Annotated in this window: 52 protein-coding genes (2 of these 52 running past the window's edge); 30 read left to right on the forward strand and 22 right to left on the reverse strand. The window is 62.9% G+C overall.

Going from position 1 to position 57,199, the window contains the following annotated elements; genetic code table 11:
* A protein-coding gene (locus BRO63_RS17815) for a membrane dipeptidase (protein WP_088141054.1) crosses the window boundary here: on the reverse strand, positions 1-389 show its start. It extends 619 nt beyond the left edge of the window; 389 of the gene's 1,008 nt are visible here — the first part of the coding sequence; its start codon is at positions 387-389; its stop codon lies beyond the left edge, outside the window.
* Between the two features lie 98 nt (positions 390-487).
* Here BRO63_RS17815 and BRO63_RS17820 point away from each other — a divergent pair, with 98 nt between their 5' ends.
* The 3 genes from BRO63_RS17820 (at position 488) to BRO63_RS17830 (ending at position 2,109) form a co-directional block, all read left to right on the forward strand.
* Complete coding sequence (locus BRO63_RS17820) at positions 488-1,369, forward strand: LysR family transcriptional regulator (RefSeq protein WP_088141055.1); 882 nt, start codon at positions 488-490, stop codon at positions 1,367-1,369.
* Between the two features lie 16 nt (positions 1,370-1,385).
* Positions 1,386-1,595, forward strand: coding sequence for a DUF7661 family protein (locus tag BRO63_RS17825; RefSeq protein WP_088141056.1), 210 nt, complete (start codon positions 1,386-1,388; stop codon positions 1,593-1,595).
* A 283-nt stretch (positions 1,596-1,878) separates the two neighbouring features.
* Positions 1,879-2,109, forward strand: a complete 231-nt coding sequence (locus BRO63_RS17830) for a hypothetical protein (protein WP_088141057.1) — start codon at positions 1,879-1,881, stop codon at positions 2,107-2,109.
* 94 nt (positions 2,110-2,203) lie between these two features.
* On the opposite strand, the gene BRO63_RS17835 is transcribed toward BRO63_RS17830, so the two are convergent.
* Positions 2,204-3,673: a hypothetical protein gene (locus BRO63_RS17835; protein WP_088141058.1), complete on the reverse strand. Its 1,470-nt coding sequence runs from the start codon at positions 3,671-3,673 to the stop codon at positions 2,204-2,206.
* A gap of 296 nt (positions 3,674-3,969) precedes the next feature.
* On the opposite strand from BRO63_RS17835, the gene BRO63_RS17840 reads away from it, so the two are divergent.
* From BRO63_RS17840 to BRO63_RS17880, 9 genes are all read left to right on the forward strand, one after another.
* Positions 3,970-4,947 carry a LysR family transcriptional regulator gene (locus BRO63_RS17840; RefSeq protein WP_088141059.1) on the forward strand — a complete coding sequence of 326 codons (978 nt, stop codon included), beginning with the start codon at positions 3,970-3,972 and terminating at the stop codon, positions 4,945-4,947.
* Complete coding sequence (locus BRO63_RS17845; protein ID WP_088141060.1) at positions 4,944-6,407, forward strand: flavin-containing monooxygenase; 1,464 nt, start codon at positions 4,944-4,946, stop codon at positions 6,405-6,407. Before BRO63_RS17840 ends, BRO63_RS17845 begins: the two co-directional genes overlap by 4 nt.
* Complete coding sequence (locus BRO63_RS17850) at positions 6,404-7,378, forward strand: ABC transporter permease (RefSeq protein ID WP_088141061.1); 975 nt, start codon at positions 6,404-6,406, stop codon at positions 7,376-7,378. Before BRO63_RS17845 ends, BRO63_RS17850 begins: the two co-directional genes overlap by 4 nt.
* Positions 7,375-8,289 carry an ABC transporter permease gene (locus BRO63_RS17855; RefSeq protein ID WP_088141062.1) on the forward strand — a complete coding sequence of 305 codons (915 nt, stop codon included), beginning with the start codon at positions 7,375-7,377 and terminating at the stop codon, positions 8,287-8,289. Before BRO63_RS17850 ends, BRO63_RS17855 begins: the two co-directional genes overlap by 4 nt.
* Complete coding sequence (locus BRO63_RS17860) at positions 8,286-9,293, forward strand: ABC transporter ATP-binding protein (RefSeq protein WP_088141063.1); 1,008 nt, start codon at positions 8,286-8,288, stop codon at positions 9,291-9,293. Before BRO63_RS17855 ends, BRO63_RS17860 begins: the two co-directional genes overlap by 4 nt.
* Positions 9,290-10,303: an ABC transporter ATP-binding protein gene (locus BRO63_RS17865; RefSeq protein ID WP_054456312.1), complete on the forward strand. Its 1,014-nt coding sequence runs from the start codon at positions 9,290-9,292 to the stop codon at positions 10,301-10,303. The genes BRO63_RS17860 and BRO63_RS17865 overlap by 4 nt, the downstream gene beginning before the upstream one ends.
* A gap of 65 nt (positions 10,304-10,368) precedes the next feature.
* Entirely contained in the window at positions 10,369-11,940 is a 1,572-nt protein-coding gene (locus BRO63_RS17870; RefSeq protein ID WP_054456311.1) for an ABC transporter substrate-binding protein, read from the forward strand.
* Between the two features lie 3 nt (positions 11,941-11,943).
* Complete coding sequence (locus BRO63_RS17875; protein WP_088141064.1) at positions 11,944-13,239, forward strand: acyl-CoA thioesterase/bile acid-CoA:amino acid N-acyltransferase family protein; 1,296 nt, start codon at positions 11,944-11,946, stop codon at positions 13,237-13,239.
* Between the two features lie 18 nt (positions 13,240-13,257).
* Positions 13,258-14,427, forward strand: coding sequence for a CMD domain protein (locus tag BRO63_RS17880; RefSeq protein ID WP_088141065.1), 1,170 nt, complete (start codon positions 13,258-13,260; stop codon positions 14,425-14,427).
* Positions 14,428-14,514: 87 nt separating this feature from the next.
* Here the strand turns inward: BRO63_RS17880 and BRO63_RS17885 are convergent, their stop codons facing one another.
* The gene (locus BRO63_RS17885) at positions 14,515-15,144 is read right to left on the reverse strand and encodes a LysE family translocator (protein WP_088141066.1); all 630 of its coding nucleotides are present in this window, start codon (positions 15,142-15,144) and stop codon (positions 14,515-14,517) included.
* A 34-nt stretch (positions 15,145-15,178) separates the two neighbouring features.
* A complete protein-coding gene (locus BRO63_RS17890; protein WP_088141067.1) occupies positions 15,179-15,583 on the reverse strand; it encodes a VOC family protein in 405 nt (134 codons plus the stop codon).
* A gap of 230 nt (positions 15,584-15,813) precedes the next feature.
* Here BRO63_RS17890 and BRO63_RS17895 point away from each other — a divergent pair, with 230 nt between their 5' ends.
* The 7 genes from BRO63_RS17895 (at position 15,814) to BRO63_RS17930 (ending at position 24,359) form a co-directional block, all read left to right on the forward strand.
* Entirely contained in the window at positions 15,814-16,674 is an 861-nt protein-coding gene (locus tag BRO63_RS17895) for a class I SAM-dependent methyltransferase (protein ID WP_088141068.1), read from the forward strand.
* A gap of 106 nt (positions 16,675-16,780) precedes the next feature.
* Positions 16,781-17,356: a hypothetical protein gene (locus tag BRO63_RS17900; protein WP_088141069.1), complete on the forward strand. Its 576-nt coding sequence runs from the start codon at positions 16,781-16,783 to the stop codon at positions 17,354-17,356.
* A 914-nt stretch (positions 17,357-18,270) separates the two neighbouring features.
* Positions 18,271-18,570, forward strand: coding sequence for a hypothetical protein (locus BRO63_RS17910; protein WP_088141070.1), 300 nt, complete (start codon positions 18,271-18,273; stop codon positions 18,568-18,570).
* A 581-nt stretch (positions 18,571-19,151) separates the two neighbouring features.
* A complete protein-coding gene (locus BRO63_RS17915) occupies positions 19,152-20,129 on the forward strand; it encodes an ABC-three component system protein (protein ID WP_256943342.1) in 978 nt (325 codons plus the stop codon).
* Positions 20,117-20,614 (forward strand): ABC-three component system middle component 2, encoded by a 498-nt coding sequence (locus BRO63_RS17920; protein WP_218824103.1) that lies wholly within the window; start codon positions 20,117-20,119, stop codon positions 20,612-20,614. The genes BRO63_RS17915 and BRO63_RS17920 overlap by 13 nt, the downstream gene beginning before the upstream one ends.
* 134 nt (positions 20,615-20,748) lie before the next feature.
* Positions 20,749-22,485, forward strand: coding sequence for a hypothetical protein (locus BRO63_RS17925; protein WP_179215138.1), 1,737 nt, complete (start codon positions 20,749-20,751; stop codon positions 22,483-22,485).
* Between the two features lie 380 nt (positions 22,486-22,865).
* Positions 22,866-24,359 (forward strand): hypothetical protein, encoded by a 1,494-nt coding sequence (locus BRO63_RS17930; RefSeq protein WP_088141073.1) that lies wholly within the window; start codon positions 22,866-22,868, stop codon positions 24,357-24,359.
* Between the two features lie 72 nt (positions 24,360-24,431).
* On the opposite strand, the gene BRO63_RS17935 is transcribed toward BRO63_RS17930, so the two are convergent.
* The 5 genes from BRO63_RS17935 to BRO63_RS17950 form a co-directional block, all read right to left on the reverse strand.
* Entirely contained in the window at positions 24,432-25,058 is a 627-nt protein-coding gene (locus BRO63_RS17935; RefSeq protein ID WP_088141074.1) for a tyrosine-type recombinase/integrase, read from the reverse strand.
* Positions 25,059-25,192: 134 nt separating this feature from the next.
* Positions 25,193-27,619: an AAA family ATPase gene (locus tag BRO63_RS17940; RefSeq protein ID WP_088141075.1), complete on the reverse strand. Its 2,427-nt coding sequence runs from the start codon at positions 27,617-27,619 to the stop codon at positions 25,193-25,195.
* Between the two features lie 167 nt (positions 27,620-27,786).
* Positions 27,787-28,263: a hypothetical protein gene (locus BRO63_RS17945; RefSeq protein WP_143219484.1), complete on the reverse strand. Its 477-nt coding sequence runs from the start codon at positions 28,261-28,263 to the stop codon at positions 27,787-27,789.
* Between the two features lie 212 nt (positions 28,264-28,475).
* Positions 28,476-29,588 carry a hypothetical protein gene (locus tag BRO63_RS33990; protein ID WP_143219485.1) on the reverse strand — a complete coding sequence of 371 codons (1,113 nt, stop codon included), beginning with the start codon at positions 29,586-29,588 and terminating at the stop codon, positions 28,476-28,478.
* Between the two features lie 233 nt (positions 29,589-29,821).
* On the reverse strand, positions 29,822-30,907 hold the full coding sequence (locus BRO63_RS17950; protein WP_088141077.1) for a type I restriction endonuclease: 1,086 nt from the start codon (positions 30,905-30,907) through the stop codon (positions 29,822-29,824).
* A gap of 387 nt (positions 30,908-31,294) precedes the next feature.
* Here BRO63_RS17950 and BRO63_RS17955 point away from each other — a divergent pair, with 387 nt between their 5' ends.
* Positions 31,295-31,624 carry a YciI family protein gene (locus tag BRO63_RS17955; RefSeq protein ID WP_088141078.1) on the forward strand — a complete coding sequence of 110 codons (330 nt, stop codon included), beginning with the start codon at positions 31,295-31,297 and terminating at the stop codon, positions 31,622-31,624.
* Between the two features lie 77 nt (positions 31,625-31,701).
* Here BRO63_RS17955 and BRO63_RS17960 read toward each other — a convergent pair whose 3' ends face one another.
* From BRO63_RS17960 to BRO63_RS17970, 3 genes are all read right to left on the reverse strand, one after another.
* The gene (locus BRO63_RS17960) at positions 31,702-32,502 is read right to left on the reverse strand and encodes a hypothetical protein (protein WP_088141079.1); all 801 of its coding nucleotides are present in this window, start codon (positions 32,500-32,502) and stop codon (positions 31,702-31,704) included.
* Positions 32,503-32,599: 97 nt separating this feature from the next.
* On the reverse strand, positions 32,600-33,580 hold the full coding sequence (locus tag BRO63_RS17965) for a Bug family tripartite tricarboxylate transporter substrate binding protein (RefSeq protein WP_088141080.1): 981 nt from the start codon (positions 33,578-33,580) through the stop codon (positions 32,600-32,602).
* Positions 33,581-33,693: 113 nt separating this feature from the next.
* A complete protein-coding gene (locus BRO63_RS17970; protein WP_059373274.1) occupies positions 33,694-34,620 on the reverse strand; it encodes a LysR family transcriptional regulator in 927 nt (308 codons plus the stop codon).
* A gap of 92 nt (positions 34,621-34,712) precedes the next feature.
* On the opposite strand from BRO63_RS17970, the gene BRO63_RS17975 reads away from it, so the two are divergent.
* Positions 34,713-36,980 carry a DUF3604 domain-containing protein gene (locus tag BRO63_RS17975; protein ID WP_088141081.1) on the forward strand — a complete coding sequence of 756 codons (2,268 nt, stop codon included), beginning with the start codon at positions 34,713-34,715 and terminating at the stop codon, positions 36,978-36,980.
* A gap of 12 nt (positions 36,981-36,992) precedes the next feature.
* Here the strand turns inward: BRO63_RS17975 and BRO63_RS33995 are convergent, their stop codons facing one another.
* Positions 36,993-37,139: a hypothetical protein gene (locus tag BRO63_RS33995; protein ID WP_179215139.1), complete on the reverse strand. Its 147-nt coding sequence runs from the start codon at positions 37,137-37,139 to the stop codon at positions 36,993-36,995.
* Positions 37,140-37,308: 169 nt separating this feature from the next.
* Complete coding sequence (locus BRO63_RS17985; protein WP_088141083.1) at positions 37,309-38,238, reverse strand: LysR family transcriptional regulator; 930 nt, start codon at positions 38,236-38,238, stop codon at positions 37,309-37,311.
* Between the two features lie 98 nt (positions 38,239-38,336).
* Here BRO63_RS17985 and BRO63_RS17990 point away from each other — a divergent pair, with 98 nt between their 5' ends.
* Positions 38,337-39,626, forward strand: a complete 1,290-nt coding sequence (locus tag BRO63_RS17990; RefSeq protein ID WP_088141084.1) for an MFS transporter — start codon at positions 38,337-38,339, stop codon at positions 39,624-39,626.
* Positions 39,627-39,817: 191 nt separating this feature from the next.
* Here the strand turns inward: BRO63_RS17990 and BRO63_RS17995 are convergent, their stop codons facing one another.
* Positions 39,818-40,789, reverse strand: coding sequence for a LysR family transcriptional regulator (locus tag BRO63_RS17995; protein ID WP_088141085.1), 972 nt, complete (start codon positions 40,787-40,789; stop codon positions 39,818-39,820).
* Between the two features lie 286 nt (positions 40,790-41,075).
* On the opposite strand from BRO63_RS17995, the gene BRO63_RS18000 reads away from it, so the two are divergent.
* Genes BRO63_RS18000 through BRO63_RS18015 form a run of 4 tightly spaced genes read left to right on the forward strand, consistent with a single transcriptional unit; the run spans position 41,076 to position 45,847 of the window.
* A complete protein-coding gene (locus BRO63_RS18000; protein WP_088141086.1) occupies positions 41,076-42,404 on the forward strand; it encodes an MFS transporter in 1,329 nt (442 codons plus the stop codon).
* Positions 42,401-43,180, forward strand: a complete 780-nt coding sequence (locus BRO63_RS18005) for an SDR family NAD(P)-dependent oxidoreductase (RefSeq protein ID WP_088141087.1) — start codon at positions 42,401-42,403, stop codon at positions 43,178-43,180. The genes BRO63_RS18000 and BRO63_RS18005 overlap by 4 nt, the downstream gene beginning before the upstream one ends.
* Before the next feature lie 34 nt (positions 43,181-43,214).
* Positions 43,215-44,957, forward strand: coding sequence for a dihydroxy-acid dehydratase (ilvD, locus tag BRO63_RS18010; RefSeq protein WP_088141088.1), 1,743 nt, complete (start codon positions 43,215-43,217; stop codon positions 44,955-44,957).
* Positions 44,954-45,847: an NAD(P)-dependent oxidoreductase gene (locus tag BRO63_RS18015; protein WP_088141089.1), complete on the forward strand. Its 894-nt coding sequence runs from the start codon at positions 44,954-44,956 to the stop codon at positions 45,845-45,847. Before ilvD ends, BRO63_RS18015 begins: the two co-directional genes overlap by 4 nt.
* A gap of 41 nt (positions 45,848-45,888) precedes the next feature.
* Here BRO63_RS18015 and BRO63_RS18020 read toward each other — a convergent pair whose 3' ends face one another.
* Entirely contained in the window at positions 45,889-46,506 is a 618-nt protein-coding gene (locus BRO63_RS18020) for a cysteine hydrolase family protein (protein ID WP_088141090.1), read from the reverse strand.
* Between the two features lie 151 nt (positions 46,507-46,657).
* Here BRO63_RS18020 and BRO63_RS18025 point away from each other — a divergent pair, with 151 nt between their 5' ends.
* Positions 46,658-47,608 carry a GlxA family transcriptional regulator gene (locus tag BRO63_RS18025; RefSeq protein WP_088141091.1) on the forward strand — a complete coding sequence of 317 codons (951 nt, stop codon included), beginning with the start codon at positions 46,658-46,660 and terminating at the stop codon, positions 47,606-47,608.
* 87 nt (positions 47,609-47,695) lie between these two features.
* Here BRO63_RS18025 and BRO63_RS18030 read toward each other — a convergent pair whose 3' ends face one another.
* Genes BRO63_RS18030 through BRO63_RS18050 form a run of 5 tightly spaced genes read right to left on the reverse strand, consistent with a single transcriptional unit; the run spans position 47,696 to position 53,794 of the window.
* Entirely contained in the window at positions 47,696-48,679 is a 984-nt protein-coding gene (locus tag BRO63_RS18030) for an NAD(P)H-quinone oxidoreductase (protein ID WP_256943343.1), read from the reverse strand.
* Entirely contained in the window at positions 48,672-49,841 is a 1,170-nt protein-coding gene (locus tag BRO63_RS18035; RefSeq protein WP_088141092.1) for an acyl-CoA dehydrogenase family protein, read from the reverse strand. The genes BRO63_RS18030 and BRO63_RS18035 overlap by 8 nt, the downstream gene beginning before the upstream one ends.
* The gene (locus BRO63_RS18040; protein WP_088141093.1) at positions 49,838-50,821 is read right to left on the reverse strand and encodes a tripartite tricarboxylate transporter substrate binding protein; all 984 of its coding nucleotides are present in this window, start codon (positions 50,819-50,821) and stop codon (positions 49,838-49,840) included. Before BRO63_RS18040 ends, BRO63_RS18035 begins: the two co-directional genes overlap by 4 nt.
* 41 nt (positions 50,822-50,862) lie before the next feature.
* The gene (locus tag BRO63_RS18045) at positions 50,863-52,986 is read right to left on the reverse strand and encodes an acetate--CoA ligase family protein (RefSeq protein ID WP_256943344.1); all 2,124 of its coding nucleotides are present in this window, start codon (positions 52,984-52,986) and stop codon (positions 50,863-50,865) included.
* The gene (locus BRO63_RS18050) at positions 52,979-53,794 is read right to left on the reverse strand and encodes an enoyl-CoA hydratase (protein ID WP_088141094.1); all 816 of its coding nucleotides are present in this window, start codon (positions 53,792-53,794) and stop codon (positions 52,979-52,981) included. Before BRO63_RS18050 ends, BRO63_RS18045 begins: the two co-directional genes overlap by 8 nt.
* Before the next feature lie 89 nt (positions 53,795-53,883).
* On the opposite strand from BRO63_RS18050, the gene BRO63_RS18055 reads away from it, so the two are divergent.
* From BRO63_RS18055 to BRO63_RS18065, 3 genes are all read left to right on the forward strand, one after another.
* Entirely contained in the window at positions 53,884-54,663 is a 780-nt protein-coding gene (locus BRO63_RS18055) for an IclR family transcriptional regulator (protein WP_088141095.1), read from the forward strand.
* 123 nt (positions 54,664-54,786) lie between these two features.
* Positions 54,787-55,530, forward strand: coding sequence for an SDR family NAD(P)-dependent oxidoreductase (locus BRO63_RS18060; protein WP_088141096.1), 744 nt, complete (start codon positions 54,787-54,789; stop codon positions 55,528-55,530).
* A complete protein-coding gene (locus tag BRO63_RS18065) occupies positions 55,524-56,324 on the forward strand; it encodes an enoyl-CoA hydratase/isomerase family protein (protein ID WP_088141097.1) in 801 nt (266 codons plus the stop codon). The genes BRO63_RS18060 and BRO63_RS18065 overlap by 7 nt, the downstream gene beginning before the upstream one ends.
* A gap of 23 nt (positions 56,325-56,347) precedes the next feature.
* Here BRO63_RS18065 and BRO63_RS18070 read toward each other — a convergent pair whose 3' ends face one another.
* On the reverse strand, positions 56,348-57,199 hold the 3' portion of the coding sequence (locus BRO63_RS18070) for an acyl-CoA dehydrogenase family protein (RefSeq protein WP_088141098.1). The gene runs 321 nt beyond the window's last position; 852 of the gene's 1,173 nt are visible here — the last part of the coding sequence; its start codon lies off the right edge, out of view; its stop codon occupies positions 56,348-56,350.

The raw sequence follows: 57,199 nt of genomic DNA on the forward strand, positions 1-57,199 counted from the left end.
TCGACCGCTTCATAACAGCCCGCAGCCAGCAAGGACTGGTTGTTATAGGTCAGCTGCATGAAGCGCACGCCCAGCGTGTGCACCACCTCGACCAGGCCGATGTCGTCTTCGATGGGTGACGGGTTCTGCAGCCCGAAAATGATCGCGGTGCGGTCGGCCTCGCGGGCGCGCCTGACGTCGTCGCCACTGCGCGCCTGCACGATCAGGTCGGGATAGCGCTCGAACCACCGGTTCCAGCGTTCGATGTTGTGGATCATCTCGCGCAGGTTCTCGTGATAAGCGATGGTGACGTGGACCGCGTCCACGCCGCCTTCACGCAGCTGGCGGAATATCTTCTCGGACCAGTTGCTGTATTGCAGTCCGTCGACGCGTAAGGCGCTTGCGCTCATTGCTTGCTTCCTTGAATGGCAGTGAGCGGTACTGTAGATTTCCGGCCAGAATTCAGTCAAACTAAAATAACTTCGTTCCATTTAATATTTTCTTAAATATGAAACTCGAGCATCTGCGCATGTTCATGGCCGTGGTCGATGCTGGCGAACTGGCGCAGGCCGGTGACCGCGTCGGCCGTACGCCGGCGGCGCTTTCCATGACCTTGAAGCAGCTGGAGTCGGAGCTGGGCGGCCCCTTGTTCGAAGGCGAACGCAAGATCCGCTTGTCTCCCCTGGGCCTTTATGTCCGCGCGCAGGCGCAGCGGGCCATTGCGGAATTCGACTCGGCCGTGGCCCACATGGTCCGCTATGCCAGCGGCGCGCTGGGAACGGCCAAGGTGGCCGCCGTGCCCTCGGCGGCCATCCGGCTGTTGCCCCAGGTCATCGGCTTGATGCGCAGGCAGTATCCGCAGGTACGGGTCGACCTGCGCGACATAGACTCGGCCGCGGTGGGCAAGGCGGTGGCCGATGGCGAGGTCGATTTCGGCATAGCCACGCTGCCGGCGCCCCTGCCCGGCATCGTGACCGAACCCCTGTTCGAAGACCGTTTCGTGCTGGTGTGTCCGGCCGGGCACCGCCTGACGAAGCTGCGGCGCGAGGCGCGCTGGCGCGATATCGACGCCGCGGAGTTCATTGCAAACGGCTTGTGCGCCCGGTTTGACTCCCCGGAAGTGGCCGCGTTGGTGGAAGCCTCGCTGCTGACGGTGCGCAATACCACATCCTTGCTGACCTTTGTCGAACAAGGCTTCGGCGTCACCATCCTGCCGGCGCTGGCGGTCACGGCTAGCGCAAAATTGGCGATCGTACCCCTGGCCGACCAAAGCGCCGTCCGCAGCCTGGAAGTACTGACCCGCGGCGGCGAGACGCTCAGCCCGGCCGCTCAAGCGCTATTGGGACTCACGCGCAGCATGGCTGCCGAGCTGGCACTGGCCTGGTCATGATTTTTTCGGGACATCGATGAAATTCGACATCTACGGCAGGTTTCAGCTCGACATCCAGCGCGAGGGCGCGGCGTGGACGGCGTACCGTTCGGACGCCGGCAAACGCGTACGTGCTGCGGACATTGCCATTCCTGCCGATGTGCCCGCAGACGGGCTGGCCGAATATCTGGATGACATCTATCACGAGTTGTCCGGTCCGGGCGACCGGATTGAGCGTATCGGCTAGGGCAGCCGGACTACTCCTCTTCACCGTAGCCGAAAGGCCAACGGCGCTTGTTCGGCTCGGGCGCGGGTTGCTGACTGTGCATGACGGGCTCCTGAGGTTCGATGGACGAATACTACCGGCATCCGCCAAATCGAACTGCAAAGGTTCGCAAAGATCGCGGCAATCATGCCGCAAGAGCCCCATCCGTGTTTCTAACACAAGGTAGACGCAGCCCGCATCGGGGCTAGAACGTATGCCATTTCCTGGACCGGCGCGTAGGATTGAAGCCGTACGGGAGAGCGCCATGCCAGATTCCAGCTGGATTTGCGGCAGCGAGCCGCCGAATCGCCAGGGATTCTTCGAGACGGAATTCAATACTGGCCAGACCGAAGTCACGATGTACTCCGTATTGGGCTGGATGCCGCCAGCGCATCGCGGATACGTGGTCAGGTGGCGCTCGCTGGAACCGGCGGTGGAACAGGCAGAGATCGAACGTTATCTGTATTACCGGCGCGAGGGGCGCGGGCATTCTTGAAGTAGTGGAGAATTGCCATGGTCCCCATGAAGAAAGAACGCCCACCGCGTCCGCATGCGGACGCAACCCGCCGTGGCGGGTCCCGTCTTGAAGCCTAACGGCTCAGCACAAACAACGCCGGAAGAGCCGTGTATTCGACACGAATCGAGTCGCCTGGAGACAGCTCATACATGCCATTCGTGGCGGGTAAAGGTAGCGCCGCCCCGTTACGCACGATAGCGACCCCGGTAATGATCCCGGGAACAATTGCCACGCTCTGGTCATTGCCAGCCGTATTCGTGTAGGTAAAGGGCGAAGCTCCTACCGTCAATTGCCGCAGAGTCGGTGGCGCGTTGTGCTGAAGCCCAGTCCCCACGTTGGTCAAGTCGCGGAATCGCGTTTTCGTGCCTGCGTCGGCGGGAAACGCGCTTCCTCCTGTTCTGTTGTACTTGAAACCAGACAGAAGCGTCCGGCTCGCCGGCGCCAACACCTCTATCGTTTGATGCAGGCCAGCAACCACTTGATTGTCGCTACCCGCCGCAATCGATATCTTTTTCAGCGTATCGCAACTGATGAACTCGTTGTTGGAACCCTCGCAGAGGATGTCGTGGTTCCCGTTCTCTTCGAAATCAATGGAAAAGAACTTGTTCTGGATGGCATTGAGCGTCAGTTGGGCGCCAATGTTTGGGCAGGCTTCCATGGTTCCGCCGATAAAGGTGTTTCCCATGGCTCCGTCGAGCAGCACGCCGATGGGGGCTCCCTCCAGAACAGGATTCAGGAATGTGCAGTAGCTCGTCTGGCCCCCTGGCTCATGTTGCGTTATGTATAGGCAATGGGTGGGAGGGTTGTACCAGCCGCCGTCGTTGCCTGACGCCCGGAGCTTGAACAGGGTGCAGACGCAGCCTGAGATATAGATTGCCGAATATCCGTTGCCGGCGCCGCGGGAGACGATTTGAATTTCAGAGACGTGGACCGACTTGATCAAGACGCCAATAGCGCTGTTTGCATTTGGGAAAACACGGAAATCCCCCTCAATCGACATTCCACGAACCCCGCCCGCAATGTAGGAACCATCGCAAAGGAACGACGTGTCCGTGCCGGTGTTGATCAGCCAGACCTCTCCCTCGGCAATCATGCGCAGGCCCAGAATCGCCCAGTTGGGACCCTGCGAGTAAACATACCTACCCGCGGGCCAGGTCACTTGCACCACGTTTCCGGATGCGGTTTTGGCTGCTACCCAGGCTCGCAGCTTGGTCAATGCTGCTGCATTGTCACGCGCGCCATCGCCGATCACGCCAAAGTCGCATACGCTGATCGAGATGTTGGGCACCAACTTCCAGCGGTCGCCGTTATTGCCCACAATCACCGTACCGCCGTTATCCGCGCTGGCCGTGTCTGTCTGGTCGTACTGGTAGAACGATTCCGGCTTGTCACGGCGCGAATAGTATCCAACGGCGACGACATACGGATTCACAGAACCAAGCTGCTCACGCAGTTCCGCAACGGTCTGGACCACCAGGCCCGCGCCAGCGGCCAGGGCCAATCCCTGATCGGAATTCGTATTGCCGGGGGTAAGACTGTTCATTAGTGCACCTCTCCACGCTACGTTGTTGATGGAACTCCCTTGGAGTCATGCGAATTTAGACCGCATAGACTGCTGCACGCCTGCCACTGCCGAGCCTGAGCCCCGGCCGGCCTCCTTCCCTGCCCCGCCCTCCAGCCGCCGACGCCGAGATCTTCCGGTCGCAAGCCCTTGAAATAACTAGCAGTTATGAAATTCCCTGAGGAAAACCCCATCAGGGAATTTACTTATGCTCTTTAATTATTTGCAAAGCGCATACTTGCCGGGCAAGAATTCGTCCTTGGCATAGATCAATACAGATGGAACTTCGTCAACTCGAGGCCTTCGCGGCCGTCATGTCCACGGGCAGCGTCACTGCTGCCGGCCGGCTGTTGGGACGCTCCCAGCCGGCGATCAGCCGGTTGTTGCAGGAACTGGAAGCCGAAATCGGCTATCCCTTGTTTGCGCGCAGCGGCCCACGCGTGACGCCCACCGAGCAGGGCTTCCTGCTGTATGACGATGTCGAGCGCGCGCTGGCGGGCATGCAGCAGATCCGCAGCCGCGCCGATGAAATCGCCCGCGGCCAGGCCCAGCCGCTGCTGATGGCCGCCACCTCCGCCCTGGCGGCGGGCCTGGTGCCCGACGCGCTCAAGCGCATCGAAGACCGCATCGGCGCCGCGCGCATCCAGCTGCGTAGCGCCTCGCCCGAACGCGTGGTGCACGCCGTGCTGTCGGGCGCCGCGCAACTGGGCGCGACCAGCCTGCCGCTGGAGCATCGCGGCCTGACGGTGCATTGGATCGGGCAAGCGCCCTGTGTGGTCGCGTTGCCGGAAAACGATCCGCTGGCCGAGCAGGCGGTGGTGCCGGTGGCCGCGCTGGCCGGACGCCGCATGATCACGATGGCCAATCCCTACCGCCTGCGCCGCCGCCTCGACGCCGCGCTGGCGCAGAACGCCCAGGCGCTGGGCACCATGGAAACCAATTCGTCCGTCAACGCCCTGGCCGCCGTGCGCGCCGGACTGGGCGTGTCGGTGCTGGAACCGATCACCGCCTACGGCGCCCCCATGCCGGGCGTGGCGATCCGTCCCATCGACCTGGACATTCCCTTTTTCTTCGGGGTCATCACCCCGCAGTCGCAAACGCTGACGCCGGCCTGCCAGGCCATGGCGGACGCGCTCGCCCAAGCCGCCGCGGCCCTGCTGCCCGGCTTCGCCCTGCACGACGCCGCCGAGCATTCGGCCCTGCTGCAGTCGATCTATGGCGACGACGCCCCTCTTACGGAATCCCCTGCTATATGAATCAGCCTGTCGCCACCCCGCCGCAAGGCCTAGCCGCGCTGGAAGCGCGCCTGCGGCAAGACCTGTCCTGGCTGGAAATCCCCGCCAAGAACTGGGTCACGCCGCGCCTCGTCGACGGCCAGCCGGTGCTGGACGTGGCCGTCATCGGCGGCGGCATGGCCGGCCTGGCCGCGGCCGCCTCGCTCAAGCACCTGGGCATCAACGCCCCGATCTTCGACCAGGCGCCCGAGGGCTACGAAGGCCCCTGGGCCACCACCGCCCGCATGGAAACCCTGCGTTCGCCCAAGCAGTTGACCGGCCCCGCGCTGGGCCTGCCGGCGCTGACCTTCCGCGCCTGGTTCGAGGCGCAGTTCGGTGCTGACGCCTGGGAAGCGCTGGACAAGATTCCGCGCCTGCAATGGATGGACTACCTGCGCTGGTACCGCCGCGCGCTGGACCTGGACCTGAGGAACGAGCACCGCATCCTGGCCGTGCTGCCGCGCGCCGACCAGCTGGTGCAGCTGGACATCGAATCCCCCGCCGGACGCAGCACCGTGCTGGCGCGCCGCGTGGTGCTGGCCACCGGCCGCGACGGCCTGGGCGGCGCCTATGTGCCTGATTTTGCGCAGAAGCTGCCGCGCGACCGCTGGGCGCATTCGTCCGACGTGATGGACTACGGTACGCTTGCCGGCAAGCGCGTGGGCGTGGTGGGCGCGGGCGCGTCGGCCATGGACAGCGCGGGCACCGCGCTGGAAGCCGGCGCCGCCAGCGTCGACCTGCTGATCCGCCGCAACGACATTCCGCGCATCAACAAGGGCAAGGGCGCGGGCAACCCCGGCCTGACCCACGGCCACCTGACCCTGCCCGACGAATGGAAGTGGAAGATCCGCCACTACATCAACGCCGCCCAGGTGCCGCCGCCGCGCGGCAGCACGCTGCGCGTCTCGCGCCACCCCAACGCCCGCTTCAACCTGGGCGCGGGCGTGCAGGACCTGGCGCTGGTCGACGACGAGATCCACGTCACCACGCCCAAGGGCGTGTTCGTGCTGGACTTCCTGATCTTCTCTACGGGTTTCCGCATCGACTGGACCGTGCGTCCGGAGTTCGCCGCGCTGGCGCCGCACGTGCGCGCCTGGGGCGACCGCTACGTGCCGCCGGCCGGCGAAGAAGACCAGGAGCTGCACGACTCGCCCGACCTGGGCGCCGTGTTCGAATTGCAGGAAAAGACCCCGGGCGCCTGTCCCGGGCTGGACCGCGTGCATTGCTTCTCCTACCCCGCCGCGTTGACGCAGGGCACGATCTCGGGCGACATCCCTGCCATCAGCGAAGGCGCCAAACGCCTGGCGCAAGGCATCGCCGGCCTGTTCTACCGCGAGGACGTGGAGACGCACTACGCCAATATGGAAGCGTTCTCCGAGCCCGAGGTGTTCGGCGACGAATGGACGCCGGCCCCGGCCCCGCAAGCGGAGACCGCGCAATGACGGGCTGGTTGCTGCGCCGCATCGCGCAAGCCGCGGTGGTGGTCTTCCTGATGACGCTGATCGTCTTCGTGGGCCTGCACGCCATCGGCAATCCGGTGGACATCCTGATCGGCCAGGACGTGGACCAGGTGGACCGCGCCCGCATCATCGCCGAGCTGGGCTTCGACAAACCTCTGTGGGAACAGTACCTGGGGTTCCTGAACGGCGCCCTGCACGGCAATCTGGGCAACAGCTTCGTCTACAACATCCCCGCCATCGAGCTGGTCATCCAGCGCCTGCCGGCGACTTTCGAACTGGCCATCGCCGCGATGATGCTGGCCGTGGTGGTGGGCCTGCCGCTGGGCCTGTACGCCGGCCTGTATCCCGATAGCCGTTTCGCCAAGATGATCATGGCGGGCAGCATCGTCGGCTTCTCGCTGCCGACGTTCTGGATCGCGCTGATGCTGATCATGACCTTCAGCGTGTCGCTGGGCTGGCTGCCGGCCAGCGGCCGCGGCGAAACCGTGGAGTTCCTGGGCTTCCAATGGTCCTGGCTGACGGCCGACGGCTGGCGCCACCTGATCCTGCCGGCGTTCAACCTGTCGCTGTTCAAGATATCCCTGGTGATCCGCCTGACCCGCGCCGGCGTGCGCGACGTGCTGCCGCTGGACTTCGTGAAGTTCGCGCGCGCCAAGGGCCTGTCGCCCATGCGCGTGGTCTGTGTGCACGTGCTGCGCAACACCATGATCCCGCTGGTGACGGTGCTGGGCCTGGAGCTGGGCTCCACCATCGCCTTCGCCGTGGTCACGGAAAGCATCTTCGCCTGGCCCGGTGCCGGCAAGCTGATCCTGGACAGCCTGAACGCGCTGGACCGCCCCGTCATCGTGGCCTACCTGATCGTGGTGGTGTGCCTGTTCGTGACCCTGAACCTGATCGTGGACATTCTTTATAAAGTGCTGGACCCGCGGGTGCGGCTGGAGGCCTCGGCATGAGCGCCGTATCGACAAACCCCACTCCCGCGCTGCGCCGCGAATCGCCGTGGCGGCGCAACCTGGCCGAGTTCATGTCGTCGAAGACGGCGGTGCTGGGCCTGACCGTCGCCACGTTGCTGATCCTGGCCGCCATCCTGGCGCCCTGGATCGCGCCGCAGAATCCCTATGACCTGCTGCAGATCGACGTGCTGGACGCGCGCCTGCCGCCGGGCAGCATGAACGGCCTGGACACCTTCCACTACTGGCTGGGCACCGACGGCCAGGGCCGCGACCTGCTGTCCGGCATCCTGTACGGCCTGCGCATCAGCCTGATGGTGGGCGTGGGCTCGGCCGTCATCGCCGGCATCATCGGCACGCTGCTGGGCCTCTTGGCCGCCTACGCCGGCGGCAAGACCGACGCGATCATCATGCGTTTGGTCGACCTGATCCTGTCCTTCCCGTCCATCCTGGTGGCCATGATGATCCTGGCCTACCTGGGCAAGGGCGTGGGCAACGTGGTGCTGACGCTGGTGATCCTGGAGTGGGCCTACTACGCCCGCACCGCGCGCGGCCAGGCCCTGGTCGAGCGCCGCCGCGAATACGTGGAAGCCGCCCGCTGCCTGGACATCCCCAACTGGCGCATCATGTTGAAGCACATCCTGCCCAACTGCCTGCCGCCGCTGATCGTCATCGGCACTTTGCAGATCGCGCGCGCCATCACGCTGGAAGCCACCTTGAGCTTCCTGGGCCTGGGCGTGCCCGTAACCGAACCGTCACTGGGGCTGCTGATCTCCAACGGCTTCCAGACCATGCTGTCCGGCGAATACTGGATCAGCTTCTATCCCGGCATCGCGCTCTTGGTCACCATCGTGGCCATCAACCTGGTGGGCGACCGCCTGCGCGACGTGCTGAACCCGAGGACCCACAAATGAGCGCCGACCGCGACAACGCCGGCGCGCCGACGCTGGAGGTGCGCAACCTGCGCACCCACTTCCATACCCGCGCGGGCGTGCTGCCCGCCGTGGACGACGTTTCCTTCACGCTGGAACGCGGCAAGATCCTGGGCCTGGTCGGCGAGTCCGGCTCGGGCAAGTCCGTCACGGGCTTCTCCATCATGGGCCTGGTCGACGCCCCGGGCCGCATCGTCGGCGGCGAAGTCCTGTTCCAGGGCCGCGACCTGACCAAGCTGGCGCCGCGCGAGCTGCGCAAGCTGCAGGGCAACCGCATCGCCATGATCTTCCAGGATCCGATGATGACGCTGAACCCCGTGCTGCGGGTGGACGCGCAAATGATCGAGACCGTGCGCGCCCACAACAAGATGAGCGCGGCCCAGGCTCGCGCCCTGTCGCGCGACACCCTGGGCATGATGGGCATTCCCAGCCCCGAGGAACGGCTGCTGGCCTACCCGCATCAGCTGTCCGGCGGCATGCGCCAGCGCGTGGCCATCGCGATTGCCATGCTGCACCGGCCCGACCTGATCATCGCCGACGAACCCACCACCGCGCTGGACGTCACCATCCAGGCGCAGATCCTGTCCGAAGTGCAGAAGCTCGCACAGCAGCACGGCACCAGCCTGATCTGGATCACCCACGACCTGTCGGTGGTGGCCGGCCTGGCCGACGACGTGGCGGTGATGTACGCCGGCCGCATCGTCGAACACGGCACCGTCGACGACGTGCTGGACCGTCCGCAGCATCCCTACACCGTGGGCCTGATCGACAGCCTGCCCAGCAACAACCGGCGCGGCCAGCGCCTGCGCCAGATTCCCGGCATGACGCCCAACCTGCTCAACCTGCCCGCGGGCTGTGCCTTCGCGGCGCGCTGCTCGCGCGCCACCGCCGCCTGCGGCCAGCAGCCCGGCATCACCCAGGCCCTGCCCGAACACAAAGTGCGCTGCTTCCACCCCACGATCCAGACCAGCGAGGTAATGGCATGAGCGCGACCGCCCCTACCCCGCTGATTGATCTCAGCCAAGTCAGCAAGCGTTTCGGCGAACGCCCCACCGGCCCCGCGACGCGCGCCATGCAGCGCCTGGGCCTGTCCAAGCCGCCCGCCGTGACCCGCGCCGTCGACAACGTCGACCTGATCGTCAACCCCGGCGAAGTGGTCGGCCTGGTCGGCGAATCCGGCTGCGGCAAGTCCACGCTGGGCCGCATCGCAGCCGGCCTGCTCACGCCCTCCGGCGGCGAGATCCGCATCAATGGCGTGCGCCCGGCCGACATGAACTCGGCCCAGGCCCATGCCGCGCGCCTGCAAGTGCAGATGATCTTCCAGGACCCCTACGCCAGCCTCAACCCGCGCTTGCGCGTGGACGAGATCGTGGGCGAAGCGGCCCGCATCCACGGCCTGGTCGGCAACGGCGACTTCGACGACTACGTCAGCGCCCAGCTGGAACGCGCCGGCCTGGACCCGGCCCTGCGCCAGCGCTATCCGCACCAGTTCAGCGGCGGCCAGCGCCAGCGCATCGGCATCGCCCGCGCCCTGGCCGTGCAGCCCACCATGCTGGTGTGCGACGAGGCCGTGGCCGCGCTGGACGTGTCGATCCAGGCGCAGATCCTGAACCTTTTCATGGACCTGCGAGAAGACCTGGGATTGACCTATCTCTTCATCAGCCATGACCTGGGCGTGGTCGAGCACCTGTCCGACCGCGTCGTCATCATGTACCTGGGCCGCGTGGTGGAAACGGCCACGGTGGAAGAAGTCTTCCGCCACCCCAACCACCCGTACACGCAAGCCCTGCTGGCCGAGATTCCCAGCCTGAAGTCGCGCCACAAGACCTTTACCGCGATCAAGGGCGAGATCCCCAGCCCGCTGAATCCGCCCGGCGGCTGCCATTTCCATCCGCGCTGCCCGCATGCGATGCCGCGCTGCAAGACCGAGGTTCCCACCTTGAAGGGAATCGCCATCAACCACCTGAGCGCCTGTCACCTGAACGACATGGCGTGACCACGGCCGCCGCGCCGCGGCTCCCGAATTAACCGCCAGTTCCCCCTATACCAAGGACCCCGAACATGAAACGCCTGATTCTCACTACCCTGACCGCCGCCATCCTCGGCGCTTCCGCCGCAGCAAGCGCCGACGACCTGTCCATCGGCTTCGCCGACCCGCTGTCGTCCCTGGACCCGCAACTGAACAACCACGCCGGCGACCGCTCGGTGGCCCTGCACTTCTGGGACCTGCTGATCGAGAACAAGTGGAACAAGCTGCAGCCCGGCCTGGCCGTCAGCTGGAAGCCGCTGGACGACAAGACCTGGGAATTCAAGCTGCGCGAAGGCGTCAAGTGGCAGGACGGCACGCCCTTCACCGCCGACGACCTGATCTACTCCTACACCCGCGCGCGCGCCGTGCCCGGCAGCGTGGCCACCTATGCCGGCTACCTGCGCACCATCGACACGATGACCGCCAAGGATCCGCTGACGCTCATCGTCAAGACCAAGGCCCCCAACCCCGACCTGCCACTGAACCTGGCCTCGGTGCACGTGGTCAGCAAGCACGTCGGTGAAAAGTCCACCACCGAAGACTACAACTCGGGCAAGGCCATGGTCGGCACCGGCCCCTACAAGTTCGTGTCGTACACCCCCGGCGACCGCGTCATCATGGAACGCAACGACGGCTACTGGGGCGACAAGCAGATCTGGGACAAGGTCAACTACCGCTACATCAACAACGCCGCCGCCCGCACCGCCGCGCTCCTGGCCGGCGACGTGGACGTGATCGACAAGGTCTCGGTGTCCGACCTGGCCAAGCTGCAAAAGGCCGCCAACGTCTCGGTCTACCCCTACGACGGCCTGCGCGTCATGCTGCTGCAGCCCAGCTTCAACCCCGCGCCCAACCAGTACATCACCGACAACAACGGCAAGCCGCTGGACAAGAACCCGCTGCTGGACGTGCGCGTGCGCCAGGCCCTGAACCTGGCCATCAACCGCAAGGCCATCGCCGACCGCATCCTGCAAGGCGCCGCCACCGAAGCCAACCAGTGGATGCCCAAGGGCACCATCGGCTACAACCCCGACGTCAAGGACATCCCCAACGACGTCGCCCAAGCCAAGAAGCTGCTGGCCGAAGCCGGCTACCCGGACGGCTTCAAGCTGACCATGCACGTGCCCAACGACCGCTACCCGCAAGGCCCGGAAACCGCCCAGGCCGTGGCGCAGTTCTGGACCCGCGCCGGCGTCAAGACCCAGGTGGAAGTCGTGCCATGGGCCGTGTACTCGGGCCGCGCCAACAAGAACGAATTCGCGGTCAGCATGCTGGCCTGGGGCAACGGCACCGGCGAAGGCAGCTACGCGCTGGTCAACATCCTGGCCACCGCCGACGCCAAGAAGGGCCTGGGCGCGTCCAACTGGGGCCGCTACAGCAACCCCAAGGTCGACGCCGCGCTGGAACAATCCACCTCGGAATTCGACGTGGCCAAGCGTGAAGCCATCCTGCGCGACTCCGTCAAGATCGTGTACGACGACGTCGGCATCATCCCGCTGTTCCACTACAAGAACATCTGGGCCACCAAGAAGGGCCTGAAGGTCACCCCCATGACCAGCGACCGCACGGCCGCCATGATGGTGACGAAAGAATCGGGCAAGTAAGCCATGACGCCCACCCTAACCATCACCCCGGCCGTCGACCTGATTGACGTGCCGCGCCAGATCCGGGTCGAACACGTCGCGCCCGGCCAGACGGTGGAGATCACCGCCCTGACCCGCCGCAACGGCGTGCTCTGGCAAAGCCAGGCCGCCTTCGTGGCGGGCGCGGACGGCACGGTGGACCTGGGCCGCGATGCCCCAGTGTCCGGCGACTACGCCGGCGTGGCGCCCATGGGCCTGGTCTGGTCGCAGTCCCCCGTGGACTCGTCCAGCCGCGAACACTTCAACCACCCGGTGACCGATGCCCTGGTCACCGACGTGGTGGCGCGCGCCGCCGGCGCGCAGGCCCAGGCCAGCTTCACCCAGCGCCTGGCGGCTGACGGCGTCACCCGCCAGGACGTGCGCGAGGAAGGCCTGGTCGGCACGCTGTACCTGCCGCCCGGCCCCGGCCCGTTCCCGGCCGTCATGATCCTGAACGGCTCGGGCGGCGGCATCAACGAACCGCGCGCGGCGCTGTATGCGTCCCGTGGCTACGCCGCCTTCGCGCTGGCCTACTTCAAGGCGCCGGGCCTGTCGGACTACATCTCCAACACCCCGCTGGAATACTTCCAGACCGGCCTGCGCTGGCTGCGCAAGAAGGTCAGCCCCAAGCACGACTTCGTCGCCATCAGCGGCCAGTCGCGCGGCGGCGAACTGGTGCTGCTGCTGGGCGCTACCTTCCCCGAGGAAGTCTCGGCCGTGGTCGCCTACGTGCCCGGCGCCGTGGTCCACAGCGGCCAGAATGCCTGCGATCCCAAGATCGGCCGCGAAGGCCCCACGTGGCTGTTGGGCGGCAAGCCCATCCCCCACGTCTGGGAAAACAACCGCACCGCCACCTGGGCGCCCTTCGACGAAGGCCCCTCCCCGCACCGCCACGAGAAAGCCATCCTCACCGCCCTGCAAGACCCCGATGCCGTGGCCCGCGCCCGCATCAAGGTCGAAGACATCCAGGGCCCCGTCATGCTGCTGTCCGGCACCGACGACGGCTCCTGGCCGTCCAGCATCTATTCCAAGATGGTGCAGGACAAGCTGGCCGAGGTGAACCATCCCTATCCGGTCGAGTGGCTGGACTACGAGAACGGCGGGCACTCCATCCTGTTCCCCTACGTGCCCACCACCCAGCTCGTCTACGCCCACCCCGTGTCCGGCAAGATCAGCACCAGCGGCGGCAACCCCAAGGACAACGCCCGCGCCGACCAGGAATCCTGGGAAGGCGTGAAGCAGTTCCTGGACGCCGCTGTCGCAGCGCGCGCCACCAAGTAAAGCATCAAGGAGATCCGCATGGCTGAACCCATCGTCTACAACGTCACGGACGACCTCGTCGACCGCCTGATCGGCCTGGCCCCGGGCGCCAAGACCTACGAAGTGCGCCACTTCCGCGAGAAGGTCGCCGCCGCCACCCAAGGCAGCTACGACGCCCTGTTCGACCCCGCGCTGCCCGGCCTGTCCCTGGCCGAGCGCCTGCTGGTCGCGCTGTACGCCACCCGCATCACCCCGTCGCCGCTGCTGGCCGCGCACTACCGCACCCGCCTGACCGACGCCGGCGCCACCCCGGCCGACATCGTCGTCGCCGAATCCGGCAAGCCGTCAGACGCCGCTACCCCGCGCCTGGCCGCCATCCTGGAATTCACGCGCAAGCTGATCGAGAAGCCCGTCGAGGGCGACGAAGCCGCGCTGAAGACCCTGCCCGCCGCCGGCGTCTCCACGCCCGCCGTGGTCACGCTGTCCCAGCTCGTCGCCTTCCTGTCCTACCAGGTCCGCCTCGTCGCCGGCCTGGAAGCCATGAAGGCCCTGGAAGGCCTGCCCGAGCGCGCCGCAGGCACCCCGCCCGCGCCCTTCCCCGCCAACACCGCCGCCACCGCGCCCGGCGCGGTGATCAAGGCCCATGGTTTCACCAACGAGTCGCTGGAATGGAAGGCCTGGCTGGACGTGGTCAACGTCGAAACCGCCACGCCCGAACAGGTCGCCGTCCTGGAAGAAAGTCACCCCAAGGCCAAGGTCTCGGACTACTACCTGTTCCTGGTGCATCAGCCTGAAATCCTACGCCAGCGCTCGACGGCGTTCAACGCCATCATGTACGCGCCGGGTGGACTGTCGCGGGCAGAACGCGAACTGGGTTCGACCTACGTGTCGCGTATCAACGGCTGCGTGTACTGCGCGTCCGTGCATGCCCAGCGTTTCGAACAGCTGGCCAAGCGCAACGAGGTCATCGCGCAGGTGTTCGAGGATCCCGCCACCGCTGGCACCACGGCGCGAGAACTGGCCATCGGCAAGTTCTCGATCCAGATCACCGAAGCGCCTGCCGCGGTGAACGCCGACAGCATCCAGGCCCTGAAGGATGCGGGCTTGAACGAAGGCGAGATCCTGGACCTGCTGCATTCGGATGCGATCTTCGCCTGGGCGAATCGCTTGATGCTGAACCTGGGCGAGCCGGTTTTCCCGCAGGCTTGATCCTGCGGCGTCCGGCCGCTAGCGTGCCGGACGCTTTGCCTGAAGCTTGTCATCGCCGACGCTGGTCGGCGATGACAACCCGCCCTATCAACGCTGCCAGGGCAGCAGCTTGACGCCCGCAACGCCAAACACCACGGCCACCGTCCCTTCGATCCAACGCCGCAGCCTGGCGTACAGCGCAATCATTGGCGCGGTCGAGAACGCGATGGCATAGCCGCCGAACACCATCACGCCGAGCAACGCACAACCGCCGATGATCGCGGGCAAGGTGCCATCCGACGCGCTCTCCCCCAGCCCCAGCGACATGATCGCCAACCAGGCCAGCACCGCCTTGGGGTTGCCGATATGCATCAGCACGCCCTGGCGGTACAGCACCCGATAGCGCGGCGTCACACGGCCCGTTTCCACGTTCACAAAGGCCGCGCCCGGCCGCAGCGCCGACCTGCCGGTGCGGAACGCCAGATAGAGCAGATAGACTCCCCCCACCACCTTGATGACGAATAGCGCCTGGGCCGAAGCCGCCAGCACGGCGGAAATCCCGGTCGCCGCCAGCGTCGCCCAAAACAACGAGCCCGTAATGACGCCCGCCGCCAACGCCAGGGCCGGCACACGGCCGTCACGCATCGCCGTTGCCATGATCGCCATATTGCTGGGTCCGGGGCTGGCCGTGGCAATCAGATAAGTGCCGTACACAAGAGCAAGCTGACTCACGAGCATTTGCGTTTCTCCAGGGATGTCGGGCCTCTTCGCCTTACAGCGGAAGGTCTCCGCGATGAACGATGTGGACCTTGTTGCCGTCAGGATCGCGCAGATACGCGCCAAAGTAGCCGTCGCCATAATGAGGACGTACCCCCGGCGCCCCTTCGTCCGTCCCGCCCTGCGCAAGCCCGCCCGCATGGGCCAGGCTCACGGCTTCCTGCGTAGGAGCCAGGAAAGCGACCATGCTGCCATTGCCCACCGTCGCCGGCTCGCCATCGTAGGGCATGTAGACGTAGAAGCGCGGCAGCAGCGCCTGACCGGTCACCCAGCAAAGCGCCAAGGGCCCGCCATCCGGCGTGACAATACGACGCTTCAACCCGAGCGGAAGCAGCACCGCGTCATAAAAACGGCCCGCGCGTTCAAGATCACGCGTCCCGACAGTGATATGGCTGAACATTTGACGACTCTCCCTGCGCCCGCCCTGAGGGTCAGGCGCTTTCAGAAATGCATGACATGCCTCAATCGCATCGGGCATGTTACTCGCATGCCAGATAACCTGGATCGCAAAATACTGCACAGTCCAGGGCCGGTTTTCCCGGTTCGCCAGCGTCGGCGGCGTTTTCGTTAAACTGACGCTTTCCGCCTACTCGTGCGCCCCGCCCATCGCGGGGCGCATTGCCTTACCCCATGTCCGACAAAACCCACGACATCCGCCCCGGCCAGTCGATCGAACTGCTCAAGGCCCTGCACATCCTGACCCGCGACGGCAAGATGAACCAGGACAGCCGCCGCAAACTCAAACAGGTCTACCACCTGTTCCAGTTCATCGAGCCGCTGCTCAAAGACGTCCAACAACAACGCGGCGCCGTCACCCTCGCCGACCACGGCGCGGGCAAGTCGTACCTGGGCTTCATCCTCTACGACCTGTTCTTCAAGGAACAGCCCGAGGCGCTCGCGAACGGCTCCCACATCTACGGCATCGAAACCCGCGAAGAACTGGTGAAGTCATCGGAAGAACTGGCCAAGCGGCTGGGGTTTGGCGGCATGTCGTTCCTGAACCTGTCGGTCGCCGATTCGATCACGTCGGACAAACTGCCCGCCACGATTGACGTCGTCACCGCCCTGCACGCCTGCAATACTGCTACCGACGACGCGATTCATTTCGCGTTGGAGAAGAAAGCCAAGTACATCGTCGTCGTGCCCTGCTGCCAGGCGGAAGTGGCTTCGGTGCTGCGCAAGAACAAGGCTAAGGCGCTGGCTGATCCGCTGGCTGAGATTTGGCGGCATCCGCTGCATACGCGGGAATTCGGGAGCCAGATCACCAATGTGCTGCGGTGCTTGCAGCTGGAAGCGCATGGGTATCAGGTCAGCGTAACTGAGCTGGTGGGATGGGAGCATTCGATGAAGAATGAGCTGATCATCGCGCAGTACAAGGATTTGCCGCGCAGGAAGGCGGCTGAGCGGCTGACGGAGATGCTGGATAGGATCGGGTTGCAGGAGTTGAAGGATCGGTTCTTTGTGCCGAAACCTGCAGAGGCGGCGGCGTAAGCGCCTGTCGTGCTTCATGCAGCAGAGTCAGCATCTGTGCGTGCCCTGGTCTTCTGCCAGACGCACCGTCTGACACGGTGAACGCCATTCAAACAGCTTTCCCCACATGTCCTCCCGCCCGCGCAAGGCCGCCCCAGAGCATACGGCGCTGCTAACAGCGGCCTTCCCCGCGCGACTGCAAGCCGAAGCAGCATACATCGCCGAGGATATCTGCCCCTCGGTCATGAGCGGCCGCGGACTGTCCGTCATCGTGCAGGACGAGTCATTGACGCTGCCCTATCGCGTTCAGCATGGGGGCGGCGAATCCTTGTCTTCCAAGCTGGACGAACCCCAGGCACTGATCTACGCGTGCATACAGTCACGCCATCATGACGGCCACGTACGCCAGCGCCAAATTGAGCGGCTGGCAGGGACGTCCGAGCCTTGGGTTGTACCGTTCATGGTGCAGCTCTGCAGCGAATACGTCGTTGAAGTCCTGCAGGACATTGAGGCGTGCTTGCCCTTGCTGGACAAGCACGTCTATGGAACGGTTCTTCGAGGCAATCCGGCCTTTCTGCATCTGGCGCAACAACGCATGACCAGCTACTGGGACTGCTACTACCGGCGGCGTTGGCGCAGAAGCGAAACCTATGTGGGGTTTCGCTTGTTCAAGCAGTTTCGCGAGTGGCAGGTCTCAGACTGAGGCCTTACGAGCTTGAAAGCTTGATCCGCGGATCAATTGCCGGAGCTGCGGCGCAACCGGTCGGATGAGTTCTTGTTCAAGCGCTTCGCTTCGTCTTCCGCGTAGTCTTCCTCGCCCTCTTCGTACTTGCCTTCATACATGCAGCTGCTGCGGTTCCATCCGCACTCGCCGCCTAACGAGCAACCGGAGCTCAAGGCGGCAAGGAACAAGAGGATGCTGCAACGGCCTAATCTTTGAATCGACATATCGCTCCCTGGTGATCGGGGTAGTGTACGGGATGGGGATGACGACTAAGGGGCGCAAGTCGCACCAGGACTTCATCTTGTACGACCTATTCCTCAACGAGCATCCCTGGGCGCTCACGGACGGCTCCCTCATCTACACGCATCGAAACCCTCGAAGACCTGGTGAAGTCATCGGACGAACGGACCAAGCGGCTGATGCGATCCGGGATACCCTTCGTGAACCCGTTCGTGGCCTTTTCGATCACGTCGGATTAGGTTGGCGAGAATCGGATTGCAGAAACTGGAGGACCGATTTTTCCTGTCTAAAGTTGCGTGAAAAATGGGCAATGGACCACTTGAGATCCCTTGTCCGTTTACGCATCAGTCTCCGAAAGGGACGAAAATGCCACTCGCCGCATTACTGCCATGATCCGTTCCGCCTATACTTGCCCTGCGATCGCACCAACGATCGCCCGGATTGACAGCCGGAGTTAACAGGAGCGGACAGCCGCCGCAATAGCGGCATTTTTACGTCCGTCGGTCGACGCACGTCCCTGCAATGGGCGGGCCTAGGCTGGGGCACGTTCGCGTGCGCCGGTTGCTCCTGTTACCGGTCTGTCAACCCGGCCTTGTGCCCGCCCACCCCGATTGACAGCGGGACGCGGGCTCCTTACTCAACAGGAGGCCGTAATGAATGATCACCCCTACACCCTTGACCGTTGGGCAACGCCGGATGATCCCGAGCATGGCCTTGTTCGGTTTTCTGACCTCCGGAAGATGGAGCGGGCTTGCCAGGGAATTTGGGCAATTAGCCGAATCGTCGGCAATGGAGCAAATGACTCGGAGAGAGCCGGTAAGCAGCAGCTCGATCATTGGGTTGTATCCAACTTGCTAGGCGGCATTGAAAGTCTCTGCGATCACATCACAGATCTTGTTGAATCTGCTTTTGATGAATTCAGATTCACCGACGAAGCAAAACCGATTCATTAACATATTTTTTCTGACGGAATCAGCATCGACGTGATGCTGACTCGCGATAGCACAGCCAGAACGTGAGATACAAGGGGGCCAGCTTACGACCCGAAGCCGCCGTTCGCAGGTCAAGGGACAACTCCTGCTGTGCTGCGACAGCAGAGCCACGCGGACGCTAGCTTTCAGCCACTTGCCGTCGAAGGGATTGGTCCGCGAACAGCTGCAATCGCGTCGAAAAAATTCTTTCGGCTAAGGCTCGGACCCCATAGTTGGCCCTGAGCGTGCGGTACCTACTGACGGACTCAGAGTAACGCACCCAACCATACGTACGGCCGGTATTCCCTCCCGTTCACTATCCCGCGAAGTGTTGGATTCGGAAATTTGCGGTATCCTTTGTTACACACTTGGCAACTTACCGGTGCCCATATTGCTAGCCTGGATCATAAGGTGACTTTGCTTCACCGGGTGGTCCGCTCCGCTCCTTCGAGCCGATTCTTACGCGAAAAGCCATGGCGACAACAGGACCACAAAAGCGAGTTCGGAGGAATCGATTTGAAGTCAAGAGGGGCGCAGCCCCACCATCTGCATTAGTACTTCTGATGAGCCCAGATCAGTGGGAGAAATTCATTGAAGTGGCCTGTGTTTCTCGTATTTTGGACGAAGGCACCAAGTACGCGGTAGTCAAGCAGATGGGCGGTGCGGGCGACGGTGGCCGCGACGTTGAAGCCAGGCTAGAGGAGCGGCTAATAACGTACCGGTGGGATCTCTACCAAGCCAAACATTATGACCATCCGCTATCTCCCACCGACGTATTCAAAGAGCTCGTGAAGGTTTTCAAGAATATTGACAGAGGAACGTACCCACCGCCCCGCAACTATTACCTGTGCGCGCCACAAGGCGTCGGCCCAGATCTTCACAACCTGCTCGCCGATCCCGCTAAGTTTAAAGGTCGTTTTCTTACAGATTGGGAAGGTGAGAAAACCGGCCTGCGAGGACGACGCGGTGAACTGACCGCAAGCGTGCGAACAATTGTCGAGTACTTCGATTTCGGATCTATCGTTGAATGCCAGACACGGACTCTCCTGGAGTGGCACGCACACGATCGAAAGGCACACTTTGAGCTATTCGGCATCGAGTCGGTACGTGGGGACGATCCCATCGCACCCGCTGCCCCAGACATCAAAGAGGAGGTGTACATCAGCCAGCTGTTGCGCGTGTATGGCGAGCTGGCCGGGGCGAATGTTACGTTGGATGAACTGATGCAGTCCGACCATGGGGAGCACTTCCAGAGCCATCGCGCGACGTTCTATTGCGCCGAAGGTTTGAAAACATTTAGCAGAGACTTGTTTGGTGAAGAAGAGTTCGACGCGCTGCTCGACATGGTATACGCCGGGATTCGCGCTAGGGTCACGAGTCCACGCCATCGCTTAGGGCTTGATCGCCTAGAGGCGGGAACCGACGGAGCGCAGGCCCTGACCGTAAGCGATAGCGTTTTGGCTCCTAAGCTACGGCCGGGCGACCTTCCCGGAACATGCCATCACCTAGCAAACGCCAAGAGGCTGCAATGGGTAAAGTAAAGCGCAAGCCCATGCCAGTGTTTAACTCGCCGTTCGAGCTTGGCATTCGGATGGTTTACCTTCTACAGGCCCTTGCCCCGTACGGCGCCGACCTGCAAAAGCTTGTACTGCTAGATTATGCGATCGTCTACTCGGGAGACCTGGACGGCCCAAGCAGCCTGCATACACCCATCCCCTACCGCGGCACTGAGCTCATGAGCCGCCGAGAGCTGATTGAGCAAGGCCTCTACCTCATGAGTACGCGAGGGCTGGTTACCGCCGGCTGGAATGTTGACGGCATTGACTACTACGCCGGCGCGACAGCGAGGACCATGACGGGCGCCTTGACTTCGCACTATCTGCTGGATCTCGAACAGCGGTGTGCGTGGGTCGCCGACAAGTACGGCGCCGCCACGTCCACCGAACTCATTGAGGAGTTCACGGCGAATGGTCATCTATGGGGAGCCGAACTAGAGACTGTTTCCAGCGAGGGTAAGTTGTTGTGAGAGTCATTCTTCTATCGTTGTCCGTCCATGGACCCGATCGCGAAACCGCAGAAGTGTCTTTTGCCACTAAGCGGCACCTGATTAGAGGTCCTAGCGAGACGGGCAAGTCGTACATATACGACACGCTGTGGTTCATGCTTGGTGGAAACGAACAACCAGCGACATTCCCGCTCACGGAGGGCTATCAGGAGTTTCGACTTCGGTTTTCGGTGGAAACACTGGAGTACGAAATTCGTCGAGCTCTCAGCGGCGGTCCCGGAGTGGTGCATATCCGCGCGCTTGACGGAGGGGAAAGTCTCGAATTTTCACCGCTTGATGTCGACGTGGGGGAGCTGCTAGTCGACCTGTCAGAAGCCAAAGGCAAACAGATCCTGCGTAATCACAGCAAGCGTGGACCAGTTACTGGCGATGACATTCGTCACTGGGCGCTCTGGTCACAGACCGAGCTTCCCTCGAAGAAGCCCACCGTGGGCGATGGTCAATCTGCGTCGAAGCGGGAAGCTTCGTTCCACCTGTTTCTCACTGGCACCGACGACGCCGGGATTCAACTGCGCAAAACCCAGAATGAGGTCGATCGGGCGCGAGGCGAACTCACGGCTGCCGAGAACGCCCTTTCGCGGGTGGAGTCAGTCATGCCGAACGACCTCAAACGCGAAGAGGTCCAGGAATCGCTAGAACGCGTGGACGAAACCTTGTCGGCTATGGCAAGCCAATATGAGGCTCGCGCATCATCGTTAAAGCAGCTGCGCAGCGCAGTAGTCGATGCGACCGACTCCTTGAAAATGGTGCACGGCAAGCGCAAGCACGTGGAGTCGATGATTTTCCGTTTCGAGTTGCTAGGACGCAAATACGCTAATGACCTGGAACGCTTGGGGGCCACGAACGAAGGTGTCGCCTTCTTCGAGGTTCTCCCAAGCGTTGCCTGCCCGCTATGCGCGTCGCCCACGATGCCTGTAGCCGATTTCCCGAACTCCAAAGCTGAATCTCCCGAGCGCTACCGCCAGGCGCTCGCAGCCGAGGCCGAGAAGATCCGAACGCTCAGCGTTGGCTTGCAGAGCGCCCTGGAGCACGAACGCGAGCGCCTTCGAACGTTGAAGCAGCAGGAGCATGGGCTGGTAGCCGATCTGGCTGCATTGCAGAATCGCGAGGCTATGGTCCTCAACAATGCGCGCGTTGAATTTGCTGCGGATCCCAAGACATTGGCGCTGCGACGATCAGAGCTGGCGAACCATCTCGGTAACTTCGACGAGATTAAGCATCTCAATTCAGAGATAGAAAGGCTCAGCAAGCTAACCGTGCGCAAACGCATTACGGTGACTCGTGAGAGCGGAACTTTCGGGCGAAAGGTCGCCGATGCAGCGAAGGCCCTGCTGGAGGCATGGGGCTTGAACGATATCGAGAACATCTCGCTCGACGATGAAGCATGCGATCTGCGCATCAACGATCGAAGCCGCTTGAGTTTCGGGGCGGGCATGCGGGGCATCTATCTGTCAGCGCTCGCCGTGTCTCTTATGGAAAACGCGCTGGCAGAGAACCTCCCGCATCTGGGCGTCGTGGTTCTCGACTCGCCGCTCAAAGCCTATGCCGATCCGAAGTCGGTTGAGGTCAAAGATGTCCCCTCAGCCACTGTTGTCGACAGCTTTTATAAATGGCTGTCGACGTGGAGCGGGCTGGGGCAGTTAATTGTCTTGGAGAACGAAGACGTCGAGCCCGCCACGGCCTCGGCTCTGAACCCGACTGTGTTCACGCGGATACGTGGTCAGGGCAGGTACGGTTTCTACCCCCTACGAGACGGGGTGCGCACACAGCGGCTGCTCGATGCCGCACCGCAGCAGCGCTACCCAACCGAGGGGCCCGAGGAATCTATTTAGTGGTTCGTCGCAGCCGCCTGCCGATCGGGCATGCCGACGCTCAATACGAAGGTGGCGAATTGCGAGCGGAAAAATTCGTTGCTCGATAACCTTTGGTTCTGAGTTCCGATCGACCGCATACCATTCTGCACCGGACACTCTTCTTTATCGTCGGGGCGGCCGCTCTGGGCCGCATGCTGCCTCCGATCGATATCCTCTTCCGTTTCGTTTCTGCCATTCTCCGCGCGCGCTCGGGCGCGAATAGGTGTCACTCGATCGATGGGCAGCGTGACGGCGTGGGAATAGAAACCTACGGTCAACACATGAAAGTGGCTTAGTAAAATGCGGGGCAATCCGACATAATTGATTGCCCTGCGTCGCAAAAGAGAAAAGGATTACGAATGGCGAATTCATGCATCGTGTGCGGCACAGCTGCCGGTTCTGGCGAACACGTTTTTCCCGCCGCGCTGGGGGGAAGGCGAACCAACAAGAACATCTACTGCACCAAGCACGACAATGGCTATTCCAGCCTAGTCGTGAACTTGGCTAATCAGATGGCCTTCTTCAACGCTCTGTTGGGTGTTGTTCCAGATCACGCCAACGATGTCAAAAGCGTTCTCGGACGCGACGAGCATACCGGTGAGGAGTTGAAGCTTTCGGTCAAGCAAAGTTCGTTCACAGCGCCACGCATCAGATCGCACCAGCAAGCGGGAGACGGTGTGCTCATGAGCATGTCCTTTTCCAGCCATCAAGAGATGAAGGATTGGCTTGCCCAAAAGAAGGCCGAAGGATTTGACGTGGAACCTTTGCAGAAGCCTGAAATGCGGACCTATTTCCTTGACGCGATCCATCACCGGCTTCAATTCGGCGGTCGATGCGGCCTTGGCGCGGTGGCGTATGTGACCCAGACTTTCCTGGCGCAGGAATTCCCGGAACTTGCCCGCACAGCCAACCTGGCGGAATTCATCGCCTATACGCAGGCAATTGCTGCTGTTGCCAGAATTCAAGGCGGCTGCGGCGAACCCACGGATGGCCCGCCCGATCCGAGATTGGAGCCAGCGCTGCAAGCGCTCGACGCGGCACTGGCGCCTTGGGGGGGGCAAGCGCCAGTTTGGTGGGATTTCGACCCGCAGCCTGACGCAACACCGAACACCTTTGAGTTCGGGCATCGTGTGACTGTTGGCGTTGACGCTGCGGACGGACAGATTTTTGGGCGCTTCTCACTATTCTCGTCAATCCACTTCTGCATGCGCTTTGGGATCGCGAGTGAGAGCATTGTGACCAAGACCGTAACAGTGGACATCGACCCCATGGCGGCCCATCCACCCCACGACATTAAGAAGGTCGAGTCCGCTTCAGCCACGGCTAGAGTAACGCCTCCGTCTCGGCCGACCGCAGGATTGGCGACCGCCGTTTCGGACAAGACCCAAGCGGCTGTCTTCAATGATTTGATCCGACGAATCGAAGCCCATTCCCTCGCCAAGGCGGCCGCAACGATACATGCTGAGCTCGCCGCCTATCACACCTTGCCATCCTCCGAAGGCGTTCAGCTCATCGCCCGCGTGATCGATCGGCAGGCGCAGCGCGTGTTGAATATGACTAAATGGGTGCTCCAAAACTTCAAGGCAAGGCTTCCGGCTCAATTGCTCCATGCGCTTGGGCCGATTATCGATTCGATGACTGCCCATGATCCAAAGTCGATCAATGGGTTGTCTCCAATGGCGAGCAAGGCGCTTGAACTCGCCAAGGGTGCGCTGGCCGCGAAGATGCGAGAGGACATGGAGGCGGGACGCCTCGACGAACGCCGGATTGCCGAGCTGATGGGTGAGGGGCCTGGCGCAGCAGTGATCGGTGAAATCGTCCTGGCGCCAATTGTCCAGGGGTGTGCGGGTTAAGCTCCGCCCGAACGTGTCTGGCGGCCAATGGCAGTAACTGGCCGCAAGCGACCGCTCGCCGGCCAGAATGCATCAAACCTCTGTTTGTTCAGTAATCTCAAGAGCATCGTAGACCTCGATGCCAAGGTCGCGAACTGTGCTTTCCAGCTTCGTATGCCCGAGCAGCAGCTGTACAGCCCGAAGATTCTTCGTCCGGCGGTAGATCAGCGAGGCTTTTGTACGTCGCATAGTGTGGGTTCCATATGCGGTATCGTCGAGGCCAATCGATGCGACCCAGCGATGCACAATCCGGGCGTATTGCCGCGTCGACAGATGCGGCGACGTATGCAACCGGCTCGGAAACAGAAAATCCGCCGCTTTTAGCCCTCGCGCTTCGATCCGTGCTTCAAGGCTCTCACGGGATTGCTCCGTAATCTCGAATTGGACCGGACGCTGGATCTTCTGTTGCATGACGGTAGCTCTCGCGGCTACGTGGCTTCCGTGACGGATGTCCTGTACCCGCAATCGCGTGAGATCGCACGCTCGAAGCTTGCTATCAATTGCGACATTGAACATCGCGAGTTCCCGGGTGTTCGAAGCCATCTGAAGTCTCATTCGAATTGCCCAAATTTCTCGGAGCTTTAGCGGCGGCTTCTGCCCGGTGAGCTTTCCCTTGTTCCATGGCACACGACGGTCAACGGCGGCATTCGCGGATTCCATGACAATCTCCTTTTGAGTAAAGGGAGATTCAGTGTGCTCCTACGGAGGGGCGCTATCCGACCCGTCACGGCCATTCGGCATGGATTGATTTATGTGCGGCTTCCGTCCAACAATCGAACATCGGGAGCGATTCTTCAGCCTACTCGCTCAGGCTCTCCAATGCTCTTTAACAGTGCGTTATATTGCACCTTGTCGGCAACGTAAATCTTGTCCAAGACATAGTTAGCTACCTTGGCGATCTCAGGAATTTCCACGGGCTTAAAGCCTCGATCTGGGACGGCCTCCAGGTGCGAAAACTCGTTGTTAAGCCGATTGACCAGTGCAACTGCTGTATCTTCCTCTTCCCCGAAGAATTTCTTAATACGTTCAAAGGCGTCGTTTCTATCATCATGATAGGGGTACTTGAAGAACAAAAAGGCTTCTAGAAATTTTCGCAGGTTGTTGCCAAAGCCGAAAAATGATTCATGGCTATCTGCTGCGGCAGCTTGATCTTTGCACTTATAGATTTGATGGAAGAGGTAGTGAAACTCAGTTATGTAATCTTTGAGATAAGACGGCATGAGCAAGATGTTGCTTGAAGCGCCGTTGCGCTCGATCATGAAATACTCGTGGTCATCGGCATTTTTCGTCTTGCCTTCACCAGCAGAGATTTTCTTCTTCGGAATGGACAGGCGCTTGAGGTACTTCAGGAAGTCCAGATTATGGGTGGAGATAAAAAGCTGCTTGTAGCGGTAGGCGTTTGAACCGTCAGCATTCTTGATCGGCTTGGCAATCAAGCTCTCAATCAAGCTGAACATGAAGAAGATATGGTTTCCGTCTAGGCTAGAAATTGGATCATCAATGTAGATAATCAGTTCTTTGCCTTTGCTCTCAGGGTCTTCTAGCTTGGCAATGAAATAGCAGAAGGCAATCAGGCTGCACTCGCCTTCGCTGAGGTTGTACGCGGCCTTGCCGTTTCGCGTGATTTCAAACTTGACCGTGGCTTTGTCTGCGCCGTCGCGGGCTTCAAGCTTGATACCGTCATGGCCGAAGAAGTTGTTGAGCAGAGAGTTGACTCGCTCGGCCCCCTTCCGTTCATCCTTTTGCTTGGCTCTCAAATTTTGGACTTCTGCTTCCGCGTCACGGATTTCTTTTTCCGCGTCCGTATGGGCCGTGCCTGCCGTGTCGGCGCCGGTCTTGAGGGTAGCTATGCGGGCAACCTCCTTGTCATAGGTGACAGCATCAGCAAACGCGAGCACGTCAGCCAAGCGAAGTGCATCTATGGCAGCAGTCTTGTCTTTTTCCAGGGTCCTCGTCTTGCCGTTGCTCGTGACGATCAGCGCATTGATGTCCTGAACATGCTTCTCGATCTCCTTGGCGTCATGGGATGGGGGCTTCAGAAGCACGAGCTGGAACAGGTTGTTCTTGCGAGTCTCAAGCGACTTCTTCAGGAATTCCAAGTCCTTTTTGTAGACACCAAGTGCTTCCGACAGTGCCTTGCTGCTCGCTTCAAACGCGGTACGCTCATCCGCATAAAACTGAGCACCTGTAAAGGTATTGAGTCCAGCAATGGACTTGATCTCGTCCGTGACTGACGCTATAGCAGCATCCAAGGCGGTTTCCAGGTCGTCCGACTCTTTGCTGAAGTGCTGGTCCAGCACCTGCCAAATGTCGTGCGGCAAGTCCTGTCGGCAGAAAGCACAGGTGTCTCGTTTGTCCCGGTGGTGTCCGATACCTTGCTTGACCCAAAGTTGCAAAGCGCTGTCCTTGAGCAGCTCTTCAATCGCTTTGGTAGGCGTTATCTCCTTGGATAGAAGAGGTTCAGCAGTGGCCTTCAGCGACTCCAGCTTGAGGGTGATGGCCAGAGTGCCTTCGATGTCAGGTAGGGCGTCCTGCTTGAGCAAGGTGAGCTTGCTTGCTTGTTCCTCAGGGGTCAGGGCGATGAAGCCGGGCTTACTGGTGGAAGCAATGTCGCGTTTGATGTGGTCGATGGTGTAGACGGGCACGCGGTACAGGGGATTCTTCTTGATCTTCTCAGCAGCATGTGAGCGCAGCTTCTGTTCCAAGCCGTTCAAAGCCGTGCTGTGGGCTGTCTTGGTGCGATCGCGCTCTTTCTTCTTGGCCTCCAGGTCAAAGCGCAGTCCAGCCTTGCCCTCCACACTACCAAGCTTGGCCTCGATGGCAGCAATGGCGTCGTCAATCTCCTTGTTCTGCTCACCGACGATGGCGAAGGTCTTGATAACACCTCCGATCTCCTGATTGACCAAGAAGCTCAGGTTGTCGGTCACGAAGTCGCGGTTGTAGACCCGCACATCATAGTTGTGCGTCAGCAGGTCAGCATCGGTGACCGCACCTTTCTCACCAGTCGCGGTGAAGGACGAGCCAATATAGTTCAGGGGGAGCTTACGCGTTTCCAGCGCGCGAAAAACACGAGAGAGAGTCGTCTTGCCAGAGTAGTTGCGTCCATAAAGGATATTCAGACGCTGGAAGAGCTTGACGTTTTTGCCGCTGTCCCGAACGGACCTTTTCCACTCCAGACCTTGGAAGCTACCAAAGCTTGCTATGTCTATCTGATTAATCACCGGCTCAGTCCTCCTATAGCGGCCCTCAGGCTGTTCGAAACAGAATGTTGCTTCAGTCTACAAGGCTCTCTTTGTCCAAGACCGAAAAATGGTGTCAGACTACAATTTAAGGAGCGAAATCGTAGTCTGACTACCATCATATTAAATGGTAGCCTGACACCTTTATTTTATCTATTTTTTCCCTCTTCGATCTTGCGACGCTCAGCGTTAAGCTGCTCCTTCATACTTGAGAGAAAAACACCCCAAACAACGAGACCGTAAAACCAAAACGGCGCAATCAATTTCAATTGATCAAACAGCTCTGAACAGAATATTCCAAACAATGCGAATGCAATAAGAACAACCGACGTTAGCTGTATTACCGGAAAGTCGACTTGGATATGGACCATGGTAAGAACGGCGTAGCCGACAACTCCAAAGAACGATGCCCATACAGACTTGAGCACGAAGATTACTATCAATCTTCGAAGCTCCACCTCCGGCGGTAGGCCCTCACCCAGACCAAACCAAATTGAGTCGTCCCACGAAATCGCGGCACCAGTCTGGAGAAAATAAGCAACGCAAAGCATCGGCAATGCAAGTAATGCACTGACACCTTTAATGCTTGATATATCTGCGATCTTGGGTGCAACAACTTCGACCACGAAGATTCCTTGAAATTGGTAGCGTGCGAAATTGAAATATCAGATCACACTGTCGCGGATCAAATCACCAAATGAGATACTGTCTCAATCGTAAATTAGAAAATGGTGTCAGACTACAATTTAGAAAGCGGAATTGTAGCCTGGCAACATTTCTAATTTCAGCCTGACACCGTTAATGGGACGGCCGTATCGCCGTCTCTCGCAAGCAGCTGTCATCGACGGCGGCAGTTACGACTCAGCATCACGTAACGGGTTGCGGATATCTCGGAATTTTCAGCAATAAAATCACTGGGATTCTCGGAGAAATATCTCTCCATTGCATTTGCTCGCGACCACATGAAAATCGTCGGCACGATCCAGATGCCTAACGCGGATAGCCAGAATGTTGCCCCATCTAGCAAAGAAGCATGCGTATTATTGGCGGCGCGCTCGATCTTGATGGCACTCAGCATTAACGCAAGCATGCTAATTTCGACAGCCACAATAAATATTGCGTTTGAATGCTCCCGAAGATGTGAGTATGTATCACGCACATCTTTCGCTCCAATTTTCTGCCTAGCGGCGAAGAGTTTTCTATAGAATTCGTAATTCTCTTTCGAACCATAGAATATCTTAAAGAGCACAAAATACTGCGCCAGACCAATCCAAACGACGGGAGCGCCTATTGCCAGGAGCCTAGCATCAGAAATCTCCGGCAGAACACCAAACCACCGCGGAATGGCCTGTGAAAACGACCAAATAACGACAAAGAATACAATCACAAGAAAATAATCACATTTTCCATATTCAGAAACCCTCGAATTAGCCGAATCATTAGGTGATGTTTCGGTCAGTACAGCGTCACGACTGCTTGGCGTGCTAAATCTTCCTAACGCCCATAATGAGATTCCCACGACAGACACCACAAGTACAACCGTATAAGTCGTGCAAGCAGAAGAAAATTGGAATGTCGCCAAGCCAGGGAACACCATCAAAACGCCAAGCACGAGCACCCATCCTAGCCAAAAGAACCGCGAGAGTCGATCTACTGGGCCCTTACTATATCGACCTGCGTGCAACACGGTGATGGGCGTGCTCGCCACATAACAATAAGCTAGCCCCAGCAAAGAAATCGCGACAATAATAAACGTCACACTATACTTTGGCTCACTATCAGCGCTTGACTGGGAATCGAGCGCTAACGATATCGATCGGGGCATGAGGCCGGAGAATTTAGCAATGATGGCAACACATATGGCACCAACAATGAATCCCGAGAAATATCTAACGAGATATGACTCCCACCATCGATTATTAGAACTTGAACCCTCCGTCTTTTCTGACACGACATTTTCCAATTTTTAAATAAAGCAAATAAAATTGCAGTGAATACGGATTAACATTAAAAACTGCTTCCACGCTTACACGGAAGGCAATCTTTCTACTTAAATTGCAGCCTGACGCCTTTATCGAAAAAAAGATATAAAATTAGAGGCGACCGACCACGCAATCGTTAGCCGGCCTCCCATTCAACATTCCTCTAAATATGCAGTGACATGAAAAAGAAAACAGGGCCTAATTAACTCACCAAATCCATTCCGTATAAATTCACGGTTTTCCTAAGTGCATCTGAGAAATTATAAATTTCGTCAACAGACGAGATGGGATGCCGAGTTTCATTCTTATTCTCATCGAAAACCCCCACATACTTCTGTGAACGGTTGAAGTGAAGACGGCAAATGGGCTTCCTGTTGTTGTCATCCAAAAGTATGCCCATATAGCTTTGCGTGTCTCGCTGAACGACGCGTTTGACATCGACCACTGCGCGGACAATTGCTTTAACCACGTGGTAGCCCTCGATTTCCTCGAGCGTAGTGGTGATCGAGTCGTCTGACCTATCTCCGACCTCTTCTGCTTCAGGCGTATCTGCCACTACCGATGCGACTGCATTACTATTCATGGCTGATTTGAGTCGTTCGTTGATCTGGTCATTCAAGAATTGACCTAGAGCACGTTTCGTCAACGAAGAGAATTGGTCTCGAACTCGTTGTGTGATCACGCCCTCATAGACTCGCGAAGCGAACAGCTTGACGAAATCTTCTTCAGGGGCAACGAATTGATTGGCGACAATCTTCTTGATCTGACTCAGATACTTAAGCTCACCAGCAGCACTGATGACCGATTCCAGATCAAACGCGCCTTTGGTCAGCTTCTTCAGTTCCGGGACGATGTAGTCGTCGATATCGAGTAGATCAAGCTCCAGAAATGGCTTCTGGTCCATCTTGTTGGGCGCATCGAGATCGGTATAGAACTGATATACCTGCCCATTGGTAAGAATGGATACTCTCGCGGTCGTGACGTGAAAGTAGCGGAATAGCTGAGAGGCGTGATTTATGTTCAGCGGATCACCGAACTTCTTGCACTCGATCAAGATCTGGATTTGTGAATTCTGAAGAATCGCGTAGTCGACCTTCTCACCCTTCTTGGTGCCAACGTCAGCAATGAACTCGGGCGTCACCTCATTGGGATCGAAGACGTCGTATCCCAATATGTTGTGAATGAACGGCATCACAAACGCATTCTTCGTCGCTTCTTCGGTCTTGATTCCAGGGCCTTGCTGACGAATTTTTTCGGAAAGGCCCCTGAGTTTTTCCATCAACTCCATGCTCTGCTCCAATATGCGTGCGAGCTATCGCTCGCGTTGGTTCACAATCTCGAGAAAGTATCTAAGTGCCTAGGTAAAAGTGATCGCGAACAGACCAGTTCGTGACAAATATCTACAGATATTACCCGAACTTTACTTTAGGGGCAGAGTGAGGAAGGGGCGCTGAAGCAACGCCCAAAAATAGGCCAACCAGCATAAGCAGCGTCTTGCGCCACCAACACTGCTCGAGCTCTAGTACGACTAGTAAGTCTCCGAGATTTAAGGATCCGTCGCCAAGAGAGAGATCATGCTCGGGCTGGCGCCTAAGCCCGCCCCCATGCTTTACCATTTTCCGTATATTGGTATTGCAGGCAGCCCCGAATCTCATCCACGTTAAGGAGACGATCCATGCCAAAGTTTGTGACGATCGGATATGGCGACCAAGAGGGTTACGATCGCACCCCACAGGCCATCCGAAACGCAGCGCATGCGCGCGACGCAAAATTGCAGAAAGACGGCGTATTGATGGGCATTGCAGGCAAGCCAGTACAAGTGCGTAACCACGAGGCCGCCCGGGTCGAAACAACACCCGGCCCATTCATGCAATCGCCCCTGCCCGTGGCTGGCTTCGCCATCATCGAAGCAGCCGACATGGCCGAAGCTATAGCGATGGTGTCGCAGACACCCTGCGCCGTCGCGCACGGCGTCGTTGAGGTATGGCCGCTGGAACAGCCGTAGCGACATCTCTCATCCGCACCGCAGCTTTATGTCAGAACAAGGGAATAACAGCCCAGCGCCTATCCCCTACCCCTCATTCACAAATGCCGATGGCTGCAAACCATAGCCTGCCCGATCAGCCCCTCGATCAGCCTGGCCAGCCCCCTCGCGCTGCCGTCATCCAGCCATTCCGTCCGCACCATCCGAAACCCCATCGCCAAGCTGTACTGCCAATCCAGCTCCAGTATCCGGTAATCGCGCCCATCCTCCGCGCAATGCCATTGCGCCGCCGGATCCTCGTAAGCCGCCCCAATAAAATCAACATGCGAGTCGAACGGCGGCATGGATTCCAGCAGTTCATCTGAACCCGGCAAGCTAGGCTCGGACAGATTCTCCCCCACCGCCACATGCGGCTCAGGGCCGTTATAGGCCAGCAGCATCAACGGAAAATTCTTGGGGTCTGCGTCATAGGATGCCCGCGTATCGTCAGTCAGATAGGCACGCGCCGCCGGCCCCAAGCAGTACTGCGGACTATTCCAATCGCTGCTCTCGTTATCCGCATACTGGTCCCCCGGCGTAATACCGTGCTCAGCCAGCAACGCCATGGCCTCTTCCATCGTGTCGTTATGGCGTATCGGTATGTCCGCCGGCAGATACCCCGCCCCCACGTACATGGCGATCACGTCTCCCGTGGTGCGCAGGCCTTCTTGATACTGGTACGACCCTTCATTCAGGCTGGCCAGATCGAAGCTCAGATTCAACAGGGCTCGATACGGAACACCATCGCCGCGCGGTTCCATCACATATCCGCCTTCCAGCAGTTTGGTTTCCAGCGCTCGCCAATCAGGCGGCGGCAAATGCATGTCGCGGGGGCACAGAAACTGGTGGTGTTCGGACATGGGCGGGACTCGCTCTGCTGGGGTGGCTGGGGCCGGCGAATTGTAAGCTGGCGCCCCGCGTTTTTTGGCAGGCGGAGGAATCAGGCAGCGCGTACGCTTAATCCACTTTCGCCCCCGACCGCTGCACTAGCGGCACCCATTTGGCGATATCCGCCTGGATAAATGCCGCCAAGCCGCTGGGTGGCCCGTCGTGGAAGATTTCATACCCCAAGCCCTGCAGCCGCTGACGCTGTTCAGCGCTGTCCATGACTTTGCGCGCCGCGGCGTTGAGTTTCGCCACGACGTCCGGCGGCGTGCCTGCGGGGGCCATCAGGCCGAGGTCGACGGTGATCACGTAACCCTGCACGCCCTCTTCCATCATGGTCGGCACATCTGGCAGCAAGGGGGACCGCGCCTCGCCCGTGACCGCCAACGCGCGCAGCTTGCCTTCCTTGACCAGACCGGACACGCTGGGCGTGTTGTAGAAGGCGAAGACGACCTCATGCGCCATGACGGCGGCCACGCCTTGCGGGGCGCCACGGTAGGGGATGTGCGCGGCTTGGGTGCCGGTGATCGACAGCAGCAGTTCGGCCGAGAGGTGGTGCGTGGTGCCGTTGCCGCCGGATGAGTACATCAGTTTGCCCGGCTGGGCTTTCAAGGCCGCGACCAGTTCGAGCACGGAGCGGTATGGGCTGTCGGACGGCACGACCAGCACATTGGAGCCGCCGGCCAGATAGGCGACCGGCACGAAGTCCTTGTTCGGATCGTAGGACAGCTTCGAGAACAGTCCCAGGTTGATGGCCCAGGTATTGTTGGAGCCCAGCACCAGCGTATAGCCGTCGGGCGAGGCCTTGGCTACGTAGCTCATGGCGATCTGGCCGCCGCCGCCGGGCTTGTTCTCGACGACGACCGTCTGCCCCAGTTGCTGGCTAAGGCCGGGCTGGATGGACCGCGCCAGGATATCGGCCGTGCTGCCCGCCGCCAGCGGCACGACCAGCGTGATGGGACGATCCGGAAACGGCGCCGCCGCGGCTGGCGTCGCGGCAAGCGACGCACAGGCCAGTACAGCCCCCAGTAGAACCCCTTGTAGTGTTTTCATGATGCCTCCGCGCTGGCGCGAGCTATGGAAACCATGCGGGCTTGCATGATGCCAAGCAGCGTATCGGAGCAGGCATCCCCGAAAAATAGGCGGGGTGCTATAGCGTCATGCCATCACGGCATGGCGGCGTCGCGGCGCAGGCGTTGGGAGACCGAGCGGACCACGGCGACGAAGGCCTGGGCAGCCGGAGACAAGGGGTAGTTGGCCAGGCGCGCGATGGAGATCGGCCATTCCAGCGCCGGATTACGCAAGGCGATGCCCTTGATGCCGGCGGGCATCTGCCCGCGCGCGATCTGCGGCAGCATGGCCACGCCCATGCCGGCCTGTATCAGGCCGATGGCCGTGGACAGCAGGACGACGCGCTGTTCGACGCGCGGATAGATGTTCGCGGCGATCAAGCGGCGGCTGATGTTGAGCCAGGCGGGCGCTTCGGGATTCAGCTGGATACAGGGCAGTTCGGCCAGCACTTTGGCGTCGACCTGGTCGAGCCTGGCCAGGGGGTGATCCATGCGCGCGAAGAGCGCGACGCCGCTGTCCGAAAGCTGCTCCACCATGATGCGGGAGTCGTCGTCCTGCATGACCGCGCCCAGGCCGACATCGGCCTCGTGCGAGAGCAGGCGCGTGCGGATCTGCTGCACCATGCAATCGACCACGATCAGGTCCAGTTGGGGGTGGCGCTGGCGGAACTCCATCAGGATGTGTGGCAACAAGGTGGCCGCGCTGACGTGGCCCACGGCGACCATGACTTTGCCGCGCTTCAGGTCGGAGTGTTCGCGGCATTCCTGGATGGAACTGTCGATGGCCAGGATGGCGCGCCGCGCCGCGTCGACCATGGCCTGGCCGTCGCGCGTCAAGGAGACCTCGCGGCCGCGCACCACCAGCGGCTGGCCGACTTCGGCCTCCAATCGGCGGATCAAGTGGCTGACCGAGGGTTGCGACAGGCCCAGGCGTTCGCCGGCGGCCGTGAAGCTGGCCGTTTCACCGATAGCAACTAGCGCGCGCAGTTGGCGCAGGGAGACGGATTCGATCGGCTCGGTCATGTAGCGACGTCATGATGGAATAGTTTGCATACTATAGCTATATGGATGTGCGGTCCCTAAGATGGGATTTCCCTAACCCGCCAGGAACCGCAATGCCCCACTCTTCCTACGCCGCCGACCGCATGGGATCGGCCATCGTCGAACCTACCGGCCGCTTCGAAGCGGGCAGCTTCGCGTCGTTCACGCTGACGTACACCGCAGGCTATTTCGGCATCGACGACACCGGGTCGATCAAGATCGTGCACCGCTTCGCCAGCGACATGGGCAAGCCGCAGTTCGATCAGCCGGACGGCTGGAACTACACCACGGTCGAGGCTTCCAACGGCGCGGTGCTGCAGGTCGAGTACGACGGCAAGCGCAATATCCGGCCCTGGGACAAGACGCTGTTCATCCGGGTGGTGCGCGGCTACCTGGAGGAAGGCGATCGCATCGTGGTGCGCTTCGGCGATACGCGGCAGGGCTCGCCCGGCATGCGGGTGCAGACGTTCAGCGAGCCTACTTTTGAATTCAAGGTGCTGGTGGACGCCTTCGCCACCTATAACTACACCGAGCTGCAACACTCGCCCACCATCGCCGTGGTGGCGGGGCCGCCGGTCGCCTACAAGGCCATCCTGCCCAGCCAGGCGGTGGCGGGCGAGCCCTTCAGCCTGGGTTTCAAGGGCGAAGACAAATGGGGCAACCCCAGCGATCAGGTAGCGGGCGAGTTCACCCTGCGCAGCAGCCTGCCGCTGCGCGGCCTACCCGCCACGTTCTCGATGCGCGAGGGCGAGTTCGCCGCGCGGCTTGAAGGATTGGTGGCCGAAGCGCCCGGCGAGCTGCGCATCGAGGTGCTGCGCGACGGCCTGCCCGTGGCGCAAAGCACGCCCTGCCGCGTCGTCGCGGCCGGCGGCGGCACACGCGGACACTACTGGGCCGACCTGCACGGGCAGTCCGAGGAAACCATAGGCACCAATTCCGCCGAGGACCTGATCCTGTTCGCGCGCGACCGCGCCTTTCTGGACGTCATGAGCCACCAGGGCAATGACTTCCAGATCACCACGCCGTTCTGGGAACAGTTGAATAAGCTGACCGCGCAATACAACCAGGACGGATCGTTCATCATCTTTCCCGGCTATGAGTGGTCGGGCAACACCGGCCTGGGCGGCGACCGCAACGTGCTGTACCTGAAGGAAGGCCGCCCCATCCATCGTTCCTCGCACGCGCTGATCGACGACCTGTCGGACCTGGCGCTGGACGCCAACGATGCCGATGCGCTGTTCGATGCGCTGAAGGACGAGGATGTGGTGGTATTTGCGCACATAGGCGGACGCTACGCCGACATTACGCGGTCCCACGACGCGCGCTTGGAGCGTTCGATCGAGATTCACTCCGACTGGGGCACCTTCGAATGGCTGCTGGAGGATGCCTTCCGGCTGGGCTACCGCGTGGGCATCCTGGCCAACAGCGACGGACACAAGGGCCGGCATGGCGCCAGCCATCCTGGCGCATCGATGTTTGGCGCATATGGCGGCCTGAGCTGTCTGATTGCCGACCAGCTGACCCGCCTGTCGATCGCCGAATGCCTGCGCCAGCGCCGCCATTACGCCACCACCGGATGCCGCGCCTACCTGGACGTGCAAGCGCATTTCGATAGCCCGGCGCAGCGCTATTCCGATGATCCCAAGCTGGGCGCCCCGGTCACGCGCGAGCCCGTCACGCAGGCCGATATGGGCGCCATCCTGTCGTACGACGGCGACTCGCTGGAGCTGTCCTTCGAGGTCCTGACCCATGGCGCCATCGAGCGCGTGGAAGTCCGCAACCGCATGGACGTGGTGCAGACGCTGTACCCCTACGACGAGGCCGCGCTGGGCAGCCGGATCCGTATTGTCTGGGAAGGATCCGAGTACCGCGGCCGTGGACGCCAGACGGTCTGGGACGGTAGCGCCACCCTGGAGGGCAATACCTTCGTCGATCCGCTGCCCATCAATTTCTGGAACCTGGACAAGACCTTGGCGCAACCTCGCCCCGACATGCTGAGCTGGCGCTCGCTGACCACTGGCGGCTACAGCGGCATCGATGTGCGGCTGAGCGATCCGCGCGCCGGCGTGCTGAAAATCGACACGCCGGTGGTGCGTACCGAGATCCCCGTCGAGCAGATCGGACTGGAGCCGGTCGTCGTTGAAAACGGCGGCATCCGGCGCCGGCTGCAGGTCTATCGCCTGCCAGACGAGAATCCGGTGCAACGGATGCAGGCCCGGGTGCGCGTGCCGCTGCACACAGACTCCGACAATGCGGTGTACCTGCGCATCACGACTGAGGACGGCTTCTTCATCTATTCCAGCCCGATCTATGTGGAGCGGACCGGGTCCGGGCCGAAATAAGATGGCTGTCCGCTAGGCGCCGGCGGCGTCGATCAATTCCGCCGAGGACTCCCGCAAGCACTCGGCGAATAGCTGCGTGGTGGATGTCGTGGTGTCCTCGCGCCAGTACAGGATGGCCTCGCCCAAGGGGCCCAGCGGCGGCAGCGGCAGCATTCGCATGCAACATGGCAAGCAGCAGAAACGTTGCCTCACATGAGGTCAACCCGACAAGCGTCAGATGCGCGCCGAGCAACTCCACCAACACCAGCGCGCGGAGCATCATCAAGGTCGGCCCATCGAGCCGCGGCCGGTGGTGGGAAATCTCCTGCAACGCAGCTTCTGCTCGGGCTTATGCGACGGAATCGGCGAGGGGCAAACGTACCGCATCCCTTTCCAGCGTTTCGATCAGTGCGTCGCGCATCACCGCGACGGGTCGCACAAGACGGCCTGGCAGCACGCCATGCACGAGCCATACGCTCAGCCCGCTCTTGAACTCCGGCACATCGACGATCTGCAGCGCATTGCGATGCGGGCTGCGCGCCAGCACTTCAGGCGCAGCGAGCCCGACGCCCAAGGCGCGCGCGACCAGCGACAACTGCAGTTCCGAACCGAACGCTTCGACAGCGACATTGAACGGCAAACCCGCCGCAGACATGGCGCGGCTCAGTGCTGAACGCATTCCGCAGCCGTCCTGGTTCAGCACCCAGGGATAAGCCGCTAAATCGGCGAGCGAGGCGGGTTTGTCGGGCAGACTGAACGAGCGCGGCGCGACGACGACCGTGGGCTTATAGGCGAGAAGCGTCGACGTCAGGCCTTCCGGCAACGGCACGCCTTCGGGTAAAAGCACGACGACCGCGTCCGCCTTCGCCTTTTCGATGCCCTCCAGCAGTCCTGGCGACCAGCCCGCTGTCACGCGCAGCGTCAGATTCGGAAAGGCGGCACGCAGACGGTCGATGGGTTGTTCCAACGCCAGCTCAGACAAAAACGGCGGCACCCCGATCCTAAACTCGCCTGTCGGCTCGCTATCAGGCGACGCGACGGCCAGCAGGTCGTCGACCGCGCGTAGCACCGCGCGCGCAAGGCCATAGACATCGCTTCCTGCCGCCGTCGGCTTGAGCGGCTTGCTCTGCCGGTCGAGCAACTCGATGCCGAGCATCGTTTCCAGATTCTGGACACGGCGCGTGAGTCCCGGCTGAGTCAGAAACAGCCTCTCTGCGGCCCGCACCATTGAGCCGTTTTCGACCACTGCCACGAAAGCCTGCAAGTCACGCGTGTTCATAAAACAATCTCGCATAAACATTATCAAGATAATTCAATTGTCTCATAACGTTCTTATCCTTAGGATGGGCCACACTCGTACACCCGGAAGCCCAAACCATGAGTCAACCCGCTGACGCCTGCGCGCGCAAACTGCCCTCCGCTTCGCTGCCCTCACTGCAAGCGGATGCGTCCCCAGGCGGTGGCCTGACCACGTCATTGACGATCTTTTTTGCCGCCGCCGTCGGCGTGATCGTCGTGAACCTGACGGCCGCGCAACCTCTGACGGGGCCTGTCAGCCGAGCACTGACTCTGCCGCCCGAGCTTGCCGGCGTGATCGCGATGCTCCCGCAACTCGGCTACGCCGCAGGTCTGCTATTGCTCGTACCGCTATGCGACCTCCTCGAAAATCGCCGCCTGATCGTCTGGACGCTCGCCTGCTGCGCGATGTTCCTCGGACTGGCGTCGCTCGCGCGATCGGGCTGGCTGTTCCTGGCATCGGTGTTTATGGCGGGGGCGACATCGAGCGTGATCCAGATGCTCGTGCCGATGGCGGCGTCGATGGCGCCTGAAAGCCGGCGCGGACGCGCAGTCGGCAACGTGATGAGCGGCCTGATGCTTGGCATCCTGTTGTCACGACCGCTCGCGAGCCTGATCGGCGGAACGTTTGGCTGGCGTGCGTTTTATGGCATCGCGGCCTTGGCCGACTTGCTGCTTGCAGTCGTGCTGCTGACACGGTTGCCGAGTCACACGCCGCACACGGCCGCTCGCTACCTGGACTTGCTGCGCTCGCTGTGGACCTTGCTGCGCACCGAACCCGTCTTACAACGTCGCGCGACGCTTGCCGCGCTCGCGCTCGGTGCGTTCAGCGCGTTCTGGACAGCCATCGCGCTGCTTCTCGCCCAGCCGCCGTTTTCGCTGGGTACACAAGGCATTGCCGCCTTCGCGCTGGCGGGTGCAACCGGTGCGATGGTGACGCCGCTCGCGGGCTACCTCGGCGATTGCGGCGCGGGGCGTGCGACACAAATCGCCGCGCATCTGGTGATGATCGCGGCGGTACTCGGGCTCGCGGTTGCCGGGGCGGGTTGGGGCGGGTTCTCCGCAGCCACGCATCCCGTCCTTGCGCTCGCATTGCTGGTAGTCGGGGCGGCGGCGCTCGACGCCGGTGTGATCGCCGATCAAACGCTCGGCCGACGCGCGATCAACCTGATTAATCCGGCGGCTCGTGGTCGATTGAACGCGCTCTTTGTCGGCATCTTTTTCGTCGGCGGCGCAATTGGTGCTGCGCTGTCAGGCGCGGCATGGGCATGGGCGGGATGGAATGGCGTGTGCGTCGTCACACTGGGGTTCGCAATTGCCGTGTTTTTGTTCGGTTGCTTCGACCGTGCCGCGGAGTCAAGCCGCCGATGAAGTGAACAGAGTCACCGCCGGCGGCGGAGTGCGCGAGGCGCGGCGATTCCAGTGGCGATGCGAGTAATTAATGCTGTCAGACTGCAATTTGGTTAGCTAAATTGTAGTCTGACACCATTTCTGCGCGCATCTACTCCAGCCCGATCTATGTGGAGCGGACCGGGTCCGGGTCGAAATAAGGCGGCCGGCCGCTAGGCGCCGGCGGCGTCGATCAATTCCGCCGAGGACTCCCGCAGGCACTCGGCGAACAGCTGCGTGGTGGATGTCGTGGTGTCTTCGCGCCAGTACAGGATGGCCTCGCCCAATGGCCCCAGCGGCGGCAGCGGCAGCATCCGCATCGTTCCGCGCTGCACGTAGCGCCGCGCGAGCGACAGCGGCAGGATCGAGACGTATCCGCCGTCGCGCAGCAAGGACAGGTTCAGCGCCAAGGAACTGGACTCGATGGTCGGGCGCAACAGGGTCACGCCATGTTCGGCCAGGATCTCGACCATGGTCGCAAAAGCGGGCGAACCCTGCATGGGCGTGATCCAGCGCACGTCCTGCAGGTCGTCCCAGGTCACGGGGGTGTCGGGGCCGCCCAATGGGTGGCGCGTGCCCACCACGAACACGAACGGCTCGTGATGCAAGGATTCGTGGCGCATCACCGGCAGATACCCGGTCACGCGGTTGCGGCCCAAGGCCAGGTCGAGGTTGCCTTCGTCCATCATCTTGAGCAGGCGATCGAGCGTGGCTTCGACGAACGAGAACGAGGCGTTCGGCGCGCGTCGCGTGAACAGTTCGACGGCATGCGCGATCAGGGGTTGGGGGATCGTCACCACGGCGCCGAATCTGACGTGGCCGGCCGTGCCAGAGGCCAGCGCCTTGACGTCGCGCCGCGCCAGTTCGATCTGGCGCAGGATCTCGCGCCCGCGTTCGACCAGCACGCGGCCTATGCGCGTCAATTCAATGGCGTTGCCTACGCGGCGCACGACCGGCGTGGCCAGCGCCTCCTCGATCTCCGCGATCTGCTTGGAGATGGCTGGCTGTGTGACGTGGAACGCGGCGGCTACCCGTGTCACCTGGCGCAGCTCGCCCAGCGCCACCAGGATGCGCAGATGCCCAAGCTTCAGGCCGCTGCGGAAGAAACGTTCTATCGAGTTGTCGGACGGCGTGCTGGCGGGCATATCGGGAGTGGAAAGACGGGGGTATCGGTCGCCATCGAGTAGTGGCGTACGTCGCCAATCATAACCAAATGGTAATGCCGAATGCGCAAAGTGTGATTTGCCGCCGGGTCCGGGCAGCCCGTACCCTTCGAACGGACAGCACTGTAGTGCGGGCTTCTCATGGAGCATCGACGAATCGCCGGAAGCAAGGATTGATCCCACGCCGATGCCGCATCGCATAACCGAACTCGCAGACTGCCGAATAACTCGATGTGCCCCATGGCACACACCCACGGAGACAACACCCATGAGCTCGTCCCTTTCCGGCGGCGCGCCGGCCTATGCCGGCTCGCAGGCGGCGCAGAATCCTGCGCAGCTTGACGCGCTGTACCGCAAGCTGGCCTGGCGCATCATGCCGTTCCTGTTCCTGTCGTTCATCGTCGCGTACATCGACCGCGTGAACGTGAGCTTCGCCAAGCTGCAAATGCTGGCCGATCTGTCGATGTCGGAAACGGTTTACGGCTTGGGGGCCGGCGTTTTCTTCCTGGGCTACTTCATCTTCGAGGTGCCCAGCAATCTGATCCTACATCGCGTGGGCGCGCGCATCTGGATCGCGCGCATCATGGTCACGTGGTCGATCATTTCCTGTCTGACGATGTACGCGCAGGGACCGCTGTCGTTCTATCTGCTGCGTTTCCTGCTGGGGGTGGCCGAAGCCGGCTTCTTCCCGGGCATCGTGCTGTATCTGTCGACCTGGTTCCCGTCGAGCCGGCGCTCGCAGATCATCGCGCTGTTCATGGTGGCCATTCCGGTGTCGGGAGCCATCGGCGGCCCGCTGTCCGGCTGGATCATGGAGCGGTTCGGCGGCGCGCATGGCCTGGCCGGCTGGCAGTGGCTGTTCCTGGTTGAAGGCCTGGGGTCGCTGCTGGTCGGGATTGCCGCCTTCTTCATGCTGCAGGACCGGATCGAGACGGTGAAGTGGCTCAGCGCGGACGAGAAGCGCCTGCTGGCGCAGGATCTCGCCGCCGACGACAGCACCCGGGCCCGCCATAGCGTGCGGCACGTGTTCGGCGACCGCAAAGTGTGGCTGCTCGGCCTGCTCTATTTCTGCATCGCCATGGGCAATTACGGCCTGGTGTTCTGGCTGCCGACGATGATACGGGCCGCGGGCGTGGCCAACCTGGGCAATATCGGCCTGCTGTCGGCGGTGCCGTCTCTGGTCAGCGCGGTGGCGATGATACTCATCGCGCGCCATGCGGACCGCACGAACGAACGCCGTATCCACGTTGCCGTGTGCTGTGTGCTGGGCGCCGTCGGCATGCTGGTATCGGTGCTGCTTGCCGAACACCTGTTGTGGTCGATGGCCGCCCTCATCGTCGCCGCCATCGGCATCAATTCGATCGCGCCGGTCTTCTGGGGCATCCCCACGGCGATGATGAGCGGCGCGGGCGCCGCGGCGGCCATCGCGCTGATCAATTCGGTCGGCAACCTGGCCGGCTTCGTGAGCCCGTATGTCATCGGCTTTCTCAAGGACACCACGGGGCAGTTGCTTCCCGGCATGATCCTGCTGGCCTGCGCGCTGGTAGGCGGCGCCTTCATCGCGCTGTCGCTGCGTACGAAGCGGGAGCAGGCATGAGCGCGCCCGTCTGCCTGGTGACCGGCGCGGCCAGCGGCATCGGGGCCGCCACGGCGCTGCGCTTTGCGCGTGAAGGCTGGGCGGTGGCCATCAACAATTTCGACGACGGCACCCGGGCGGCGGCCGAGGCGGTGGCCGCGCAGTGCCGCGACGCCGGGACCCAGGCCATCGTCGTGGATGCCGACGTGGGCGACGACGCTGCCTGCCGCGGCATGGTCGATGCGGTCGCGGCGCGGTGGGGACGGCTGGACGCTGTCGTCAACAGCGCGGGCACGACGCGCGTGATTCCGCACGGCGACCTCGATGCGGTCGATGCCAGCGAGTTCGAGCGCGTCTACCGCGTGAACCTCATCGGCATGTTCCAGGTGACGCGTGCCGCGGCTCCCCTGTTGCGCGACCGGCCGGCAGGCGCAGCATCGGGCTGCGTCATCAATATCTCTTCGCTGGCGTCCCTGAATGGCACGGGATCGTCCATCGCCTATGCGGCCTCGAAGGGCGCGGTCAATTCGCTGACGCTGTCGCTCGCGCGCAATCTCGCCCCGCAGGTCCGCGTGAATGCCATCGCTCCCGGCATGGTCGACGACGGCCTGCTGCGGCGCGTGCTCGGCGACGAGGCCTACGCCCGCGTGATCGACGGCATGCGCGAGAACGCGCCGCTCAAGCGGGTGTCGCAGCCGTCGGAAGTCGCGGAACTGGCCTGGTTCATCGCCGCCCGCGCGCCGGCGATGACCGGCCAGGTGCTGGCCCTGGAAAACGGCTTGATGCTCAACACCTGAGCCTCCCCCGATACTGATACTAGGAATTCCATCCATGAAAGATCTGCACAAACACCGCTCCCGCACGGTCACCAAGGGCGTGACGCGCGCGCCGCACCGCGCTTTCCTGCGCGCCACGGGCCTGGACGACGAGGCCATCGACAAGCCGTTCGTCGCCATCGTCGACACGTACGGCGAGAACACGCCCTGTTCCATGTCGCTGAACCAGATTTCGGACAACGTGCGTCTCGGCATCGCGGCGGGCGGCGGCGTGCCGATACGCGGCTCGGCGATCTCGGTCTCCGACGGCACGTCGATGAATCACTCGGGCATGCGCTTCTCGCTGGTGTCGCGCGAGACCATCGCCGACAGCGTCGAGTTGTTCGTGCGCGCCCACTGCTACGACGCGCTGGTCGGCGTGGCCGGTTGCGACAAGACCCTGCCCGGCATCCTGATGGGCATGGTGCGCGTGAACGTCCCCGGCGTGTTCCTGTTCGGCGGAGCGATGCTGCCGGGCGTGGCCCCGGACGGCTCGCAAGCCACGATCCTGACGGCCATCGAGGCCGTGGGCGCGGCGCAGCGCGGCGATATGTCGGCCGAGACGCTGTGCGGCATAGAAAAGCGCTGCACGCCGACCGCCGGTTCCTGCCCGGGGCAATTCACGGCCAACACCATGGCGATGGTCGCTGAGGTGCTGGGGCTGGCTCCGCTGGGCTCGGCGATGGTGCCGGCCGTCTACAGCGAACGCATCGCGATCGCCCGCCGCGCCGGCGAAAACGTCATGCGCGCGCTGCGCAACGGCGGGCCGCTGCCGCGCGACCTGGTGACGCGCAAGAGCCTGGAGAATGCCTGCGCGGCCGTCGCCGCCACCGGCGGGTCGACCAATGCCATGCTGCACATCCCGGCGATCGCCCACGAGGCGGGCATCACCTTCACGCTCGACGACGTCTCGGAAGTCCTGGCGCGCACGCCGCTCATCGGCGACATGCAGCCGGGCGGACGCTATCTGGCCGTGGACCTGCATCATGTCGGCGGCGTGCCGGCGGTGCTCAACGCCCTGCTCGCGGGCGGGCATATACATGGCGACACGCTCACACAAAGCGGCGAGACGCTGGAAACGGCGCTGCGCGCCTTCCCCGGCCCGGACGGCCGCGTGGTCAAGCCGCATGACGAACCGCTCTCGCCCAACGCCGGGCTGGTAGTCCTGCGCGGCAATCTGGCCCCGGACGGCGCCGCGCTGAAGACGGCCGGCCTCAAGCAGCTGGTGTTCTCGGGCACGGCGCGGGTGTTCGAGACGGAAGAGGACTGCATGGCGGTGGTCGCGGCCGGCGCCTATCGGGAAGGCGACGTCCTCGTGATACGCAACGAAGGGCCCAAGGGCGGCCCGGGCATGCGTGAAATGCTGAGCGTCACCGCGGCGATCTATGGGCAAGGCATGGGTGAAAAGGTCGCGCTGCTGACCGATGGCCGGTTCTCGGGCGCCACGCGCGGCATGTGCATCGGCTATGTGGGCCCCGAAGCGGCGGCGGGCGGTCCGATACGCCTGCTGCGCGACGGCGACCGCATCCACATCGATGCGATCAAGGGAAGCCTGGACGTCGAACTGTCGGACGAAGAACTCGCGGAGCGGGCGAAGGCCAGCCAGCCGTTCGCGCGCGGCAGGCTGGGCGGCGTGCTTGAGAAGTATGAAGCGCTGGTACGTCCGGCCAAGCTAGGTGCAGTGACCCACTCCGGGGCCGTGACGTGGCCTTATGAAGCGTCCCTCGGGGAAACGTCAGCCCAGGGAGGCCAGGAATGACCAAGACGCCACGCATCGGCTTTTGCGGCATCGGCCGCATGGGTGACCCCATGGCCCGGCGGCTGCTGGCCGCGGGGCACGAGGTCGCCGTCTGGAACCGCTCCAGCGCCAAGCTCGGCTCCCTTGTCGCTGCGGGAGCCGTGGCAAAGACCACGCCGCAGGCGCTGGGCGAGAGCGTGGACGTCGCCCTGCTTTGCCTGGGCGACGGCAGAGCCGTGGAGGACGTGGTGTTCGGTGTACACGGGCTTGCGCACGCCGCCACGCCGCCCTCTTGTCTTATCGACCATTCGACCTTGTCACCCGCGCTCACGCGCACCCTGGCTGGGCGCTGGACGACGGCGACCGGCGGCGTATGGATCGATGCGCCTGTCTCGGGCGGCACGGACGGCGCGGCGGCCGGCAAGCTGGCCATCATGGCGGGCGGCCCGGCGGACACGATCGAAGCCGTGACGCCCGTGCTGCGCGCATACGCCGCGCGCGTCACGCGCATGGGCGAAGTCGGCGCGGGCCAGACCACCAAGCTCGCCAATCAGGCCATCGTCGCGACCACCCTCGCCGGCCTGGCCGAAGCCTTCGTGCTGGCCAAGCGTAGCGGCATCGATACCGCGGCCCTGCCGTCGGCCCTGCAAGGCGGCTGGGCCGATTCCGTGCTGCTGCAAACCTTGTGGCCGCGCATGGTGACCCCGCCCGAACATGCCACCGGCACGGTGCGCGTATTGCTCAAGGATCTGGACGCGATTGCGGAGCTGGCCGAAGCGAGCGCCACAATCCAACGCGTGCTGCCGGAAGTGCGGCGCCTGCTGCAGGATGCCGCGCAGCGCGGCATGGGAGATTGGGATCTATCTCAAGTTTTCCGGATCGGTGAAGCGGAGAGCCAGGCCGGCGCGTAACGGACTGCGCGATGGGGAGCGCCTGGCGCCCCCCTACTCCGTCAACCCAACGGCAACTCCAGCACCTGCTTCGTCGTCATGATGTCGCCGAAGGTGTCATCGATGCTCGCCAGCGCCGCACGATGCAGCATCGCATGCGGCAACGCGGACTGTTCCCCCGCGCCCGTATCCAGGTCGCGCGTGGCGCAGGCATCGGCCGCCACGATCACCTGATAGCCCAGCGGCACTGCGTCCCGAGCCGCGCCTGCAACGCAGGCGTGGGTCATCAGGCCGGTGATCAGCAGCGTGCGCACGCCAGCCGCCTTGAGGCGCTGGTCGATGTCGGTGCTGGGAAACACGCTGACCGTGGACTTGCGCAGCACCGTATGGCCCGGCGCGGGACGCAGGTCGGGATGGAATTCGATGCCTGCGCTGCCGTCGGCGAAGACCGGGCTGCCGGCGGGCGTGGCGTGCTGGATGTGGAAGACCGGGATGCCATGCCGATCGGCGTGGGCAACGAGCTGCGCGGCGTTGCGCAAGGCTGCCGGGCCTTCGGGTATGGGCAGCCTGCCGCTGAAGTACTCGTTCTGGAAGTCGATCACCAGCAAGGCGGTGCTGGCCGGGTCGATGGACTGCGGGGCGGTGGCGCCGGCGATGGCGCGGATGGTCGGGTGGTTCATCGTAGGTCCTTGATCTGTAGGCGTTTAGTGTGCAGTTCACGCATGCGGGCGAACGGTATCAAGGATGCGCCATCGGGCGGTAGCCCGAAAGTGGCCCGAATACCAATAAATGATAGGATCGGGCCAAATCCGCATTCCTGCCCTTCCCGCCATGCATACCATCGCCGTCGTCGCCTTCGCGGGCATCAGTTCCTTCCACCTGTCCGTGCCCTGCATGGTGTTCGGCGACGACCTGGCCCGGCTGGGCGTGCCGCGCTACCGCCTGCTGGTCTGCGGCGAAGCCGTCGGGCCGGTCCCGACCATGTCGGGTTTCGATATCCATGTGCCGCACGACTATTCAGCCCTGGCCGAGGCCGACACGGTGATCGTGCCAGCGTGGCGCGATCCGGACGAGCGCCCGCCGGAAACCATGCTGCAGGCCCTGCGCGAGGCGCATGCCCGTGGCGCACGGATCATCGGCCTGTGCCTGGGCGCCTTTGTGCTGGCCGAGGCCGGTCTGCTCGACGGCCGCCCGGCTTCGACGCACTGGGTATGGAGTGACGACTTCGCCCGCAAGTACCCGCAGATCCGGCTCGACCGCAAGGCTTTGTACGTGGACGACGGCGACATCCTGACCTCGGCCGGCACCGCCGCCGCCATCGATTGCTGCCTGCATCTGCTGCGCTGCGACCATGGCGCGGAGCTGGCGAACCGGGTGGCGCGCCGCATGGTGATGGCGCCGCACCGCGATGGCGGGCAGGCGCAGTACATCGAACGGCCGCTGACGCGGGAGGATGGCGGCGACCCGATAGGCATCGCGATGGAATGGGCCATCGAGCATTTGCAGGAACCGCTGGGGCTGGACCGCCTGGCCGACCACGCCGGCCTGAGCCGCCGCAATTTCACGCGGCGCTTCAAGCTGAAGACGGGCACGACGGTGACGCAATGGGTGCTGAACCACAGGCTGGCCGCGGCGCAGCGGCTGCTGGAAACGGGCGCGTTGTCGGTGGACCGGGTGGCCGAGGCCACGGGGTTTGGGTCGACGGTGTCGCTGCGGCAGCATTTCACGGCGGCGTTCTCGGTGTCGCCTGCGGGGTATCGGAAGCAGTTCCGGCAGCGGTGATGGCGGTGGGCGGCCCGTCGCCGGCCGCAGTGCATTGGGATGCTCAAAAGGGGCAACAGCGATGAGGTCTAGCCAGTAAGTCCAGACTCATCCCACCCGCAACAACAACTTCCCGCTAACCGCCCCGGACGCCAGCCGCTCATGCGCAGCCTCGGCCTGACCCATCGCATAGACCGAATCAACCACCGGTCGTATCGCCCCGGCTTCAATCAGCGGCCAAATACGTTCCCGCAGCGCCACGGCGATCTCAGCTTTGACCTCAGCGGACCGAGCGCGCAGCGTCGCGCCGACTATGCTCAATCGCTTCATCATCATCCGGGCAATGTCAATCGACGCCATCCTATCCTGCTGAAAAGCGATCAACACCAGCCGCCCTCCAACGGCCATCGCGTTGAGATCGCGCGCGACATAATCCCCGCCTACCATGTCCAGCACGACGTCCACTCCCCGCCCGCAGGTCATTTCGCGAATCCGAACGGCAAAGTCCTCGCGGCGGTAATCGATGGCGGCAGCCGCGCCCAGTTGCAGGCACAACGCGCATTTCTCGGGGGAGCCGGCCGTGACGTAGACGGGGTGCCCCAGGGCGGCTGCCATCTGGATGGCCAGGGTGCCCACGCCGCTGGCGCCGCCGTGTATCAGCAGGCTTTCGCAAGGCGCCAGCCTCCCTAGCTGCCACAGCATGGTCCACGCAGTGAAGGCGGCTTCGGGGAGTGCGGCGGCGTCTTCCAGGCTGACGCCGCGCGGCGCCGGCAGGCAGGAGGTGGCCGCCGCCACGCAGTATTCGGCGTACCCCCCGCCGGGCAGCAGCGCGCACACCGCGTCGCCAACTTGCCACTGGGTGACGCCTGGGCCTGGCGCTGCTATGTGGCCCGAGACCTCCAGGCCGAGCAGGTCGCTGGCGCCTGGCGGCGGCGGGTAGCCGCCGTGGCGCTGGACGAGATCAGCGCGGTTGACGCCTGCCGCCGCAACTCGAATCAGGACTTCGCCGGGGCCTGCCTCGGGGCGCGGGCGGCTAGTCAGGCGCAGTGCGCCGGCCGCGCCGGTTTCCATGCAGGACATGGTGTCATGCATGCCCACGGGGCCTCCCTATCCAGCCCATTTGCTTGGCAATGACTTCAAGCATGACCTCATTGGCTCCGCCGCCCACCGCGACGATGCGCAGGTCGCGCAGCATGCGGGCGATGCGGTTGTCCCACATATAGCCCTGGCCTCCGAAGAACTGGGCGCAGGCGGACGGGATCTCCAGCGCCAGTTTGCCGGCCAGATACTTGGCCATGGAGGCGCGCCGCACCACGTCGTCTCCGGCGACGAGCGCCTCGCCCGCGCTGTAGGCGAGCGCTCGCAGGGCTTCGACCTGGGTGGCCATTTCGGCCAGGCGGTGGTGGATGGCGGGGTTGTCCATCAAGGGGCGGCCGAATGCCCGGCGTTCGCGGGTGTAGTCGGCCGTCAGCTGGACGGCGTCGTCCAGCGCGGATACGGTACGCAGGCAGGCCCACAGCCGTTCCTGCTGGAACTGTTCCATCTGGTACAGGAAGCCTTTGCCTTCCTCGCCGATGAGGTGACGGCGCGGCACGCGCACGCTGTCGAAGAAGACGGGGGCCGTGTCCGAGCAATGCATGCCCAACTTGCGCAGCGGTTTGCCGATTTGGACGCCGGACGCGTCCATGGGGACCACGATGAGCGATTTGTTGCGGTAGGGCCCGCCTTCGTCGCCGGTGTTGACCAGCAGGCTGATCCAGCGCGCGTGGGTGGCGTTGGTGATCCACATCTTGGCGCCGTCTATGACGTAGTCGTCGCCATCCTTGCGGGCTCGGGTGGCGACGGCGGATACGTCGGATCCCGCGCCGGCCTCGCTGACGCCTATGCTGGCCACCGCCTCGCCGCGAATCGCCGGCGCCAGGAACTCTTCGCGCAAGGCGTCGCTGCCGTGCGCGGCAAGGGCGGGAATGGCGGACAGATGGGCGCCGATAGCGAAGGGGATGCTGGCGCAGTGGGCATGGCCCAGCTCTTCGGCCGCAACCATCACGTAGGAGAAGTCCAGCTCCAGGCCACCGTAGCGGGCCGGCTTGTTGATGCCGAGCAGGCCCAGTTCGCCGGCTCGCCGAAAGAGCTGCGGCAGCGGGGCCTCGCCCTGCTCTTCCCAGGCGTCGGCATGTGGGTCGAGTTCCAGCCGGACGAACTTGCGAATTCCGTGGCGCATGTCCTCGTGTTCTGCGGTGTATAGGCTGCTCATGGCTTCTCCTCAGGCATGGGGCGGACCTCCAGACCGGCGTTCTCAAGCAGCCGGCGTTCGTCCTTATAGGCCTGGCGGGCGTAGGCCGCGTACTCTTCGGGATTGCGGTGCCAGGCGGTCTGGTTGATGGTTGTCAGCAGTTCCAGATGGCGCGGGTCGTCCAGCGCTTTTGAGAAAGCGGCGTGCAGTTTCTGCACGACCTCGGGGGGCATGCCTTTGGGGCCGACCAGGCCGTACGGGCTTTGCAGCACCAGGTCGATGCCCTGTTCGCGCGCGGTGGGCACGTCGGGCAGCGCGGGGCTGCGCTCCGGCTCCCAGATCATCAGGATGCGCGCCTTGTCGCCCAGGGCGGTCAGCGTGCTGATGGCGTCGGCGTTGACCGTGACTTCGCCGCCCAGCAAGGCGCGCGCGGTCTCGGCGCCGCCCTTGTAGGGTATGTGGTTCAGCTGCAAGCCGGTCTGGCGTTGCAGTTCCGTCATGCCCAAGTGCTGCGTGCTGCCTATGCCCACCGATGCGAAGCTGACCTCGCCCGGATGGGCGCGGGCGTAGTCGGCCACGTCCTGCCAGGTCTTGAAGGGAGAGTCAGACCGCACCGCCACGCCCAGCAGATAACCGGACAGCCCGGTGACGTAGGTGAAGTCGCGCAACGGATCCCAGTTGGTCTGCTGCAGATGCGGCAGCCGGAACACGCTGACCGGGGCCTGGGCCAGCGTATAGCCGTCGGCCGGCCCCTTGGCCGCCAACGCGCCGGCGGCCAGGGTTCCGCCCGCGCCGGGGCGGTTCTCGACGATGATGGGTTGGCCCAGTTGCTGGCTGACCAGTTCGGCCAGCACGCGCAACTGCCGGTCGGTGCTGCCGCCCGGCGAATAGGCGACCTGCACGGTGATGGGGCGTGCTGGAAAAACCGGCGCCGCCGACGCGGCCGCAACCACGGCAAGGCCGGCCGTCACGCCAGCCAACAATCTCGATAAGTGCAACATGTGTCTCCTCCTCGGGGCGGGTCCGCGCGGCGGCCGTCCTCTTAGCGTTGAAGAATCAAGGCATCCAGGGCGACCGCCCCTTGCGCCTTGGCCAGCAGCGGGTTGACTTCGATATCGGTGACATCCTCGGGCAGCGCGAAGGCGGCGCGCGATATGGCGGCAATGGCGCCGCATACCGCATCCAGGTCGGCCGGCGCCTGGCCGCGATAGCCGGTCAGCAGCCGAAAGCCGCGCAGCTCTTCCAGCATCTCGCGAGCCATGCGCTCATCCACCGGCAGCACGCGATGCGCCGCGTCACGGAAGACTTCGGTGAACACGCCACCCAGGCCTACCGTCATGGCCAGCCCGAACACCGGATCGCGCGTGACGCCGACGATCAACTCGCAGACGCCGCTTTCCATGCGCTGCACCAGCACGCCGCGCACCTCGCTTCCCGGCGCGTTGCGGGCTGCGTTGCCCAATATCTCCTGGCTGGCTGCCCGCACGGCCGCCTGGTCGCCCAGCCGCAAGCGCACGCCGCTGATCTCGGTCTTGTGCGGGATATCGGGGCTGAGCACCTTGAGCGCCACCGGGTACCCCAATTGCTGCGCGCATTGCGCGGCCTGATCAGGGGTCTCGGCGGGCTGCTCATCGCAGATCGGCACGCCGTGTTCGGCCAACAGGCGCTTGGCCTCGAATTCGTCCAGGCGGCGCGGGATGGCCCGCAGCGCTTGCGGCGAACCAAGGGCCTGGCGCAACCGCGCCCAATGTTCGCGGCTGTCGGCCATTTCAAACCACGGCAGGTACACCGCCATCGCGGCCACGGCGCGCGCGGCATCGGTAAAGACGGGCACGCCCGCCGCCTCCAGCTCGCCGCGCGAGCGGGCGCGGCCCGTATCGATCGCGATGAACAGACGACCCGACACCTGCGAGGCCTCGATCAATTCTTGGGCGATGCGGTCCAACAGGTAGCCCGTGCCGTACACCAGCACGGTATCCACGCCGTCGTCATCGGCCAGCGCGCCGAACACCTTGCCGGCGATGCCTTCGCGGTTGTAGAGGTTGGCGGTCAGGTCGATGGGGTTGCCCACCATGCCCAACTCCGGCGCCGTCTGGCGCAGGCGCTGTTGCAGGTGCGCGGCCAACGGCGGCACCTGCAAGCCGCTGTCGACCAACAGATCGGTCAGCAGGCCGCCCATGGCGCCGGAAATGGAAGCCACCGCCACTCGGCGGCCGCCGCGCCGGCCGCCAAAGCTGGCCAGATAGGCAAGGTCCACCAGATGACCGGGATCGCGCGCCTGCATGATGCCCAGCTGGCGGAACGCCGCCCGATTGACTGCCTGATTGCCGGCGAGCGACGCCGTGTGCGACATCGCCGCCGCCGAGCCTTGCTCGGTCTCGCCGGATTTGATCAGGATGAGCGGCTTGTCCGCCTGGCGGAAACGTTCGGCCACGCCGATGAAGCGTTCCCCGTCGCGCAAGCCTTCCAGGTAGCCGATGGCGCAACGGGTCTGCGGATCGTCGACGAGGTAATCCAGGTACTGGGCGAACTCCAGGCACGCTTCGTTGCCTGTGTTGATAAATTGATTGAAGCGCACGCCACGGTCCCGGCCCGCGCCGTAGATGACCGCGCACATATTGCCGCTCTGCGTCAGCAGCGCGACATGGCCCGGCTCGCTGGGCGGATAGTCCTTCAGCAATGTGGCGAAGGCGCTGATGGCGCGCGTGTTGAGATTCGCCAAGCCCATGCAGTTCGGCCCGCAAACCGCCATTCCGGTTTCGTTGGCGAAATCCACCAGTTCCTGCTGGCGCGCCGCGCCAGCTTCGTCGGCTTCGGCGAAGCCCGCGGCGTAGACAATCGCGGCGCGCACGCCCCGGTCATGGCAGCGCCTCAAGGTCGGCAGCACCGCCTCGGCGCCGATCGCCAGCACCGCCAGATCGGGCGCCTGCGGCAGCGATTCGACATCCGGATAGCACGTCAGCCCGTGCATCTGCGGGTACTTGGGGTTGACCGGATAGACCGCGCCGCCATAGCCGAAGTCGACCAGGTGATCGATGGCGATGCCGCCCAAACGCTTGGGGTCGGCCGACGCGCCGATGAACGCGATCGAACGCGGGTCCAGCAAGCGCTGCATGGGCGTGGCATGCGGTGGATGCGACGCCAGCACGGCTTCAGGCTTACCCATGGACGCTCCTCAGGTCCGTCTTGTTGTGCGAAATCACTTCCGTCATGCCACGATCCCGGATCTCGGCGAATTCAGAGGACGCGTGCGTGACCTGATGGGTATCGAAGTGCGCCTGGACCGCATTGCGGAAGCCCTGGATGTCGTAGGTGCGGTTGACCGACTTCTTCAAGGCCCGCATCGCGAACGGCGGCGCCTGCGCAATGCGTTCGGCCGCCGCCATGGCGCTCTCGTCCAGCGCATCGCGCGCCACGACGCGGTTGACCATGCCGATGCGGTAGGCATCGGCCGCGGTGATGCGCTCACCCATGAAGAGAAATTCCTTGGCGTGGCGCATGCCCATGACCCAGGGCTGGAACAACACCTCGGTGGCCGCCAGCCCCATGGAGAACATGACGGAATCCCAGAACCAGGCATCATCGGCGGCGATGATGAGATCCGCCATGTTCGCCAGCATGAATCCCCCGGCCACGCACGCGCCCTGCACTTGCGCGACAACGGGCTTGGGGCAGTCCCAGATGTTCAGGCAGTAATCCAGGTAGTGGAATTCCTCGTAGCGCCAGCGCTCCTGGGCGCTGAAGTCAGACCGCTTGGCCTGGGCTTCCTTCAGGTCGTGCCCGGCGGAAAAGTGCTTGCCCTTGCCGGCCAGCACGATGACGCGCACCGACTCGTCCGCGGACGCCGCGGCGACGGCGGCATCCAGGTCGATCAGCATCTGCCGCGTCTGCGCGTTTGCGGCATCGCCACGGTTTAGCCAGATTCGGCGCACGGCGCCGCGGTTCTCGATGATCAGGGGGCTGTCGTTTTGCATGTTGTCTCCATCCCGGCGATGTGCCGTGCTGGACATTTCAAAGGCTCGTGCGGCACACTGCACTCAATAAAATCAAATATGTGCGCAATATGAACAAGCCGCAAAAATCGGTGGAAGGCGCGCAGAGCGTCTTCCGCGCCCTGGATCTGTTGGGGTTGATCGCGCGCCAGCACGCCGACGGCGCGGCGCTGGCGGACCTCGTCGCGGCCACCGGCCTGGACCGCACGACGGTCTATCGGCTGGTCGGCACGCTGGAACATGAACACCTGGTCGAGCGCGACGCCGTCACGCGCCGCTACCGGCTCGGCATGGAAGCCATGCAGATCGGCCTGACCACCATGGACCGCGCGCCCATCCTCGACGAGTGCACGCCAGCCATGCTGGAGCTGGCGCGGGCCAGCGAAGACACCATATTCCTCATCGTGCGCAACGGCGACTTCGCGCATTGCCTGCACCTGGAGCAAGGCACGTTTCCCATACGCACAGTGACGCAACACGTGGGCGGCATGCGGCTGCTGGGACTGGGCACGGCGGGGCTGGCCTTGCTGGCAACCTTGCCGGACGCCGAGATGGATGCCATCCACCGCCGCCACCGCGATGAATACGACAGGCATGGCCTGACGCATGCGCGGCTGTCCAAGCAAGTTCAGCAGATCCGCGCCGACGGCCATGCGGTGACGGTCGACGTCATCACGCCTGGCGTGTGCGGCGTCGGCGTAGCGTTCGAGATCGGCCACGGCGGCCACGCGGCGCTGAGCGTGGCCTCGATCATCGACCGCATGCCCCCGCCGCGCCGCCTGTGGCTGGCCGAGCTGATGCGCGAGCAGCTGCGCGCGCGCGGCTTCACGCCGGTGGCCGGCATGGCCTGATCCGCGCGCCGTTCATATTGCGCACTTTTTCTTGGGCAAAGTTTGCGGCCTGTTGTCCCGATGGCTTTGAATAGCTGCTCCGAGGGCGCCCCACAACGCCCCGCACAGGACAAGGAGACAGCAATGCAAAGAACAGCGGTAGTGACCGGCGCTGCGGGCAGCATCGGCCAGGGCGCGGTGCGTAAATTGCTTGAACACGGAAGGCGCGTCGTCATGGTGGACCGCGACGAGGGCGCGCTGGCACAGGCCCGTGCCTCATTCCCGGCCGACCGCGTAATGGCCGTGGCGGCGGACATCGCGGATCCCGCCGCGCCCGCTCATATCCATGAACAGACCCGGCCCTGGGGCCCGGTAGCCGTGCTGGTCAATAATGCCGCCATCTCGCCCAAGCACGATGGCCTGGCCGCGGACCTGTTGAGCATGGCGGACGAGGAATGGGAGCAGGTGTTCCGCGTCAACGTCACCGCCGGCATGCGCCTGGCCCGGCAATTCATGCCCGATATGCTGCAACAGCGCTGGGGCCGCATCGTCAACGTGTCATCCCGCGCCGGCCGTTCGCACGCCAACGCCGCCAGCGTCGCGTACATGAGCAGCAAGGCTGCGGTCCTGGGCATGACGCGCTCGTTCGCTTCGGAGTTTTCGGGACGCGGCATTACCGCCAATGCCGTCGCCCCCGGCCTGGTGGAATCCGCGCTGACGGCGCGCGTCTCGCCCGAACTGCTGCAGCGCATCCGCGACAAGACGCCGGTGGGCCGCGCCGGCACGCCCGATGAAATCGGCGCCGCCATTGCCTTCCTGGCCTCCGAAGACGCCGGCTTCATCACTGGCGCCTGCATCGACATCAACGGCGGAGCGCTGATGTGCTGAGCGTCGACGGATCCGACGCCCCGCAGTTTGTCAGCCTGCAACCCGGCCGCATCGCCTATGTGACGATGCAGCGCGCCGGCGCGCTCAATGCCTTCGATGTCGAGATGACCGAAGCGCTGCGCAAGGCCTGCGCGCAGGCCTTGCAGGACCAGGCAACCCGCGTGCTGGTGCTGCGCGGCCTGCCCAAGGCGTTTTCAGCCGGCGGCGACACCGTCTGCATGCGTGCCGATCCCGCGCGCCACCCCGCGCGCATCATCGAACCGCTGCACGCCCTGATCAACGCGCTGGCGCAAACGCCCATCCCCGTCATCGCGGCGGTGCAAGGCGTGGCGGCAGGGGGCGCGGTCGGCTTGGCCTTGGCCTGCGACGTGGTCATCGCGGCATCGAACGCACGCTTCAACCTCGCCTATGCCCGCCTGGGCGCCAGCTGCGATTGCGCCGTCTCATGGGCCTTGCCGCGCCTGCTGGGCTGGCGCCGGGCGCTGCACATGCTGATGCTGGAACCCGAGTTCGATGCGCAGGCCGCACTGGGCTGGGGCCTGGTCAATCAGGTGGTGGCAGCCGCCGACCTGGAAGCCACGACGCTGATGGTGGCGCAACGTCTGGCGCAAGGGCCGCGCGCCTCCTGGGCCGAGATGAAACGCTTGCTGCGTCAATCCGCCGAGCTTGGCCTGCCGCAGCAGTTGCAGGCCGAGGCCGAGGCGTTTGCCCGTTGCGCCGCCAGCGCGGATTTCAGCGAGGGGCTGGCGGCCTTCGCCGAAAAGCGCGAGCCCGTCTTCGGACGCGGCGCCTGACCGCCGCCGCGTCCCCGCGCGCTTCAGGCGCGAGCCGCTCGCGGGCTGGTCAACCCCATTTTCTTGGCGATGATGGACAGCATGATTTCGTCCGCGCCGCCGCCGATCGAACCCAGCCGCGAATCGCGGAATGCGCGCGCTGCCGGGTTGTCCCAGGTGTAGCCCATGCCGCCGTAGAACTGCACGCACCAGTCGGCCACCTCGCGCGCCAGGCGGCCGGCCTTCAGCTTGGCCATGGAAGCCAGTTCCACCACGTCCTCGCCCGAGATGTAGCGCTCCGCCGCCATGTGGATCAGCCCGCGCAGCGCCTCGATCTCGGTCTTGAGCTCGGCCAACTTGAATTGGATGTACTGGTTGTCCAGCAAAGGCTTGCCGAAGGCGATGCGTTGGCGCAGGTAGTCGGCCACGCCGGCGATCAGATGCTCGGATCCGAGGCGGCGCGCGGCCGCCGCCAGACGTTCCTCCTGGAACTGTTCCATCTGATAGACGAAGCCCTGCCCCTCCTCGCCGATGCAATGATGCAGCGGCACGCGCACGCCATCGAAGAACACCTGGGCCGTGTCGGACGCGCAATTGCCCATCTTGCGTATCTTGTGCATCTCGATGCCGGGACGCAGCCGGCCGCGCTCTCGCAGCGGCACAATGATGAGCGACTTGTTGCGATGCGGGGCGCCATCCGACGTGTTGGCCAGCAGGCACATCCAGTCGGCCTGGGTGGCGTTGGTGATCCACATCTTGGAGCCGTCGATCACATAGTCCCCGCCGTCCTTGCGGGCGCGGGTCTTGAGCGATGCCACATCCGAACCGGCGCCGGTTTCCGAAACGCCCAGGCAAACGACTGCCTCGCCCGAGATCGCCGGCGCCAGGAATTCGCG

Origin of the sequence: Achromobacter xylosoxidans (genome assembly GCF_002192695.1) — a bacterium.
GTDB classification, from domain to species: domain Bacteria; phylum Pseudomonadota; class Gammaproteobacteria; order Burkholderiales; family Burkholderiaceae_B; genus Achromobacter; species Achromobacter xylosoxidans_C.

Bases quoted from the DNA above. Each gene is read 5' to 3' on its own strand.
- BRO63_RS17820 (WP_088141055.1), top strand. From the start codon at position 488: ATGAAACTCGAGCATCTGCGCATGTTCATGGCCGTGGTCGATGCTGGC.
- BRO63_RS17825 (WP_088141056.1), top strand. From the start codon at position 1,386: ATGAAATTCGACATCTACGGCAGGTTTCAGCTCGACATCCAGCGCGAG.
- BRO63_RS17830 (WP_088141057.1), top strand. From the start codon at position 1,879: ATGCCAGATTCCAGCTGGATTTGCGGCAGCGAGCCGCCGAATCGCCAG.
- BRO63_RS17835 (WP_088141058.1), bottom strand. From the start codon at position 3,673: ATGAACAGTCTTACCCCCGGCAATACGAATTCCGATCAGGGATTGGCC.
- BRO63_RS17840 (WP_088141059.1), top strand. From the start codon at position 3,970: ATGGAACTTCGTCAACTCGAGGCCTTCGCGGCCGTCATGTCCACGGGC.
- BRO63_RS17845 (WP_088141060.1), top strand. From the start codon at position 4,944: ATGAATCAGCCTGTCGCCACCCCGCCGCAAGGCCTAGCCGCGCTGGAA.
- BRO63_RS17850 (WP_088141061.1), top strand. From the start codon at position 6,404: ATGACGGGCTGGTTGCTGCGCCGCATCGCGCAAGCCGCGGTGGTGGTC.
- BRO63_RS17855 (WP_088141062.1), top strand. From the start codon at position 7,375: ATGAGCGCCGTATCGACAAACCCCACTCCCGCGCTGCGCCGCGAATCG.
- BRO63_RS17860 (WP_088141063.1), top strand. From the start codon at position 8,286: ATGAGCGCCGACCGCGACAACGCCGGCGCGCCGACGCTGGAGGTGCGC.
- BRO63_RS17865 (WP_054456312.1), top strand. From the start codon at position 9,290: ATGAGCGCGACCGCCCCTACCCCGCTGATTGATCTCAGCCAAGTCAGC.
- BRO63_RS17870 (WP_054456311.1), top strand. From the start codon at position 10,369: ATGAAACGCCTGATTCTCACTACCCTGACCGCCGCCATCCTCGGCGCT.
- BRO63_RS17875 (WP_088141064.1), top strand. From the start codon at position 11,944: ATGACGCCCACCCTAACCATCACCCCGGCCGTCGACCTGATTGACGTG.
- BRO63_RS17880 (WP_088141065.1), top strand. From the start codon at position 13,258: ATGGCTGAACCCATCGTCTACAACGTCACGGACGACCTCGTCGACCGC.
- BRO63_RS17885 (WP_088141066.1), bottom strand. From the start codon at position 15,144: ATGCTCGTGAGTCAGCTTGCTCTTGTGTACGGCACTTATCTGATTGCC.
- BRO63_RS17890 (WP_088141067.1), bottom strand. From the start codon at position 15,583: ATGTTCAGCCATATCACTGTCGGGACGCGTGATCTTGAACGCGCGGGC.
- BRO63_RS17895 (WP_088141068.1), top strand. From the start codon at position 15,814: ATGTCCGACAAAACCCACGACATCCGCCCCGGCCAGTCGATCGAACTG.
- BRO63_RS17900 (WP_088141069.1), top strand. From the start codon at position 16,781: ATGTCCTCCCGCCCGCGCAAGGCCGCCCCAGAGCATACGGCGCTGCTA.
- BRO63_RS17910 (WP_088141070.1), top strand. From the start codon at position 18,271: ATGAATGATCACCCCTACACCCTTGACCGTTGGGCAACGCCGGATGAT.
- BRO63_RS17915 (WP_256943342.1), top strand. From the start codon at position 19,152: ATGAGCCCAGATCAGTGGGAGAAATTCATTGAAGTGGCCTGTGTTTCT.
- BRO63_RS17920 (WP_218824103.1), top strand. From the start codon at position 20,117: ATGGGTAAAGTAAAGCGCAAGCCCATGCCAGTGTTTAACTCGCCGTTC.
- BRO63_RS17925 (WP_179215138.1), top strand. From the start codon at position 20,749: ATGCTTGGTGGAAACGAACAACCAGCGACATTCCCGCTCACGGAGGGC.
- BRO63_RS17930 (WP_088141073.1), top strand. From the start codon at position 22,866: ATGGCGAATTCATGCATCGTGTGCGGCACAGCTGCCGGTTCTGGCGAA.
- BRO63_RS17935 (WP_088141074.1), bottom strand. From the start codon at position 25,058: ATGGAATCCGCGAATGCCGCCGTTGACCGTCGTGTGCCATGGAACAAG.
- BRO63_RS17950 (WP_088141077.1), bottom strand. From the start codon at position 30,907: ATGGAGTTGATGGAAAAACTCAGGGGCCTTTCCGAAAAAATTCGTCAG.
- BRO63_RS17955 (WP_088141078.1), top strand. From the start codon at position 31,295: ATGCCAAAGTTTGTGACGATCGGATATGGCGACCAAGAGGGTTACGAT.
- BRO63_RS17960 (WP_088141079.1), bottom strand. From the start codon at position 32,502: ATGTCCGAACACCACCAGTTTCTGTGCCCCCGCGACATGCATTTGCCG.
- BRO63_RS17965 (WP_088141080.1), bottom strand. From the start codon at position 33,580: ATGAAAACACTACAAGGGGTTCTACTGGGGGCTGTACTGGCCTGTGCG.
- BRO63_RS17970 (WP_059373274.1), bottom strand. From the start codon at position 34,620: ATGACCGAGCCGATCGAATCCGTCTCCCTGCGCCAACTGCGCGCGCTA.
- BRO63_RS17975 (WP_088141081.1), top strand. From the start codon at position 34,713: ATGCCCCACTCTTCCTACGCCGCCGACCGCATGGGATCGGCCATCGTC.
- BRO63_RS33995 (WP_179215139.1), bottom strand. From the start codon at position 37,139: ATGCGAATGCTGCCGCTGCCGCCGCTGGGCCCCTTGGGCGAGGCCATC.
- BRO63_RS17985 (WP_088141083.1), bottom strand. From the start codon at position 38,238: ATGAACACGCGTGACTTGCAGGCTTTCGTGGCAGTGGTCGAAAACGGC.
- BRO63_RS17990 (WP_088141084.1), top strand. From the start codon at position 38,337: ATGAGTCAACCCGCTGACGCCTGCGCGCGCAAACTGCCCTCCGCTTCG.
- BRO63_RS17995 (WP_088141085.1), bottom strand. From the start codon at position 40,789: ATGCCCGCCAGCACGCCGTCCGACAACTCGATAGAACGTTTCTTCCGC.
- BRO63_RS18000 (WP_088141086.1), top strand. From the start codon at position 41,076: ATGAGCTCGTCCCTTTCCGGCGGCGCGCCGGCCTATGCCGGCTCGCAG.
- BRO63_RS18005 (WP_088141087.1), top strand. From the start codon at position 42,401: ATGAGCGCGCCCGTCTGCCTGGTGACCGGCGCGGCCAGCGGCATCGGG.
- ilvD (WP_088141088.1), top strand. From the start codon at position 43,215: ATGAAAGATCTGCACAAACACCGCTCCCGCACGGTCACCAAGGGCGTG.
- BRO63_RS18015 (WP_088141089.1), top strand. From the start codon at position 44,954: ATGACCAAGACGCCACGCATCGGCTTTTGCGGCATCGGCCGCATGGGT.
- BRO63_RS18020 (WP_088141090.1), bottom strand. From the start codon at position 46,506: ATGAACCACCCGACCATCCGCGCCATCGCCGGCGCCACCGCCCCGCAG.
- BRO63_RS18025 (WP_088141091.1), top strand. From the start codon at position 46,658: ATGCATACCATCGCCGTCGTCGCCTTCGCGGGCATCAGTTCCTTCCAC.
- BRO63_RS18030 (WP_256943343.1), bottom strand. From the start codon at position 48,679: ATGCATGACACCATGTCCTGCATGGAAACCGGCGCGGCCGGCGCACTG.
- BRO63_RS18035 (WP_088141092.1), bottom strand. From the start codon at position 49,841: ATGAGCAGCCTATACACCGCAGAACACGAGGACATGCGCCACGGAATT.
- BRO63_RS18040 (WP_088141093.1), bottom strand. From the start codon at position 50,821: ATGTTGCACTTATCGAGATTGTTGGCTGGCGTGACGGCCGGCCTTGCC.
- BRO63_RS18045 (WP_256943344.1), bottom strand. From the start codon at position 52,986: ATGGGTAAGCCTGAAGCCGTGCTGGCGTCGCATCCACCGCATGCCACG.
- BRO63_RS18050 (WP_088141094.1), bottom strand. From the start codon at position 53,794: ATGCAAAACGACAGCCCCCTGATCATCGAGAACCGCGGCGCCGTGCGC.
- BRO63_RS18055 (WP_088141095.1), top strand. From the start codon at position 53,884: ATGAACAAGCCGCAAAAATCGGTGGAAGGCGCGCAGAGCGTCTTCCGC.
- BRO63_RS18060 (WP_088141096.1), top strand. From the start codon at position 54,787: ATGCAAAGAACAGCGGTAGTGACCGGCGCTGCGGGCAGCATCGGCCAG.